The organism is Allosphingosinicella sp. (genome assembly GCF_046295735.1).
GTDB lineage: Bacteria > Pseudomonadota > Alphaproteobacteria > Sphingomonadales > Sphingomonadaceae > Allosphingosinicella.
This window is the reverse complement of the sequence record NZ_JBKBMQ010000008.1, coordinates 107,508-162,758: the sequence shown is the minus strand read 5'-3', so window position 1 is coordinate 162,758 and position 55,251 is coordinate 107,508. Positions and strand designations below refer to the sequence as shown.

The window sequence follows — 55,251 nt, the reverse complement described above, 5'->3', positions numbered from 1 at the left end:
GCTTCGGCCTCGGCGCGAATCCAGGCCTTCTTCGCCTCCAGCGGCATCGTGCGCGAAATGCTCTGCAGGCCGTCGCGCGGGCCGACCTCGCTCACCAGCACCGCCGTCATGCCCGCGCTCCTCCGATGTATATCCAGGGCCGCGCCTTCCGGTCCCGCTGCCGGAACGCCTCGATCCGGTCCTTCATCTTCAAGGTGATGTCGATCGCGTCCAGCCCCTCGCGCAGCATGGTCCGGGCCTCGTCCTCGATCGGGAAGGTCCAGCTCCGCCCGTCGGGCAGCAGCACCCGGCAGGAACTGAGGCTGATAGTGAGCGGCGTGCGCTGCGGATCGGCCGCGACCGCCGCGGCGATCTCGACGATGTCGTCCTTGGGCAGGGTCGCGGGCACGAGGCCGTTGCGGATGCAATTGCCGTAGAAGATCGGCGCGAAACCGGCGGCGACCACGACGCGGATGCCATATTCCCTCAGCGCCCAGACCGCATGCTCGCGCGAGGATCCCGATCCGAAATTGGCGCCGGCGAGCAGGATCGTAGCGCCGCGATATTCCGGCCGGTTCAGCACGAAATCCTGGCGCGGCTCGCGCCCGCCCGGCTCGGTATAGCGCCAGCCCGCGAACAGGCCGTCGGCGAAGCCGGTCTTGCCGGTGCTCTTCATCTCGCGCGAGGGGATGATCGCGTCGGTATCGACATTGTCGCGGATCAGCGGCGCGGCCACCCCGCTCACGCGGTCAACGGGATCGAAGGCGCTCATCGCGCCAGCTCCCTCGGATCGGCGATGGCGCCGGCCAGCGCGCTCGCCACCACCGTCTCGGGGCTGGCGATGTGGGTCTTGATGCGCGGGCCCTGCCGCCCCTCGAAATTGCGGTTGGTGGAGGAGACGACGCGCGAGCCGGCCGGAAAGCTCTCGCCGCCCGCATAGAAGCACATCGAGCAGCCACTTTCGCGCCACTCGAACCCCGCCTCGACGAACAGCCGGTCCAGCCCCTCCGCCTCGGCCGCGCGCTTCACCTCGGTCGATCCGGGGACGCAGAGCGCGCGCACGTGCGGCGCGATCCGGCGGCCGCGCAAGAGGCTCGCGGCGCGGCGCAGGTCCGACAGGCGGCTGTTGGTGCAGCTGCCGATGAAGGCGGCGTCGATCGGCGTTCCCTCCAGCCGCTGGCCGCGCGACAGCTCCATATAGCCGAGCGGCCGGGGATCGGCGTCGTCCGGCACCCGCCCGTCGATCGGCAGCGCCGCCTCCGGGTTGGTGCCCCAGCTGATCATCGGCGCGATCGACGCCGCATCGATCTCGATCTCGCGGTCGAAAGCCGCGCCCTCGTCGCTGCGCAGCCCGCGCCATGCGGCAACGGCCGCCTCCCACTCCTCGCCCTTCGGCGCGAAGGTCCGTTCCTTCAGATAGGCGAAGGTGGTTTCGTCGGGCGCGACGAAGCCGGTCATGGCGGCGAACTCGGTCGCCATGTTGCACAAGGTGAGCCGCCCCTCGATGTCGAGCGCCTCGACCGCCTCGCCCGCATATTCGATCGCCGCACCCGCCCCTCCGCCGGAGCCGTGCGCCGCGATCAGCGCAAGGTTCATGTCCTTGGGCGTGACGCCGAAGCCGGGCCGCCCGGAAAAGCGCACCCGCATCGACGCCGGCCGCTGCACCCGCAACGTCCCCGTCGCCATCGCATGCTCCGCCTCGGACGAGCCGATGCCCCAGGCGAGCGCGCCCAACGCCCCTTGGGTACAGGTATGGCTGTCCGGGGCGATCAGGGTCGCGCCGGGCAGGACGACCCCCAGTTCCGGGCTGATCACATGGACGATGCCCTGGCGCGGATCGCCGACGTCGATGAAGTTGATGCCCGCCGCCCGCGCCGCCGCCCGCGTCTCGGTGATGAAGGCCTGGCCGCCGGGCACCAGGGTCCGGTCGGTGCGGCCGGGGCGCGTGTCGACGATATGATCGACCACGCAGAACACCCGCTCGGGATCGACGATCGCTCGCCCCGCCTCGGCGAGCGACTTCAGCGCGGCCGCGCCGGTGCGCTCGTGCAGGAAGATGCGGTCGATCGCGATCAGGGAGGCGCCGCCGGGCAGGTCCGCCACGACATGCGCCTCCCACAATTTGTCGAACAGGGTCTTGGGATGCGTCAGGCTGCCTGCTCCTTCAGATGCTCCGCCTCGTAGGTCCGCCAGTCGCGGGTCACGAGCCGCTCCTCGATCGCGGTGCGGGTCTCGAGCTTGCCGGAGCGGATCCAGTGCCAGGTCCGGCAGCGCGTCTGCCCGTCGTCGGCGATCTGGATCATCTCGTAGAGGTAGAGCTCGGGATCGCCCTGCCGCTGCCAGTAGAGGACGACGGTGCGCCTGTGCTCGTCGAGCGGTTCCTCGGCCGCCCAGCCCTTGATGAGATCATTGTCCCACCAGACGCGCTTGTCGCGATAGTCCGCCGGGAAGTCGCGCACGTCGCGGCGCCCGTCGTCCCATAGATAATGGTTGGTCTGGTGATAGGGATAGGGGCCGTCCTCCGGGATGCGGCAGACCAGCAGCGACTTGTGCTCGTCCACCTTCTCGCCCTTGTCGTTGTAATAGCGGTAAACGCCTTCCCACACGCCTTCGTGCCGCGCCAGAAGCGGCATGTCCTCGCGAATGCCCATCATGTCTCTCCTTCGATAATCGGTTTCCATAGATCGGTGCGCCGCATCGCCCAATCGGCCATGCGCCAGGCGCGGATCGGCGCGGCCTCGATCAGGCGCGCGCGGTCCGCGGTCAGCAGCGCGCGGGTGAGTGCGGCGGCGCCGCGCCCGCGCATCAGCGCGCGGTGGCGGAGGGCGAGCCGCTCCGGGGAGGCCGCTCCGGGATCGAAGGGTATGGCGGACGCTGCGCCCGCCCGGAACCAGGGCCAGAAGAAGGTGCCGGCGCGTGCGATCTGCCAGGCGGCGGCAAGATGGCTTCCGAACCGGTCGGGTGCTGGATCGAACAGCTGCTCCAGCCACGCCTCCCGGTCCTCCTCGCAAGGGATATGCGCCGCGACGCCCTCCGCCTCCGCGCCGAGCCGCCGCGCCACCGACGGCGCGAAGAGAGCAGAAAGGCCTTGCCCGGCCACTAGGGAAATGTCCGTACAACTTGCATTTGCCAGCGCCGCGGCGGCGACCTCCGCCCAGTGCTCCGGATCGTTTGAAGCAAAGTCATCGGAGAGGCCGTGGCCGGGAAGGTCGACGGCGAGGGCGTCCGTCTCGATCAGCTCGAGCGATTCGCCCGGGCCATGGAGGATCGCCCGCCCCGCTGCGCCGTCGCCGCGCCAGTGGACGAGACCGGAAAAGCCCGCCGCCTCCACGTGCACGAAGCCTTCGCTTCCGCATTCGGCCAGAGCCGGGCAAGGCGCCTCCACCCGCGCCGCGAGGAATTCGAAGCTCTCCCGCCTGTGCTCCGCGGGCGTGGCGACCGGCCGCGCCTCCCAGCCCCGGGGCAGGGGGCCGAGCCGGGCGAGATGCGCCTGCAGCGGATCGCCGTCGTACGCGGTGATCAGCACCGGCGGCACCGCCGCATTCGTGTCCGGAATGTCGCGCGGCGCCCGCAGCACCGCGCCATAGCCCGCCCGATAGGCATCGCCGCTGTCCAGCAGCTCGCGCACCACCGCGTCGACGCGCTCGGGATCGTCATGCGCGCCCGGCAGCCGCGCCTCGTCGCGCAGGTCGAACCAGGGGAAGAACCAGCTCTGCTCCAGCACCCGGCTCCACAGCCAGGCGAGATGCTCGCCATAGGCGCTTGGCCGGAAGGCGGGGAGGTAGCGGTCCGCGAACAGCGCCCTTTCCTCCTCGGTCCAGACCGCATAGCCGCCGATCGCCAGCGTCTCGAACCGCTCCGGGCGGCGCCGTAAGGCCGTCATCAGGATGATGCCGCCAGAATGGAAGCCATAAGCGGCGCAGCGCCCGAGCCCCACCGCGTCCATGAAGGCGAGGACGGCGTCGGCGAAATCGTCGATCTCCGGCGCGCCCGGAAGCGGATCGGACTGGCCGAAGCCCGGCGTGTCCGGCGCGATGCAGGTGAAGCGCCCGCTCCATTCCCGCATCAGCCCCTCATATTCGGCCGAGGAGCGAGGGCTCTGGTGGATCATCAGCAGCGGCGGCCCCTCGCCCGCCTTCCGGTAGTGAACCCGGCGGCCCTCCACGTCCAGGAAATGACGGGTGATGATCATGCCGCCAATTTGTCCGGACAAATTCCTCTCGACAACCCCCCTTTTTTTGCCGCAATCTGCCTGCCGCTCGGCAGGAGAGGCGATAGTGGATCTGGTCGGTACGAAAATGGTCTCGGACGGGCGCACCGCGCGCGAATTGTTCGAGCAGGTGATGTCCAATCCGGCCCGCAACAAGTTCGGCTTCGGCGAGAAGCTCGCCATCGTGAACGTCGATCTGCAGCAGGCCTATACCCGGATCGACAGGTTCAAGACCGCCTACGAGACCGATCCCCGCCAGATCGAGCATATCAACACCATCTCCCGGCTCGCGCGCGAGCGCGGCATGCCGGTGATCTGGAGCCGCGTCGCCTACATGGACACTGCCGCCGACGCGGGCGTCTGGGGCACGCGCACCAACACCGAGGATTCGCTCCAGAACATCCGGTACGGCAGCGAGCGCCACGCCTTCGACGACCGGCTGGAGATCGCGCCGGAGGACATGACCTTCACCAAGCGGATGCCGTCGGCCTTCTTCGAAACGCCGCTCGCCAGCTACCTCGTCTGGCACAAGGTGGACACCGTCATCGTCACCGGCGGCAGCACGTCGGGCTGCGTCCGCGCCACCGCCGTCGACGCGCTCAGCCACGGCTACCGGACGATCGTCCCCATAGAGACCTGCGCCGACAAGCATGAGAGCTATCACTACGCCAACCTCACCGACCTCCAGCTCAAATATGCCGATGTCGAGCCGGTGCAGGCGGTGGTGGACTGGCTGGAGGCGCGGTGATGGCGGCGCAGCTTTTCCCTTCTCCCTTGACGGGAGAAGGTGCCCCGAAGGGGCGGATGAGGGTGAGCGCGCCACAGGCGCGCCTTCGCCCTCACCCTCCCACCCTCTCCCTTAAAGGGAGAGGGGCATGATGGAGGCCGATCCCGAGCTCTACGATTTCTCCCCCTATCGCGGCCGGCCGAAGCTCGTCTGGCCGGGCGGCAAGACCTGCGCGGTGTGGGTGGCGCCCAATCTCGAATTTTACGAGATCGACCCGCCCGCCAATCCGCAGCGCAAGAGCTGGGCGCGCCCGCATCCGGACGTGGTCGGCTACGGCCACCGCGACCATGCCAACCGGGTGGGGCACTGGCGCATGGCCGAGGCAATGAGCCGCCACGGCTTTCCGGGCTCGGTCAGCCTGTCGGTCGCCCTGTGCGACCATATCCCGGAGGTGGTAGAGGACGCCGCCGCGCGCGGCTGGGAATTCTTCAGCCACGGCATCTACAACACCCGCTACAGCTACGGCATGGACGAGGCGCAGGAGCGGGCGATCATCGAGGATTCGATCCGCACCGTGGAAGCGGCGACCGGCCAGCGCATCCGCGGCTGGCTGGCCCCCGCGCTCACCCACACGCCCCGCACGCTCGATCTCATCGCCGAATACGGCCTCGATTATACCTGCGACCTCTATCATGACGACCAGCCGACCCGGGTGAAGGTGAAGTCCGGCCGGCTGACGGCGATCCCCTACAGCCTGGAGGTCAACGACCATTACGGCTTCTTCATCTACAATATGAGCCCGCGCGAATATGCCGACACGCTGATCCGCCAGTTCGACCGGCTCGCCGAGGAAGGGGAGAGATCGGGCACGGTGATGTGCATCCCGCTCCATTCCTATCTGATCGGCCAGCCGCACCGGATCGGCCCGTTCGAGGAGGTGCTGAAGCATATCGCCGCCGACGGCCGCGCCTGGATCGCGAAGGCGGGCGAGATCGTCGACAGCTTCGTCGCGCAGACGGAGGAGGCGGCGCAATGAGGCCCCGCTCCGCCACCCCGAGAACCGTTCGGCCTGAGCTTGTCGAAGGCCGCTCCTTCTCTTCTCCCACGCGTTCGAACAAGAAAAAGGCGGCCTTCGACAGGCTCAGGCCGAACGGATGTTGGGAGGCGGCGCGATGAGCCTCGACCCCTCCTATCTCGACTATCCCGCCCGCCGCCGCGGGATGGACCACCAGCTCTACCCCTATTCCAGCCTGTTCGATCGGCCGCCGGTCGCCTGGCCCGGCGGCGCGCGGGTGGCGCTGTGGTGCGTCGTCAGCCTGGAATGGTTTCCGCTGACGCCGTCCGACACGCCGTTCCGCGCGCCGGGGCACATGCAGACGCCCTATCCCGACTATCGCCATTACACGGCGCGCGAATATGGCACCCGGGTCGGCTTCTACCGCCTGCTCGACGCCTTCCGCGCCGTGGGGGCGAAGGTCTCGGTGGCCGTGAACGGCGCTATCGCCGAACGCTATCCGCGCCTCGTCGAGGACATTCTCGCCGACGGCCATGAGATCGTCGCCCATTCGACCGACATGAACGGCACGATCGCGACCGGGCTCGAAGAGGATGCGGAGCGGGCCCTGATCGCCCGCTCGCTCGACATGCTGGAGCGCGCATCGGGCCGGCGGCCGCGGGGCTGGCTGTCGATCGCCCGCTCGCAAAGCTGGAACACGCCGCGCCTGCTGGCCGAGGCGGGGCTCGATTATATGTGCGACTGGCCTAACGACGAGCTGCCCTACCGGATGACGACCGCGGCCGGGCCGATCGTCAACCTGTCCCTCAACCACGAACTGTCCGACCGGCAGGTCATCACCGTCCAGCAGCAATCGGCCGATTCCTATGCGGAGCAGGTGATGGACGCCTTCCGCCTGCTCGACGCCGAGGCAAGTGCATATGGCGGGCGGATGCTGCCGCTCCATCTCACGCCCTATATCATCGCGCTCCCCTACCGGATCGCCGCCTTCGAGCGGCTGCTCGGCCGGCTCGCCGAGGGCGGCGCCTGGTTCGCGCGGGGCGACGAGATATTGGACGCGTGGCAGGCGCAGCAGGCGTGAGCCTCGGCGTCCGCAATCCGCGCACCGGGCTGATCGACTACAGCATCGATCCGCTCGGCCCCGGCGAGGTCGCCGCCCGCGCCGCGGCGCTGCGCGAGGCTCAGCCCGGCTGGGCGGCGCTGGGGCCCGAGGGCCGCGCCCAAGTCCTGCTGCGCTGGGCGGAGGCGATCGACCGCCGCACGGACGAGATCGCCGAGGCGCTCACCATCGACACCGGCCGGCGCGGCATCTCGCGCATGGAGGTGGCGGGCCTCGCCCGGCTGGTGCGGCGCTGGGCCGAGGCCGCCCCAAGGCTGATCGGCGACGCGGAAGCGAAGGAGGCGCCGACCTCCATTCCCGGCATTTCGGTGCAGCCGCGCCTCGTCCCCTATCCGCTCATCGGCGCGATCAGCCCCTGGAACTTCCCGCTCACCCTCGCGCTCATCGACGCCGTCCCCGCCCTCGCCGCGGGCTGCGCCGTCCTGGTCAAGCCGTCCGAAGTGACGCCGCGCTTCATCGCGCCGCTGATGCGCAGCGTCGGCGACGTGCCGGAGCTGGCGGCCGTCCTCGACCTGATCGAGGGCGACGGCGCGACCGGCGCGGCGCTCGTCGAACAGGTCGATTTCCTCTGCTTCACCGGATCGGTGGCGACGGGCCGCAAGGTCAGCGAGGCGGCCGCCCGCGCCTTCATCCCCGCCAGCCTGGAGCTTGGCGGCAAGGACCCGATGATCGTGCTGGCGAGCGCCGATCCGGTCGCGGCGGCGGCGACCGCGCTCCGGGCGAGCGTGGTCAACACCGGCCAGGCCTGCCAGTCGATCGAGCGCATCTACGTGGCGCGGGCGATCGCCGGTCCCTTCCTCGACGCCCTCGTGCGCGAGGCGGAGAAGGTGCGGCTCAACGCGGCCGACATCGCCGAGGGCGATATCGGCCCCTTCATCTTCGCCCGCCAGGCGGAGATCGTCGCCGCCCAGATCGACGATGCCCGCGCGAAGGGCGCCCGCATCCTTGCCGGCGGCGAAGTGGAGGAGCATGGCGGCGGCCTCTACCTGCGCCCCACGATCCTTGCCGACGTGACGCCCGAAATGGCGGTGATGCGCGAGGAGACGTTCGGCCCCGTCCTGCCGGTCACCCCGTTCGACACGGTCGAGGAAGCCGTGGCGCTCGCCAACCAGGGGAGCTTCGGCTTGTCGGCGGCGGTGATCGCCGGCACGACCGGGGAGGCGGCCGCGGTCGCCGCCCGGCTGGAGGCCGGCGCCGTGTCGATCAACGACGGCGCGCTCACCTCGATGGTGTGGGAGGCCGAGAAATCGAGCTTCAAGCTGTCCGGCCTCGGCCCGTCCCGCATGGGCGCAAGCGGCCTGATGCGCTTCTTCCGCCGCCAGGCCCTGATCGTCCAGCAAGGCGCGCCGCTCCCGCTCGGCGCCTATTCCGAGGAAGCGCTGGGGCGGTAACCCCCCAATCCTCCCTGTGGAGCAAAGCTCCATGGGGAGGGGGACCAGCCGAAGGCTGGTGGAGGGGCGACCGGCGCCGTTTGCCCCTCCACCGCACTTCGTGCGGTCCCCCTCCCCATCCGCTTCGCGGACAGGGAGGATTGGAGCGGCACGCCCGTTGATTGCGAGCTGTCTCGTCGCCGCCCGGCTTGGGACGGTGAGCCCCCATCCTCCCCGTGGAGCAAAGCTCCATGGGGAGGGGGACCAGCCGAAGGCTGGTGGAGGGGCCGACCGGCGCCGATTGCCCCTCCACCGCACTTCGTGCGGTCCCCCTCCCCATCGCCTTCGGCGACAGGGAGGATTATAAGTCGCGCAGTTGCCGGCTGACGTCCTCCAGCGGCGGCTCGCTTTCCTTCAGCGCCTCAAGGTCCTGGTGCACGCCGCGCAGGATGCGGGCGATATATTCGCGGGTGGCGGCGCCGCGCTCGAAGCCGGCGTCCCGGTCCGGCGCATAGGCATCGATGTCGGCGCGGCTGATCGTGCCCTTCCGCTCCAGCAGCCGCTCGACCGTGTCGAGCCGCTCGCGCAGCACCGACACTTCGCCCGCCACCGCCATCAGGATCGACAGCATCCGGTCGAGCGCCGGGTCGTCGAAATATTGCGGCCTCTTCCCCTTGGGCTTGGCGTTGGCGCGGACCGCCCAGTCGATCTCCTCGCTCATTCCGCGGCCGCCCTTGCCGCTTCCGCCTGCTTCCAGGCGCCATAAGCGTGCCAGGCGGCGGCGCGGCCATGATCCTCGCCCTCGCCATGCTTGCTCTTGGGGAAGATCGTCTCGTCGACCACCGCCACCACGCCGGTGGTGAAGATGTCCTCGCGGTCGAAGCCCGCCTTCACCATCTCCTCCTTGAGGTCGAGCGCGTGCATCGCCGACCAGAAGGGCTCGTTGTTGTTGAACGCGTCCCAGTCGCGGATGAACTGTTCGTAGAGCGGCATCTCGTCCGAATATTGCGGCTGCTCGAGATGCAGCATCAGCCCGCCGGGCGCGAGCACGCGGTACAGCTCGTGGAGGATGCGGGGCAGCGCCTTGCCGCTGGTCTCGTGCAGGAACATGGTCGTCTGCACCCAGTCGAAATGGCCGTCCGGCCAGCGCGACAATTCCTCGGCGCTCGCCTGGACGAAACGGATGTTGCGGGCGCCGAGCGCCTGGGCGCGGGCATGGCCGTAGCGCAGCACCGGCGCCGCCGTGTCGATCGCGATCACCTCCGTCTCCGGAAAGGCGAGCGCGAGCGGGACGGCGTTGTGGCCGATCGTGACGCCGATATCGAGGATGCGGCGCGGCACCCAGCCGGGCCGTTCCTTGCCGATCCATTCGACCAGCGCCTGCCCGCCGCCGTCGGAAAGCGCGCCGAGCCCGCCCGCCGTCGTGGCGAAGATGCCGCAATCGTAATTGGCGCCGGCCGAAACGTCGCCCGGCCGCTCCTCGCCATGATAGGAGCCGGGCATGCAGTGGATGTCGACCGCCGCCTGGTAGCGCGGCACCTCCACCTCGGGATGGAGCTCCAGCGTGTCGCGGCCCTCATTATACTGGCGGGCGCGGGCGTCGAGCTCGTCCAGCTGGCGCAGCACCATCGCCCGGCCGTTCTGCTGGCGCATCTCCATCGAGTTGCGCTTCAGCGCCGACCAGAAGCGGTGGTAGGGATCGCGGTTCATCGCCGCCCGGATCTCGAACCGGTCCCTGGGATCGCGGCCATGCTCCTTGCGGAAGGCGGGGAGGACGCGCCGGTCGTAGGCGAGCTTGTTGCCCGCGCCGAGCACGCCCGCGACATATTTGTTGAGATTGGCGAGGAAGTTGAACCGTGCAGCCTCGTCGTGGCGGGGTTCGGGGAACACGCCGTGCCGGGCTACGGCCGTGTAGGGCGGTGCCACATCTTCGCGTTTCATATCAGTCCCTTTTTCGACAATCGCTCGATCACCTCGTCATGAACGCGCCGGAAATGGTCGCGGTCCGGGATGCGGACCTGGTTTCCGTCGATCAGGCTGTCGGCGCGCTGGAAGTCGGCATCGGCATAGACCTGCGCGAACAAAGCGGTGCGCTGGCGCGCCAGATAATTGGTCATGCCGGGCTTGCGCCGCTGCGCGCGCAGGCCGTCGAGGTCGATGTCGGCGAAGGCGGTGAAGGTCTCGCCGCTGTTCGATTCGGCGAGCAGCGCGCCCTTGTAATCGACCACCACGGAATTGCCGTCGGCGGAGGCGAGCGGCATCGTCGTGCCCTCGATCCCGGCCGTGTTGGCGGAGACGACATAGGCGATGTTCTCGAACGCCCTTGCCCGCTTGGCGATGTCCTTCTGGGTGGCGAGCGGGGAGCCGATCTCGCTGGAGCTGTGGACGAAGATCTCGGCCCCGCGCAGCGCGTGGGCGCGGGCGATCTCGGGATAGAGGATCTCCTCGGACGCGATGGCGGCGATGTTGCCGATCTCGGTCCGCGCCACCGGGAACACGCCCTCGATCCCGTAGATGTCGAGATAGCGCGACCAGACGTCGTGCGGCGTCGGCGCGAACATCGAATTGAGCCGCCGATAGCGCAGCACCACCTCCCCGCTCGGCGCGACGAGGAAGCTCGTCTGGAAATAGAGGCCCGGAAAGTGCCGGTCGGTCTCGTAGGCGTTGCCGGCCAGGAACAGGTTCTGGCTGGAGGCTATGCGGCCCAGCGCCTCAAATTCCGGCCCGTCCTCGGCGATCGCCCCCTTGTCGGCGAAATCCGGGATCGAGATGCGGCCCGGATAGGAGGTCAGCAGATATTCGGGCAGCACGGCGAGCCGCACCGGGCTGCCGCCATACTGGGCGATGAAGATCGAGGCGGAGCGCAGCTTCGCGCCCACCTCCTCGATCATGGCCAGCATCTGGCGGCGGGCGGCGGCGCGGTCGGGCGCGGCCTCCACGGAACGGGCGGCGAGCTGCATCGCGACGGCGGCGAAGGCGGGGCTGCGGGTCATGGCGTGGCCAATGTGCGGCCATGGCAGGGCCGAGGCAAGCATGGCGGCGATCGTCTGGCGCCGGTCGATGAGCATCTGTCGCCCTCCCTCACAGGCCGAGGCTTCCCGGGTTCATCAGGCCGCCGGGATCGACCGCCTGCTTCACCGCCTTCAGCAAGGCCCATGCGCCGGGATCGTGCGCCTCGCCGAGGCGATAGGTGCGCCCGATCTGGAGGTGCGCCGCGCCGAGCCGGGTGAAGAGATCGACCACGCCTTCGCGCAGTTCCTCCACCAGCCGCCGCGCCTCGGGGTTGCGCGCAAAGCCCTTGAGGCGGGCGAGGTGCGCGGGCTCGACCGAGCGGCGGTGGAGCTCGTCCAGCGCGTCGGGCCAGAAGAAGACCGGCTCGATCAGGCAGCAGGACGGGCTCACCGCCGCGAACATCGCGCCCGCGCCGACGCCCAGCCGCTCCATCTCCTCCGCCCGGCCGGCGAACAGCGCCTGGATCGCCGCCCATCCCTCGGCCAGCCGGCTGTGCGGCAGGAAGCCGTGGACGGGCACCCAGCGTTCGCCTTCCGGCCCGACCATCGAATTGACCGGCGGGAAGGGGTTGGCGCGCAGCACCTTGGGGATGCTGTTCTCGACCGGCCTGCCCCCTTCCGCCGCCGCGATGTCCGCGATGGCGGCGAGATCGGCGTCGGCCGCCGCCTGGTGGCGCGCCTCGCAGACCGCGTGGAGCGAGAAGCCGGCATCGTCGAGGAAGGAGCGGCCGGCGGCGACCACCTTCGCGCCTTCCTTCAGCGCCTTCCAGGCCGATCCTTGCGCCTTCATCATGTTGAGGAGCTGACCCGCATCCTTCGCCAGGCTGTCGCGCTTCATCCTTTGCGCCTGGAGGAACGGATCGAAGCCGAAGCATTCGGAGGTGAGCCCCTCGCGCGCCACCGCGCTCATTGCGCGCAGGAACGATCCCTCGTCGGCGAAGGCGTAGGAGCCGTAGGCGAAGGCCGCGCCCTCGCGGACGAGCTGCAGCGTCACCGTCGCCTTGATCCCCAGCGCCCCGGTGTCGCAGGCGAACAGGCCGGTGAGATCGGGCCCGTAGGGGCGGAAGAAGTCGCTGCCGGTCGAGACGATCCGCCCGTCCGCGAGCACGACCTCGAAGGCGAGCGCGGCGTTCGCCACCGTCCCGTCGCGCGCGCCCCAGAAGATGCCGTTCTGGCTCATGCCGCCGCCGATGCTGGCCTTGATGCCGGACAAGGTGCCCCAGGCGCGGGCGCGGAGGCGCCTGGGCTTCAGCGCGCGGTGGAGCGCCTCCCAGGTGCAGCCCGCCTCGACGGTCGCGGTCATGTCCTCCTCGTCGATCGCAAGGATGCGGTTCATCCGCCCGAGATCGACGATCAGCGCGCCGGGCGCGTCGGGGACATAGCCCTGCGTATAGCTCATGCCGCCGCCGCGTGGCACGATGGCGACGCCCTCGCCGGTCGCGAGCGCGACGGCCGCGGCCAGCACCTCCTTGTCGGCGGGGCGGATCACGGCGAGCGGTGCGGGCCCGGCGGCGAACACGTCCTGCGCGTAGAAGGCGCATTCCGCGGCGTCGGTGATCAGGCCTTCGGGGCCGAGCAGGTCGGCGAGGCGGCCGATGAGGCCGGGCGCATGCGCCGCCTGCGCCATCAGGCCGCTTCCGGCAGGCCCGGCGCCGGTGCCGGCGCTGCCGCGGGCCTGGTCCAGTCGGGATAGCGGCCGAGCACGAGGAGCAGCGCGCCGCCCATCACGAACAGGCCGGCCGCCGCCATCAGCATCAGGTCGTAGCTGCCGGTCGCGTCGCGCACGCCGCCATAGACCATCGGCGAGATGGCCGAGAAGATGCCGAACGGCATGTAGAGGAGGCCGTAGATCTTGCCGTAATGCGCCATGCCGAAATAGCGCGAGGCGAGATAGGCGATGACGTCGCTTTCCGCGCCCGCCGCGAAGCCGAGCATGAAGCCGCCGATCACCAGCGGCATCAGCGCCGTGGACGTGCCCATCAGCATGAAGCAGGCGATCGCCGGCAGGACGAGCACCGGAAAGGCGACGGCCGGCGCCCAGAAGCGGTCGAACAGCATGCCGACGATGATCCGGCCCGACATGATGCCGAGCGCGACCACGCCCATCACGCTCGCCGCCGTGCCGACCCCGAAGCCGTGGAGCTGGACGATCTGCGCCATGTGGATGTGCGCGCCGCCATAAGCGAGCGCGATGCAGGCGATCGACAGCAGCAGCACCCAGAAGCGGTAGGTGCGCGCCGTCTCCTTCACCGTCATGCCGAGCACCGCCCCCGCCGAATCGGAGAGGCCGGCGGGCCGCTCCTCCGGCCGCGGCTCGCGGAACATGAGGAGGCCGATCGGCAACGCCACCAGCAGCGGCAGCAAGGCGAGCGCCGGAAAGGCCATGCGCCAGCCATAGGCCTCGGTCACCCGCCCCGCGATCTGCGGCACGACCATGCCGGCAAGGCTGGTGCCGAGCAGCATGATGCCGAGCGCGAGCCCGCGATTCCTGAAGAACCACATGTTGATCGCCCGGCTCCAGGTGACGGGCGTAGATCCGATGCCGATCAGGCCGACCAGCAGCCACAGGAGATAATAGCCGGTGAGGTTCGACGGCGTGAAATAGAAGAGCGAGAAGGCGACCGCGAACAGGAAGAGCGAGGTGAGCGCCACCGGCCGCACGCCGTGGCGGTCGGCGAGCCCGCCCACCACCGGCGCGAGCAGGGAGGCGGTGATGCCGAAGATGGTGACGCCGAGGCTGATCTCGAGAAAGCCCCAGCCGAATTCGGCGTTGATCGGCCCCATCACCAGCGGCAGCACGTTGAACGGGATCGGCGAGGCGCCGCAGGCGACGCCGAGCAAGGCCGCCGACAGCGGCTTCCAGCCGAGCCTGAATTCGCCGCGTCCCGCCGCCGCCGCTCCGCTGTGTGCTTCAGACGCCACGCTTACCTCCCGATCCGGCGCGGGTCAGAACCGCACCCGCGCGCGCGCCGTCCAGGTGCCGGGCGCGTTGAAATAGCTGTAATTGGCGAGCGAGGATTGCAGGTAGCGCTCGTTGAAGCAATTCTGGCACTCGATGCTCAGCCGCCAGCGGTCGCCGTCGCCGGACAGCGCCAGGCTGGCATTGACCAGCCAATAGCTTTCCGCCCGCGATCCGGTGATGAACTGCCCGGCGAAGGGATTGGCCGGGAAGGTGCCGTTGGTGCCGGTGATCGCGCCGGTGTAGAAGGTGAGGTTGCTGGTCTGCACCTCGTAAGCGGAGCGATAGGCCGCGTTCACCGCCGGCGTCAGCGTGAGCCCCCCGCCGAGATCGGCATTGTAGCTGCCGCCGATCGCCAGCGACCAGTCCGGCGTGCGTACAGGCGTCGCGATGTCGCCGGTGACGGTGACGATGCCCGTGCCGCAGGCGGGCGTCTGCGGCGTTCCGGGCACGGCGCCGGTCGCGAGCTGCGCGCGGCAGGCGGCCTGCTGCGCCGCGACGGAGGTGACGCCGTAGATGTCGATCGCCGGCGCGTTCCGGTCGATGATATATTTGTCCTTCTGATAGCCGATATTGGCGAACAGGCTCAGCGCATCGACCGGGAACCAGCTGATCTCCGCCTCGACGCCGCGGTTGCGGTAATCGGCGAAGTTGCGGGTGAGGAAGGTGATCGCGCCGGTGGCCGGATTGACCAGCGCCGAGGGCGTCTGCAGGTCCGACACGTCCATCTGGTAGACGGCGAGATTGGTGCGCAGCCGCCGGTCGAAGAAGTCCGCCTTGAGGCCCGCTTCATAGCTCCACACCGTCTCCGGCCCGAACGGCAGCACCTGGCTTGGCGCCGTGCTGCGGGCGTTCCAGCCGCCCGACTTGAAGCCGCGCGTGGCGCTCACGAAGAACAGCAGGTCGCGGTGCGGCTGATAGTTGGCGGCGAAGCGCGGCGTCCAGATCTTGACCCTTTGGCTGCGCGGGATCGGAATGCCCGACGGCGCGATCAGATTGGGATCGGAAAGGCATGTGGCGGGAAGCGGCGCCGCCGCGCAGATCGCACGGTTGTCGCGGAACGACAGGACCTTTTCCTCGTCCGTGTAGCGCACGCCCGCCGTCAGCGTGACTTCCTGCGTGACGTTGAAATCGGCCTGCGCGTAGCCGGCATAGGCACGCGTGCGGTTGTCGAGCGTCCGGTCGGCGAGCAGCAGCGGGGTGCCGCCCGGCGCGCCGGTGAAGATCGAGAAGACGTCGGCGAAATCCGTCTCGTTGTCCTCGTCGAGATAATAGAGGCCGGTGACGAAATCGATGAAGCCATCGGCCAGCGAGCCGTTCAGCTTCACTTCCTGCGTGAACTGGCGGTGGCGCCCGTCGTTGATGATGGTGAAGCCGCCGCGCGGGAACCCGCGCACCGGCGGCACCGGCACGGCGAGGCTCGGGCCTCCGCGTCCGTCGAAGAAGTCGAGCGCGAATTGCTGGCCGAGCGAGACATAGCCGGTGATGAGGTTCACCGTCATGTTCTCGGCGACGTCGAATTCCAGGTTCGACGTGACCAGATGCTGCGCAGCATGATTGCCCAGGCCGAACTCCGCCTTGCGCCCGCTGATCGCCAGCGGAAGATAGGGCGACGGCGAGATGCGCCGCCCTTCCCGCAAGCCCGTCGTCGCGAAACGCCCGCCGCAATTGGCCGGATTGGCGGGATCGCAATCGAAATCGAGCAGGTTTTCGGCCCGGCTGACGATATAGGCCCAGGAGGCGTTCCAGCGCACCGTCGGCGTGATCTCCGCCCGCACGGCGGCGCGGGCGCCCCAGCCGTCATTGTCGTTCAGCCGGTCGCCGGTCACCGTGTTGCGGACATAGCCCTTGTCGTCCTGCCAATAGCCGCTCACCTTGAAGGACAGGCCGGGCGCCGCCGGCAGGTCGACCGAGGCGCGGCCGAGCAGCATGTTGAACCGGCCGTAGCCGATCTCCGCGAAGCCGCCGAACGTGTCGCCCGGCCGGCGCATGATCACCGCGACCGCGCCGCCGGTGGTGTTGCGCCCGAACAATGTGCCCTGGGGCCCCCGCAGCACCTCGATCCGCTCCACGTCGAACAGGCTGAGATTGTTCGCGTTCTGGCGCGACAGATAGATGTCGTCGACATAGGTGCCGACCGGCGGATCGAAGGTCGCGATCGTTTCCGTATTGCCGAGCCCGCGCAGATAATAAGCGTTGGCCGATCCGATGCCGGTGTTGTTCGATCCGAACAGGTTGGGGACGAACTGGATGAGCTCCAGCGCCTCGGTGATGCCGCGCGCCTCGAGCTGTTCGGACGAAAAGGCCGTGATGGAGATCGGCACGTCCTGGATGCGTTCGGCGCGGCGCTGCGCGGTGACGATGATGTCGGCGCGTGGGCCGGTGTCGGGGGCCTCCTGCGCGGCCGCCGCGGACGGCGGCGGATCCTGCTGGTCGGCGGCGCGCGCCGTCCCTTCGAACGCCATCACAGAGGCCGTGGCCAGCAGCAACGCCTTTCGCATCCCATCCTCCCTGACCGTCTAGCGGGTCAATTTGTCCGGACAACTTTGACAATGTTGCGCAGCATATGCAAGACCGTCTTTGGTCCCGGCGCTCCGGAGAGGAGGGGTGAACGTGCAGGCAATCGGCTATCCGACCATCGTCTATCTTCATCTGCTGCTGTTCGTGCTCTGGCTCGGCGCCGATGTCGGCGTCTTCATCCTGGGCCAGCATTTTAGGAAGCGGCAGGTCTATTCGCTGGACCAGAGGCTGGCGCTGCTGAAGCTGCTGGTGATCGTCGACCTGGTGCCGCGGGCGGCCTGGGCGCTGATGGTGCCGATGTCGCTCACCGTGCTCGCCGCCGGCGCCTGGTGGGACGTTCCCGCGCCCTTGCTCGTCGCTTCCTGGGCGGCGGCGGCCCTGTGGCTGTGGCTGATCCTCGACACCCACAAGCATGAGGGCACCGAGCGGGCGGCGCGCAACCGACGCAACGAAACCTTCCTGAAGCTGCTGCTGACCGCTTTCTATCTCTGGCTGGGCGTCCAGTCGCTGCTGACCGGCGCGCCGCTCGCCCCCCTCTGGCTGGCGCTGAAGGCGCTGGCCTTCGCCCTCATCTTCCTCGCCGCGATCATGATCGACGCGATGTTCCGCCCGGTCGGCGGGCAGCTCGGCCGGCTGATCGCCGAAGGCTCCTCCGACGCGACCGAGCTGCCACTGCGGCGCACGATGGACCGGACGCGGATCTGGGTGTGGGTGGTCTACGCACTGCTGCTCGTCACCTCCTATCTCGGCTCGGTGAAGCCGTTCTGAATTGCGCCGGAGCCACAGCCCGCCGCTTAAGCATCTTTGCGACAAAATTTGTCTGGACAAATTTGAAACGCTGCTGACACAATGCCGCAAAAATACCGGGAGGGATGATCGATGCGACTCAAGACCTACCTGCTGGCCGCGGCCGCGACGACGACGGCGTTCACCGCGATGCCCGCTCTGGCCCAGGGACCGGTGACCGAGGAACGGGGCGAAGGCACCATCACCGGCACCACCGGCGCGGGGCGCGACCAGAGCGGCGGCATCCCCGACATCCTGGTTACCGCGCGCAAGGTGGAGGAGCGGCTCCAGGACGCGCCGGTTGCCGTGTCGGTGGTCTCGAGCGCGATGATCGAGGAGCTCGGCCTCGACAATCTCAACGACTTCGCCCAGCAGGCGACCGGGGTCAGCTTCAGCCAGGCGTTCGGCCGTTCCACCGACCGGCCGGTAATCCGCGGCCAGTCGAACGTGCTCGCCGGCGTGCAGGCGGGCGTCGAGACCGGCGCCGCCTTCTTCATCGACGGCATCTATTATCAGGGCGACATCCAGGGCTTCGACCCGCAGGCGATCGAGCGGGTGGAGGTGATCAAGGGTCCGCAGTCCGCGCTCTACGGCCGCAACACCTATGCGGGCGCGATCAACTATGTGACCAAGGACCCGACCTCCGTCTTCAGCGGATCGGGGCGCGCCCGCGCCGCGCAGCACAACGAATATGAGATCGCCGGATCGATCTCCGGTCCGATCATCCCCGGCGTGCTCGGCTTCCGCGCCGGTGGCCGCTTCTTCACCTATGGCGGCGAATATGTGAACCAGCTGACCGGCAAGAAGGTTGGCCAGGAGGAATCGACCTCCGCCTATCTGACGCTGCTCGCGGAGCCGACGCCGGACATCCGCATCCGCCCGCGCATCATGTGGCAGCGCGACGACGACGGGCCGCTGGCGATCTTCCTGCAGGGCGCCGAATCGAACAATTGCTTCCCCGGCTTCCGCTCGCCCGCGCACCGCCAGGGCAATCCGATCTTCCAGGCCTATCCGGTCACCCGCCGGTCGGAGAACCGCAACCAATATTTCTGCGGCGTGATCCGGCCCCAACCGAACAACATCCGCCTCAACACCGATCCGATTGACCTCGGCCCGCCGCTCGGCGTGCGCGACGGCACCGCGTTCGACGGCGTGTTCAACGAACAGATCATGATCTCCAACGTGCTCGACTGGGACGTGGCGGGATCCGGCTGGGTGGTCTCGAGCCTCACCGGCTATCGCCGCAACAAGAATCTGTTCGGCACCGATTCGGACCACAGCGACGCCTTCGTCTATCTCGTCCCCTTCACGCCGCCGGCGGCGCTCGTCGGCGTCGAGCCGGCCTTCGCCAACACCAACCGCGACCGGCAGCGCGACTTCTCGCAGGAAGTCCGGATCGCGAGCCCGGCCAACCTGCCGGTGCGCGGCTTCCTCGGCGCCTATTATTTCCGGCAGCGCTTCCAGACGGTGGACATCACCTTCGCCAGCGGCCCCGCCGGCCTGCCGCTCGGCACCGATCTTTCGCAATATGCGACCATCGACAATCGCGCCGTGTTCGGCCTGCTGGCCTGGGACATCACCGAGCGGCTGACCGTCACCGGCGAGCTTCGCTACCAGCGCGAGCGGAAGACGCTGATCGACCGCTCGTCGGCGACCAACATCTTCTGCGCGGGCGCGCAGGACCAGGCGGGGACGTTCGGCTTCACCGGCACCTGCCTGCCCGCGGGCACCTTCTCGGGATGGGACCCCCGCCTCACGATCGACTATCGGACGCCGGGCGGCACCCTGTTCTACGGCGTGCTCGCCTCCGGCCGCAAGCCGGGCGGCTTTAACGGCACGGCGGGCGTCACGGCGGCGCAGCAAACCGGGCAGCAGGCGTTCATCGGCTACCTGCCCGAAAAGTCGCGGGGCGGCGAACTCGGCATCAAGGCGGACGTGCTCGATCGCACGCTGCGCCTCGCCGCCGCCGTCTTCTACAACAAGCTGTCCGAGGTTCAGCTGACCAGCGCCATTCCGAACCCGACCGGCACCGGCGCGCTCACCTCGATCGTCACCAATTCCGGCGATGCGCGCAATTACGGCTTGGAGGTCGAGGTGCGGGCGGTTCCGACTCGCGGCCTCGATATGAGCCTTGGCGTCGCTTATGTGAACGCCAGGTTCACCCGCGGCTGCGACGCGGACGAGTTCATCCTCCGCTCCGGCGGCCTGCGGCCCAATTTCGACACCCGCAACCCGCCGGCGTCCGCGCTGCCGCTGTGCGACATTTCCGGCCGGCGGCTTCCGCTCGGCAGCCCGTGGCAGATCAACGGCTCGATCTCCTACGACACGGCCCTGTCGCCGCAGAGCGACTTCACCTTGTTCACCAACACCAATTTCAGCTTCGAAGGCAGCAAATATGTGCAGGTCCACAATCAGGCCCGCACCGGCGAGACCTTCCTGCTGAACGCGCGCGTCGGCATCCGCAACGAGCGCTTCTCCGTCGCCCTGTTCGGCCGCAACCTCACCAACGAGGACACGATCCCGCTCGCCACCCGCTGGTTCGACCTGCGCTACGGCACGGGCACGCGCAACCTCCCGGCCGGCGTCGGCAACCCGCCGGCGCTGACCTTCGACGGAAGGCCGGCGCAGATCGAGACCGGGTCGCCGCGCGGCTTCTTCGGAACGCTGCGCAAGGGACGGACGGTCGGCGTCGAGGCGACCTTCCGCTTCTGATCCGATGCCTGTGAAGGGGCTCGCCGTCTGCCGCGGCGGACCCTTCCTTCTCGTCTCGCCGGTTCAGCTTCGTGCCAATATCCGCGCGGCCGCGCGGGCGCCGCTTTCGAAGGCCGCCTCCATGCCGGTCGCTTCCTCGGCCAGATGCTCACCGGCGAACAGGAGCCGGCCCTCGCTGGAGCGAAGCATCGCCGCGAGCATGGCCGCCTGGCCGGCGCCGAGGCTGTGATAGGCGCCGCGGGCGAACGGGTCGCGCGTCCAGCTGGTGAAGCCGGTATGGACGAGCCCGCCTTCGAGCCCGGGAAACAGCGCCTGCAGCCGCGCCGCGGCCCGGCGCGCGCCGACCGCTTCCCCGATCCGGTCCATCCGGTCCGCAAAGGCATTGTTGTACCAGAATTTGAGCTGCATGCCGTCTCCGGCCGGTCCGGCGCGGAACACGCGCCCGAGATCCGGATCATCGGTCCACAGGATCTGCGGCAGGGCCTGCGCCTCGGGACCATAAGCGACGAAATGATGCTGCGTGACGCGCACATAGGGGAGCGTGGCGATCAGGTGGGCGGCCGGCAGCGACAAGGGCGCCTCGACCGGGATCTCGCGCAGAGCCGCGAACGGCATCGTGCAGATCGCATGGCGGGCCCGCACCGCGGCGCCGCCGGCGAGAAAGACGTCCACCCCGCCGCCGTCCTCGCGGATCGCGCGGACTTCCGCGCCGAGACGCACCGGGCCGCGGAGCGCCCGCAGCATCGCCTCTGGCAATCGCTGCGAACCGCCGGTGACGGTGAAGATCGGCCCGGCCCCGGCGCGGTAGACAGCCGCCTGGCGGAGGAAATGCAGCGCCGACACGCTCTCGATCCCCGAGGCATTGAGGTTCGCCGCGGCGAGCCGCAGCGCCTCTTCGTCGGCGCCCTGCCGCCGCATCGCTTCCGCGAGCGGCACGTCCTCAGCCCAGGCCGGCGCCTCCAGCCAGGAGCGCGGCCCCTCATGCTGCGGCAGGCGTCCGAGGAAATGGCGCTCGATCCCGTCGGGGAGCACCGCCTTCAACGGCTCGGGGAGGCGATTGGCGGCCGCCGCCGGCCAGTCCGCCGCGGCGACCTTCCCGCCTTTCACGACATAGCCGGCGGGACGGGCCGAAGGCGGCGGCGGCGCGGGCTCCAGCCCGACGCCGAGCGCCTCCGCCACCTGGCGGAGACGGCGATAGGCGCTGCCGACCTGAACGCCGCCCGCTTCGGGACGTCCAGGCAGCGCGTCGAGCGTATGCAGCCGCCCGCCCGGACGATCGCGCGCCTCGAGGATGAGCACCTTCTGCCCCGCCTGCTCCAGCAAGGCCGCGGCGTGGAGGCCGGCGAGACCGGCGCCGATCACCACCACATCCGCCTCGGTGCTGCCCCACGCCAGCCGAGGCGCCGCCCCGGCGGCGATCGCCGCCGCGCCTCCGACAAGCAGGGCGCGGCGGCTCAGCGGCACGTCAGTGTCCCTGGCGCGGCGCCTGCTGGCCCTGCCGCGCCCGTTCCTCGTCCACCATCCGCTTGAACACCGTCCAGGTGGTGTCGTTCGGACGCGCGTCGTCGAGCGGCGGCGGCGCGACATAAGCGGGATAATTCGCCGCAATCTCGTTGCGCAGCACCAGCGGCAGATCGTCGAAGCTGCGCAGCTTCGTGCCCATGGCGTTGAACACGATCTGGCCCTGCCGCCCGCGCATCTTCATCCATGGCATCCAGTCGGAAATGCGGACCCAGGAGACGGTCGGATAGACGGTCGGATGGCGCCGCGCGTCCATCGCTTCGTTGGCGTCCATCGCGAAGTCGAAAATCTCCATCGCGTGATATTTGTTGCCGACATAATCCTGGTAATCGCCGGCGAGCGGGTTGGTGTAGAAGAGCGGCACTTCGATCGGCATCAGCAGCCAGCGGCCGACCTGCCGCGCGTTCAGCCGATAAGGCGTTCCGTCCTGGCCGCGCGCATAAGTGAAGCCGCGGCTGTTCACCGGATCGTTGGCGATGTGCATCACCGGCACGGTTTCACCGGTCCAGGGGTTCCGCCACTCGCGCACCACCTCGTTGGTGACGGGATCGGTGTAGAGCATGATCTCGCGCGAGACCATGCGCCAGCCGGGTCCACGCACCGGATCGTTGGTGGAGACGCACTGGCGGACGTTCATCCCCTCGCCGTTGAAGATGTGGCGGTCGGGTTCCCCTTGCACGCGCGAATAGACCTTGCCGTACCAGTAATAGACCGCCGGCACCCCGTCCGCCGTCCCGCACTGCACCCGCTTCGAAATCTCCAGCGCATCCTCCGGCCGCTGCGGGTCGAGCATGCGGTTCTGGCTCCACGCCGGGGCCGCGGCGGCGACTATCGCCGCCGTCGCCAACAAGCCTTTCTTCATTCGATCCTCCTCCTGTTCGAACCCAAAAAGATGCGGTGCGCGCGTTTCCGGTTGACTTTGGATTTGTCCGGACAAATTGTTAGCCACAGTCTCCAGGGGAGGGCAAGCGTTTGAATCGGTCGGCCGAGCTCAGCTCCATCCTGTTCGTGCCGGGTTCGCGGCCGGACAGGTTCGGGAAGGCGCTCGCCAGCGGGGCCGATCTCGTCTGCATCGACCTGGAGGACGCGGTCGCGGATGGCGACAAGGATGCGGCGCGGGAAGCGGCGCTCGACGCCATCGCGGCGGGCGACGCGCGGCTCGCGCTGCGGATCAATGGGCTCGCCACCGCGCACGGGTTGCGCGACCTTCTGGCGCTGCGCGAGGCGGAGCGGCGGCCGGCTTTCCTGTTCCTGCCGATGGTGGACGACGCATCGCACCCCCGCATCGCCCGCTCCGTGCTCGGGACGGACGCGCCGCCGCTGGTGCCGCTGATAGAGACCGCCGCCGCCCTGCGCCGCGCCGAGGAGATCGCCGACGAACCGGGCGTCTCGGCGCTGATGTTCGGGGGCGGCGACCTTGCCGCCGAGCTTGGCGTGGAGCTGGCGTGGGAACCGCTGGCCGCGGCGCGCGGCCGGTTCGTGCTGGCGGCGGCGGGGCGCGGCCTGGCGCTGATCGACGTCCCCTTCGTCCATATCGGCGACACGGCCGGGCTGGAGCGGGAGGCGCGGCAGGCGCGGCGCCTCGGCTTCACCGCCAAGGCCGCCATCCATCCGGAGCAGGTGGCGCCGATCCGGCGCGCGTTCGCGCCGTCGGAGGAGGAAGTGGCGGAAGCCCGGGACGCGATCGCCGCGTGGCGCGCGGCGGGCGGCGGGGCGGCCCGCCACAAGGGACGCATGCTGGAGGCGCCGCTGATGCGCCGCTATGAAGCGACACTGGCCAAAGTGGAGAAGAACCAAGATGCGTGACGGCGCGATCGAAGTGGCCCCGGGCCGCTTTCGCGAGACCTTCGGCCGCTACTTCGAGGATTTCGAAGTCGGCCATGTCTACGAGCACCGGCCCGGCCGGACCATTACCGATGCGGACAATGTCTGGTTCACGCTTCTCACCATGAACACGCATCCCGCCCATTTCGACTATGAATTCGCGAAGAAGACGGAGTTCCAGAAGCCGCTCGTCTGCTCGCCCTTCACCGTCGCCCTGATGGTCGGGATGAGCGTTTCGGACGTGAGCCAGAAGGCGGTCGCCAATCTCGGCTGGCAGGACATCAAGCTCACCCACCCCCTCTTCCCCGGCGACACGCTCTATGCCGAAAGCGAGGTGGTGGAGAAGCGGGAGTCGAAGTCGCGGCCGGAACAGGGGATCGTCACGGTGCGTACCACCGGCAAGAACCAGCATGGCGACGTCTGCTGCACCTTTTCGCGGTCGATGCTGATCTGGAAGCGCGGCCACGGGCCGATGGAGAGCTGAATGGCGACCGCCCACGATCTCGCCGCGCCGCACATCGATCCCGAGGAGGAGGAAGCCTTTCTCGACGCGATCGACCGGTGGATCGAGCGGGAGGTGAAGCCGGTCGTCATGAAGTTCGACCATGACGACCTCTATCCTTCCGACCTCGTCGAGCAGATGAAGGAGATGGGGCTGTTCGGCGCCACCATCTCCAAGGATTATGGCGGGCTCGGCCTTCCCGCCACCACCTATGCCAAGATCGTCGCGCGGATCGCGTCCCATTGGATGGCGCTGACCGGCATCTTCAATTCCCACCTGATCATGGCGGTGGCGGTGGAGCGGTTCGGGACGTCGGCGCAGAAGGCGCACTGGCTCCCCAAATTCGCGACCGGCGAGCTGCGCGGCGGCCTCGCGCTCACCGAGCCCGATGCCGGCACCGACCTCCAGGCGATCCGCACCACGGCCGTGCGCGACGGCGACGACTATGTCATCAACGGAACCAAGACCTGGATCTCGAACGGGGTCGAGGGCAGCTGCTTCGCCTTGCTCGTCAAGACCGATCCCGCCGCCGAGCCGCGCTACAAGGGCATGAGCTTCTTCATCGCGCCCAAGGGCGAAGGCTTCACCGTCGGCAAGAAGTTCGAAAAGCTCGGCTACAAGAGCATCGACAGCGCCGAGCTGGTGTTCGACAATTACCGCCTCCCGAAGGAGAATCTGATCGGCGAGGCGGAAGGGAACGGCTTCTTCCAGGCGACCGGCGGGCTGGAGCTCGGCCGCATCAACGTCGCCGCGCGCGGCGTGGGCCTGTCCGAAGGCGCGCTTCGGCTCGCCACCGAATATGCGCAGCTCAGGAAAACGATGGGCAAGCCGATCGCCGAGCATCAGGCGATCCAGTTGAAGCTGGGCGAGATGGTGACCCGCGCCCGCGCGGCCCGGCTCCTCACGCTCGACGCCGCCCAGGCCTATGACCGGGGCGAGCGGTGCGACATGGAAGCGGGCATGGCGAAATATTTCGCGTCCGAAGCCGCCGTCCGCAACGCCGAGGAAGGCATGCGCATCTTCGGCGGCTATTCCTATTCCAAGGAATATGAGATCGAGCGCTATTACCGCGACGCGCTGCTGATGTGCATCGGCGAGGGCACGAACGAGATGCAGCGAATCATCATCAGCCGCCAATGGGTGAAGCGGAACCCGGCATGAGCGCCCTTCCCCTTTCGGGCTTCCGGATCGTCTCGGCGGAGCAATATGGCGCCGGCCCCTACGGCACCCAGTTCCTGGCGACCCTGGGCGCGGAAGTGATCAAGATCGAGCCGCCCAAGGGTGGCGACACGGCCCGCCTCGTGGGTCCGCATTTCCTGCGCGCGGGGGAGAGCGTCTATTTCCAGACCTTCAACCTCAACAAGCGCTCGCTGACCCTCGACCTGCGCCGGCCGGAGGGGCAGGAGATATTGCACCGGCTGGCGGAGGGTTCCCATGCCGTCGCCAACAACATGCGCGGCGACCTTCCCGAGAAGATGGGCCTCACCTACGCCGCGCTGGCGGAGGTCAATCCGGCGATCGTCTGCGCGCACCTGTCGGCTTATGGCCGGGACAATGAACGCGCGCGCTGGCCGGGCTACGATTATCTGATGCAGGCCGAGGCCGGATTCATGGCGCTGACCGGCGAGCCGGACGCCCCGCCCACCCGCTTCGGCCTGTCGATGGTCGATTTCATGGCCGGGACGATGATGGCGGTCGGTCTGCTCGCCGCCCTGGTCGACGCGCAGCGCAGCGGCAAGGGGCGCGACGTCGACGTCGACCTGCTGTCCGCCGCCGTCCACCAGACCAGCTACCCTGCCGTCTGGTATCTGAACGAGCGCGACGTCACCGGCCGCGCGCCGCGCTCCGCCCATCCGTCCGTCACGCCCAGCCAGATGTTCCGATCGGCCGACGGCTGGGTGTTCGTGATGGCGCAGCTCCCGAAATTCTGGACCATATTGACGGATCGGATCGGCCGGCCGGAGCTGGCGGACGATCCGCGCTTCGCCACGCCGGCGGCGCGGCTCGCCAATCGCGGCGCGCTGACCGAGATGCTCGACGGCATCTTCTCCCAGCATCCGACCCGCCACTGGATCGACCTTCTCGCCGGCCACATGCCGGTGGCGCCGGTCAACGGGCTGGACGAGGCGCTGGACAGCGACTTCGTCGCCCGGACCGGCATGGTCGCCGAGGCGCCGCACCCTGACCGGCCGGATCTGCGCGTCCTTGCCGCCCCGATCCGCGTCGACGGCGCCCGTCCGCCGGTCCGCGCCGCACCCTTGCTCGGCGCCGACACCGACGCGATCCTCGGCGAGATCGGCTACGATGCGGAGGAGATCGCGCGGTTCAGGCAGAACGGCGTCGTCTGACATGGCGATGCTGAGCGGGATCAGGGTCGTCGACCTCAGCCTGTTCCTGCCGGGCCCGATGATGACGCTGATGATGGCCGATCACGGGGCCGAAGTGGTGAAGGTGGAGCCGCCCGGCGGCGATCCCGCGCGGCAGATGGCCCCGTTCGAGAACGGGCAGTCGGTGTGGTTCCGCGGCCTCAACCGCGGCAAGAGCAGCCTCGCCCTCGACCTCAAGAGCGAGGAAGGCAAGGCCCGGCTCTGGGAGGAGATCGCGGCGGCGGACGTGTTCGTCGAAGGCTTCCGCCCCGGCGCGATCGCACGGCTCGGCTTCGGCTATGAGGAGGTGGCTGCGCGCAATCCCGGCATCGTCTATTGCTCGATCTCCGCCTTCGGGCAGCAGGGGCCGCTCGCCCATCATCCCGCCCACGATCTGGCGGTGCAGGCGCTGTCCGGCTTCCTGTCGGTGAACGACGGAGCGGACGGCGATCCGGTCGTGCCGGGCGTCCCTTCCGCCGACATGGCGGCCGGGCTCACCGCTTTGTCGGCGGTGCTGATGGCGCTGATCGGGCGGCAGCGGACCGGGCGCGGCGCTTATATCGACTGCGCGATGTTCGATTCGCTCCTGCCCTGGTGCGCGCATATCGCCGGCGGGGCCCTCACCGGCGGAGCCGCGCCGCGGTCCGCCGACCAGCGGTCGTTGGGCGGCGCGGCCTTCTACGGCGTCTACCGGACACGCGACGGGCGCCATGTCGCGCTCGGCGGCCGCGAACCCAAATTCGTTGCCAACCTGCTGACGGCGCTCGGCCGTCCCGATCTCATTCCGCTCGGCGAGGCTCCGGCCGGCGCGCCGCAGGCCGAGCTTCGCGCCTTCCTCGCCGAGACGTTCGCCGCCCGCACCCGCGACGAATGGGTGGCCTGGTTCCACGACAAGGATGTCGCCTTCGCCCCCGTCCTCGACTTCGCCGAAGCGCTGCGCCAGCCGCACGTCGCGGCGCGGGGCCTGGTCGTCCAGTCCGACGGCGCGCAGATCGGCCCCGCCTTCCGCTTCGAGGGAGAGGACTGGGCGCCCCGCCCGGCGCCGGAGCTCGGCGGATGAGCCTAGCCGTCCACCTCGATATGCATCGCATAGGCGAAGCGGTCGCCGGGATGGTGGCTGACCGAAATCTCGAAGATGCGCCCACGCTGGTCGAGATAGCAGCGCATGATCCGGAGGCAGGGGCTGCGCCGAGGCACGCCGAGCTGCTCGGCCACGTCGGCGCTGGCGGGCACGGCCTGGATGTCCTGCGTGACCCGCGCGACGGTCACGCCGGCAAGCTCCTCGAGCTGCTGGAAGATGGTGCTCTTAGCGACGTCGATCCGCTCGGCCGCGGCGGCGAGATCGGAGTGGATATAGGCGTCGGTCAGCGCGATCGGCTGCTCGTCGCCGATGCGGGTGCGGATGCCGCGCAGATGGTGCCAGGTGCCGTGCGCGTCGATCCCGATCTGCTCGGCATGCTTGCGCGGGATGCGCGCCTTGCCGCAATGGCTGAAGGTGAAGCGCGTGTCGCGCGCATATTGCAGGATTTCGGCGACGTTGGAGAGCGGCTGGTGGAGCGCGCCGGCGCGCGCCGCGGCCGGCTGGATCACCGTGCCCGAACCGCGGCGGCGGGCGATCAGGCCTTCGGTCTGGAGCTTGCGCAGCGCCTCGCGGACGGTGAAGCGGCTGACCCCATGTTCCTCGCAAAGCTCCGACTCGGTCGGGAACACGTCGGGCTGGGCATAATTGCCCTTCAGAATTTCGTCGCGAAGTTGATCCGCCAATGCGATGTAGCGGGGCTTTTTCGGCGTCTTGACTGCGCTTTGCGGCACGTTTTCATGTCCTCGAGCGACATAGAGGCGGCGCGGGTCCATGCCTGAGCTGAGCCTGACGCAGCGCCTTGCTCATCATTTGGAGCGCCCGGTTGCAAAAGACAACCTGCATCGGGCGCGGCTGCACCTGCTCGACTGGCTCGGCTGCGTCGCGGGCGCCCGGCGCGGCGAGGTCGCGGCGGCGGCGCGCGCGGCCGAGCCGGACGCGTTGCTGCGCGCCGCGATGCTCGGCAACGTCATGGAGATGGACGACGTCCACCGCGCCGCGATCCTCCATCCCGGACCCGTCGTCTGGCCGGCGGCGCTGATCGCGGCGCGCGAGCGCGGGGCCGGCATGGCCGATCTGCTCGCCGCCGGGGTGCGCGGCTATGAAGCGATGATCGCGGTCGGCGCGACCTTCGACGCCTATCATTATGCGAGGTGGCACAATACGGCGACGGCCGGCGGCTTCGGCGCCGTCGCCGCGGCCGCGTCGATCCTCGGCCTGACCGGCGCGCGGCTGGTCGACGCGCTCGGCAATGCGGGTTCGGTGGCGGGCGGCCTGTGGCGCATGCGGCACGAGCCGGTGGCGACCAAGCAGCTTCACGTCGCCCATGTCGTCCGCACCGGCACCTGGATCGCGCGGCTGGCGGCGCACGGACTGACCGGCCCGTCCGCGATCCTGGAGGGCGAACAGGGGCTCTACGCCGCGATGACCGAGCGGCCGAAGCCGCTTCGGCTCGGCGAGGGCTGGCGGATGGACGAGGTCAGCTTCAAGCCCTGGCCCGCCTGCCGCCACGCCCATCCGGCGATCGACGCCGCGCTGGAGCTGAAGGCGAGCGGTGCGCTGAAGCCGCCGGTCCGGGTCGAAACCTATGCCGACGCGGTGGCCTTCTGCGACCGGCCCGAACCGCACTCGCCGATCGAGGCCAAATTCTCGATCCAGCACAGCGTCGCCGTCGCGATCGCTCATGGCACGCCCGAGCTGCGCCATTTCGAGGACCTGGCGGACGCGCAAGTCGCCGCGCTGCGCGGGCAGGTGGACGTCGTCGAATCCGCGGAGTTCACCGCGCGCTATCCGGACCACTTCGGCGCGAAGGTTTCGGCGGGCGGGGCCTCGGTGGAGCTGGTCGACACGCGCGGCGATCCGGAGCGGCCGCTCGCCCCCGCAGCGATCGGGGCCAAGGCGCTGTCGCTGATGGCCTGGGGCGGCATCACCGACGGGGCGCGGGCCGTGCACGCCGCCTTGAGCCATGACGGCGATGCGGCGCCGCTCGTCGCGTTGCTGGAGGACTGGCTGTGAGCGCCACCGCCCGCCTGCTCGACTTCGCCCGCGCCGACCATCGGCTGCCGGCGGACGTGCGCGCCGACGCGCTGCGCCTGCTCGGCGACACGCTGGCGGTGGGCGCGGCCGGGCGGCGGCTGTCGGAAGAGGCAGGGGTCGTCCGGGCGGCGCGGGGCTGGGGCGCGGGGAACGACGCGCGGCTGATCGGCGGCGGCGACCGCCTGCCCGCCCCTTCCGCCGCGTTCGTGAACGGCTTTCGCACCCACTGCCTCGAGTGGGACGCGGTACACGAAGGCGCCGTCGTCCACGCGATGTCGGTGGTCACCGCCGCGCTCGGCGCCGCGATCGATCGGCGCGGCGGCTGCGACCCGGAGGAGGCGCTGGCCGCGCTCGCCGTCGGCGTCGACGTCGCGGCCGGGCTCGGCATCGCCGCGACCGGCCCAATGCGCTTCTTCCGCCCGGCGGTGGCGGGGGCGATCGGCGCCGCGCTGGTGGTGGCGCGGGTGGAGCGCGCCGAGCGGTTCGACGACGTGCTCGGCCTCGCCTACAGCCAGGCGGCGGGGACGATGCAGGCCCATGCCGAAGGTTCGATCGCGCTGCCGCTGCAGATCGGCTTCGCCGCCCGCGCCGCCGTCGCCGCCGTCGATCTGGCGGCCGCCGGCCTCTCTGGCCCGCACGACGTGCTGGAAGGCCCGTTCGGCTATTTCCGCCTGTTCGAGGAGGGCAGCCTCTCGACATATACGCAGGACATCGGCGGCAAATGGCGGATCGGCGAGGTGAGCGTGAAGCCCTTCCCGTCCGGCCGCGCCAGCCATGCCGCGCTGGCGGTGCTGGCCGAGCTCGCCCCGGCGCCGGACCAGGTGGAGCGGGTCGAGGCGCATGTGCCGCCGCTCATCCAGCGCCTGGTCGGCCGCCCCTTCAAGCCGGACATGACGCCCGCTTACGCGCGGCTGTGCCTCCCTTTCCTGGCGGCGCAGATGATCGAGCGCGGGCGAATCGATCCGCGCGAGACCGCCGCCTCGCCGGACCTCGCCGCCCGCATCGTCGTCCATCCCGACGGCAGCGCCGATCCCAATGCCATGACGCCGCAGACGATCATCCTCGTCCTGAAGGACGGACGCCGGATCGAGCGGCGGGTGGAGCATGTGCTCGGCAGCCCGGAGGCGCCGCTGTCTTCCGCCCAGGCCGGCGCGAAATATGCCCTCGCCCGCGAACTTGCCGGCGACGGCGGCGATCCGCGCCCGTTCGACGATCCCCTCGGCTATTTCACGGAGCCGCGATGAGCTTCCCCACCTATTTCGAGGCTTTCGACGCCAGGCAGCTGCTGGAGGACTATCCGGTCGGCGACGCCTTCGTCCGCCGCTACACCGGCATGAGCCGGGACGAGCTTCACGCGATCCAGGACCGGCAGTTCCGCCGCCTGATGGCGCGCGGCTGGGAAATCCCCTTCTACCGCCGCCTGTGGGGCGCGCGCGGCATCGAACCGGGCGACATCCGGGGCCTGGAGGATATCGGCAAGCTGCCGGTCTTCGACAAATCGGACCTGATGGCCTCCGTCGCCGATCATCCTCCCTTCGGCGATTTCGCGGGCCTCGGCGGCGCGGGGCGCCCGCCCGCCATCTTCCACACCACCTCCGGCACGACCGGGCGGCCGCAGCCCCTCCTGTTCGGCCCCAAGGGGCGCGAGGTCACCAACCTCCTCGTCGGCCGCATGTACCGCTGGCAGGGCTTGCGCCCCGAAGACGTGGTCCAGTCGGTCTACGGCCACGGCATGATCAATGGCGGCCATTATATTCGCGAGGCCGTCGCCCATTTCACCAACAGCCTGTTCCTCTCGGCCGGCACCGGCGTCGAGACGCGCTCGGTAAACCAGGTCCAGCTGATGGCCGATTTCGGAGTCACCGTGCTGGTCGGCTTCATCGACTATATCCGCAAGCTCGCCGAGGTGGCGGAAGCCGAAGGGCTGCTGGAACGGATCGGCATTCGCATGATCTGCGGCCATCTCGGCACCGAGGACCGCGCGGGCGTCGAGCAGGCCTGGGGCGGGGCCAGGGCGTTCGACTGGTACGGCGTCGGCGACACGGGCTCGATCGCCGGCGAGGGGCCGGAGCGGGACGGCCTCTATGTCTGGGAGGACGCCCAGTATCTGGAGCTGCTCGATGTCGATACCGGCCGCCCGGTGGCGCCGGGCGAAAGCGGCGACATGGTGGTCACCTGCCTGTTCAAGGACGATGTCGCGCCCTGCATCCGCTTCAACACCCACGACGTGACGCACGAGCTCACCGGCGCGAACGACACCGGCATGGTCTTCCGCCGCATCGCCGGCTTCAAGGGCCGCAGCGACAATATGGTGAAGCTGCGCGGCATCAACGTCTTCCCCCACGCCATCGGCGCGCTGATCGAGAAGCGCTCCGATCTCACCGGCGAATATGTCTGCCGCCTGCGCCGCGACGCGGGCGGGCGCGACGATCTCCACGTCACCCTCGAAAGCCGCGGCGGCGCCGACCGGGAGGAGCTCGCCGCCCTGCTGCGCCAGGGCCTCGGCGTCGAGGTGCTGGTCGATCTGGTCGGCCCCGGCGACACCGCCGCCGCCACCCAGATCGACATCCGCCAGAAACCGATCCGCCTCATCGACGAGAGGAAGGGATGAGGGGGGTGCTCCTTATCCTCCCCGGGACGGGGAGGTGGCAGCCCGCAGGGCTGACGGAGGGGGTTCTCCGCCGATCCTGTGCCTGTGCCGGGCCCCCTCCACCGCGCTGCGCGCGGTCCCCCTCCCCGTCCCGGGGAGGATCTTCGCTATGATCGACTTCGACGCTCTCGAAGCGGCGAACCGCCCGCTCAACGCCTTTCTCGACTGGGATCGGGATGCGAAAGCCGGCGAAGGGCCGCTCGCGGGCCTCACCGTCGGCGTCAAGGCGAACATCGCCGTCGAGGGCCTGCCCTGGACCGCCGGCATGGCGCTGCACCGCGGCCGCATCGCCCCCGCCGACGCCGAGGTGGTGGGGCGGCTGCGGGAGGCCGGCGCGGCGATCGTCGGCACGCTCAACATGGAGGAAGCGGCGCTCGGCACCGTCACCGCGAACCCCTGGTTCGGCTCCACCCGCAACCCGCACGACCTCGCCCGCACCGCCGGCGGCTCGTCGGGGGGCAGCGCGGCGGCGGTGGCGGCGGGGCTCTGCGACGTGGCGCTCGGCACCGACACGATGGGCTCGATCCGCATCCCGGCCGCCTTCTGCTGCGTCTACGGCTTCAAGCCGGCCGAAGGCGCGGTCAGCCAGGAAGGGCTTGAGCTGTGCGAGCCCGGCTTCGATGCGATCGGCCCGCTTACCCGCTCGCTCGACCTGCTGGAGCGAGCCGCGCGGGTGATGGGCAGGTTCGGCGAGGGCGAAGCTTCCGGCTGCGCGACCCTCGCCGGTCTCGGTGGAGTTGCATGCGACCCGGAGGTGTTGAGCGCCTATCAGGCGGCGGTGGACGCGATCCAGCCGGGTGGCGCCGTCACCCTCACCCACCCGCTCTCCCGCATCCGCTTCGCCGGCTTCATCGCCGCGGCGCGGTCGCTGGCGGAGGCGCTGCGAGAGGCCGATCCGGCGCTGCTGTCGGAGCATCTGCGCCATCTGATCGGCTACGGTGCCGGCCGTGCTGAAGACAAGTGGGTCGCCGATCGGGATATTCTTGCGACCACGCGCGCCGAGGTTCGAGAAGCAGTGGAGCGGCACGGCCTTCTCCTCCTGCCCACCGCTCCGCATCTGCCGCACCTCCTCGGCGAAGCGCCGCCGGCCGACCAGGCGGATTTCACCTGCCTCGCCAACATCGCCGGCCTTCCCGCCCTCAGCCTGCCCGCCGGCTGGAGCGCGGACGGGCTCCCCGCGGCGGTGCAGCTGGTCGGCCTTCCCGGCGCCGAGGCGGGGCTGTTCGCGGCCGCGCGGCGGCTCGACGCGGCGCTCGGCGCCTACCGCCCACCCCCCGACCAAGGAGAGAGACGATGAGGATCGTGTGCCTGTTCAACCTGAAGCCGGGCGTGGACCGCGCCGAATATGAAGCCTGGGCGCGCGGCACCGACATTCCGGGCGCCAACGCTCTGTCCTCGGTCCGCAACTTCACCGTCCACCGCGCCACCGGCCTGTTCGGCTCGGACGCAAAACCGCCTTACGACTATATCGAGGTGATCGACATCACCGCCATCGATCCCTTCGTCGCCGAGGTCACCACCGAGGAGTTCCAGAAGGTGGCCGGCAAGTTCCAGGACTTCGCCGACAATCCCCTCTTCATCCTGACGGAAGACCTGTGATGCGCCGCTTCGAGGGGAAGACGGTGATCGTCACCGGCTCGGGCAAGCACAAGGGCCTCGGCCAGGCGATCCTCCAGCGCTTCGCCGACGAAGGCGCCGACTGCGTCCTCTCCGACCGTGAGATCGACGCCGAGGCGGACGAGGTGGCGAACGAGCTGCGCACCCGCGGCGCGAAGGTGGTCGCCGTCCCCTGCGACGTCAGCTCCGCCGCCCAGTGCCGGGCGCTGGTCGGCGCCGCGCTCGACGCCTTCGGCCGCGTCGACGTGCTCGTCAACAATGCCGGCATCGGCTTCATGATGAAGCCTTTCCTGGAAGTGGAGCCCGCCGACTGGGACCTCGTCCTCGCCGTCAACCTGTCGGGCGCCTTCTATTGCACGCAGGCCGCGGCCAAGGCGATGGTCGAGGCCGGCAATGGCGGCCGCATCATCAACATCGCCAGCCAGGCGGCCAAGACAGGCTTCCCGCACCTTCCCGCCTATGTCAGCTCCAAGCATGGCATGGTCGGCCTCACCCGCGCCGCGGCGGTCGAGCTCGGCGCCCACGGCATCACCGTCAACGCCGTCTGTCCCAATCACGTCACCACCGGCCTCGGCGCCAGGCAGAACGAATATTTCTCCAAGCTGCTCGGCTTCGCCACCGTCGAGGAGTATCTTGCCAATATGGCGAAGCGAAACCCGATGGGCCGGCCCGGCCTTCCCGCCGACACCGCCGCCGCCTGCGCCTGGCTGGCGTCGGACGAAGCCTACTATGTCACCGGCGAGGCGCTGAACGTCTCGGGCGGCGAGGAAATGCATTGATGCGCGAGGAACGGATCGACTGGCCCGGCGGCGCGAAGATCGCCCTCTCCATCGTCGTCAATGTCGAGGAAGGATCGGAGATGACCGTCGCGCGCGGCGACAAGGGGATGGAGCCGGTCGACGAGCTCGGCATCCACATCAAGGCGCCGATCCGCAACTACGGCAACGAATCGAACTATCTCTACGGCATCAAGGCGGGCGCGCCGCGCATCGTGAAGCTGCTCCGCGACTTCGAGGTGGCGGCCAGCTGGACAGTCGCCGCCATGAGCCTCGAGGAGCATCCCGAGATCGCCGAGGCGATCGCCGGGCTCGGCCACGAGCCGGTCAGCCACGGCTGGCGCTGGGTCCACCAGTTCAGGATGGACGAGGCGCAGGAGGCCGAGTTCATCCGCAAGGCGGTCGCCTCGATCGAGCGCACCACCGGCACGCGCCCTTATGGCTGGCTCAGCCGCTATTTCCACACCGACAACACCCGCCGGCTGCTGATCGGCGAGGGCTTCGAATATCATATGGACGATTATTCGGGCGACGTGCCCTTCTGGGATCGGGAGACGGTGCCCGGCCGCCCGATCGTGATCGTCCCCTACCAGCTCGACACCAACGACATGAAGATGTGGACCGACCCCTCGCTGACCCCCGACCGCTGGCTGGATTATGCGAAGCGCTGCTTCGACCAGCTCTACCGCGAGGGCGAGGAGGGGAACCCGAAGATGATGAGCCTCGGCCTGCACCTGCGCATCATCGGCCGCCCCGGCCGCATCTGGGCGCTGGAGGAATTCCTCCGCCACGTCCGGGCCCGGCCGGACGTCTGGATCGCCACCCGCTACGCCATCGCCCGCCACTTCGCCGCACAGGTGCCGGCGTGAGGGGGTGGCACCTCCCTTCCCCCCTTGCGGGGGAAGGATACCGAAGCTTAGGCGCGCAGCGGCTTAGCGAAGGTTGGATGAGGGGTACGGCGGCTTCGCCGCCGCGCGAGCGACGCTCGCGTCCCCCTCTCCAAGCTGCGCTAGCCGGCTTTGCCGGCAAGCTCCGCTGTCCTCTCCCGCCAGGGGAGAGGAGCTCATGACCCTCCGCCTCATCACCTCCGGTCCCATCGCCCGCCTACTGATTGACCGGGCGGAGAAGAAGAACAGCTTCACCCAGGAAATGTGGGAGAAGCTGCCCGACCTCATAGCCGAAGCGATGGCCGACCCGCGGGTCCATGTCCTCGTCCTCCAGGCCGCCGCGCCCGGCGCCTTCTCGGCCGGAGCGGACATCGCCGAATTCGGCGCGCACGCCCAGGATCCGGACTGGCGGGCGCGCAACCAGGCCGCGATCCGCCGCGCCCAGCACGATCTCGCCCGCGCCGAAAAGCCCACTATCGCCCTGATCGAAGGCGTCTGCGTCGGCGGCGGGTGCGGGCTCGCCATCGCCTGCGACCTGCGCGTCGCCGGCCCCGCCGCCCGCTTCGGCATCACGCCCGCGCGCCTCGGCCTCGTCTATTCGCTCCACGACACCAAGCTGCTGGTCGATCTGGTCGGCCCGGCCCAGGCCAAGCGCATCCTCTTCACCGGCGATCTCCTCCCCGCCGAAGAAGCGGCGCGGATCGGTCTCGTCGACATCCTCGCGCAGGACCCGGCCGAGGCCGAGGCCCTCGCCGCCGCCATCGCCGCCGCCTCGCCGCACAGCGTTCGCGCGTCGAAGAAGATCGTCCGCCGCATCCTCGACGGCCAGGCCGAGGACGATGATGACACGCTCGGTCAGTTCGCCGCCGCTTTCGACGGCGAGGATTATCGGGAAGGCGTCGCCGCCTTCCTTGCCAAACGCAGCCCCACATTCAGGAGCCGATAAGATGCGCTTCGACACCCATGGCCGGATCAAGTGCGGCACCGTCTCCACCCCCGACATCGACGCCGCGCTCGCCGATTATCGCGATCTTCTCGGCCTCGAGGTCGTCGACGACGCCCCCGTCGGCGAGGCGCTCGCCGCGAGCTGGGGCGCCCCGGCCTCGGCCCGGCAGCGCGCCGTGCTGCTCCAGCCCCGCTCGGGCGCGGCAAGCTTCCTGCGGCTGGTCGAGGCCCCGCTCCATCCCGATTTCCGGCCGACCCGCACCTTCGGCTGGGCCGCCTTCGAGCTCACCGTGAAGGGCGTGTACGACCTTGCCGAACGGGTGGAAGGCAGCGGCTTCGAGATCATCGGCCCGCCCAAGCCGATCGAGGGCCTGCCCTATTTCGTGCCGATGCAGGTGATCGGGCGCGGCGGCGAGATGCTCTATTTCAACGAAGTGGCGATGGACACGCCCTCGTCCGATCTCCCCAAGGCGCAATCGGACATCGATCATATCTTCATCGTCATCCTCGCCACGCCCGACCGCGAGGGCAGCGTCCGCCATCTGAAGGAGCGGCTGAAGCTCGACGAGGGCGGCAGCTACACGCTCAATTACACGATGATCAACAAGGCGTTCGGCCTTCCCGACGGCACCCAGTCGACAATCACCATGGTCCAGAACGGGCGCCTCCCGATCGTCGAGGTGGACGGCTATCCCGAAGCCGCCACCCCGCGCGCCGCGCATCAAGGCATGCTCCCGCCCGGCTGCGCGATGGTGACGCTCGCCGTCGACAGCCTCGACCTCGATCTCGATTTCATCGGCGCGCCTCAGCGGCGCGACGGCCCGCTCTACGCAGGCCGCCGGGTCGCGACCGCGCGCGGATCGGCGGGCGAGCTGATCGAGCTCATCGAGCTGTGAAGCCAGCCTTCGCCGCCTGGTGCCGCGACGCGCCCGGCTCGGGAGTCCCCCGGCGCGAACGGCTCGCCGCCCACCTCGCTTATGTCGAGACGATCATGGACCGCATCCTCCTCGCCGGCCCGCTCAAGGACGCGAGCGGCGCGGTCATCGGCTCCCTCCTCGTCTACGACGCCGCAACGGCCGAGGAGGCGCGCGCCTTGCTGGAAGGCGATCCCTACCACGTGGCCGGCGTCTGGGCGGAAACCCGCATCGAAACCTTCCTTCCCGTCGCCGGCACGCTGGTCGGCGGCAGGAACTGGTAGTCACGGCATCAGCAAAGTCGATCCCGTCGTGGCCCGCGCTTCGAGATCGCGGTGCGCCCGCGCCGCTTGCTCCAGCGGGTAACGCTGTCCGATCTCCACCTTGACCGCACCCGACCGCATCACCTCGAACAGCCGCGCCGCGCCGGCCCGCCGCTCGTCCGGATCGGCATAATAATCGAACAGGGTCGGCCGGGTGGTGAACAGCGATCCCTTGGCGGCGAGGATGCCGAAATCGACCTCGCCCACCTTGCCGGACGCATTGCCGTAGCTCACCACCAGCCCGCGCCGCGCCGTCGCATCGACCGAGGCCATGAAGGTCGCCCTGCCGACGCCGTCGAACACGACCCTCACCCCGCTGCCGCCGGTCAATTCGCGCACCCGCGCCGCGACATCCTCCCGCGCATAATCGATGACGTGCGCCGCGCCCGCAGCCTTGGCGGTCTCCGCCTTCGCCGCGCCGCCCGCCGTCCCGATCACCTCCGCCCCGATCGCCTTCAGCCACTGGACGAGGATCAGGCCGACGCCGCCCGCCGCGGCATGGACCAGCACCGGCCAGCCGGGCTCGACCCTCGCGCAGCGTTCGACCAGGAATTCGGCGGTGCAGCCCTTCAGCAGGCCTGCCGCCGCCGCGTCGTCCGAAATGTCGTCGGGCAGCCTGAACAGGCTGGACGCGCGCACCAGCCGCGCCGTCGCATAGGCGCCCCGCTCCGGCCCGAAGGTCGCGACCCGGTCGCCGGGCGCGAAGCCCGTCCCTTCGCCCGCCGCCTCGACCACGCCCGCCGCCTCCAGCCCAAGCCCGCTCGGCAGCTCGACCGGATAGACGCCGCTGCGGTGATAAACGTCGATATAGTTGAGGCCGATCGCGCTGTGGCGCACCAGCACCTCGCCCGGCCCCGGCGCGCCGAGTTCCACATCCGACCATTCGATCGCCTCCGGCCCGCCGGTGCGGGCGATCCGCGCTGCCCGTGCCTTCATCGCTCACCTCCGCCTTTTCCCTCCCCTTTTGCCGGTTGCAATGCAAGCCGGATCACGTAACTTGTCCGGACAAATATTCGGGGGAGGGGCATGCCCGCATACATGGTCGTCACCGCCCGGATCGCCGATCGCGACGCCTTCATCGCGGGCTATGGCGCCGCGGCGGCCGCCTTGGTCGAACGGTTCGGCGGCCGCTATCTGCTGCGGGCGCCCGACGCCCTGCTGCTGGAGGGCGGCTTCGGCGACGGCGCGTCGATGGTGATCTCCGAATGGCCCGACAAGGCCGCCGCGCTCGCCTTCTGGAACTCGCCCGAATATCAAGAGGCGAAGAAGCTGCGCGAAGGATTCGCCGAGTGCCAGGTGCTGCTGATCGAGGCTCCCGCCCTTGGCTGACATCGTCAAGCGCACCACCCTGATGGTTCGCGACGCCGAGCGCGCGGCGCGCTGGTACGAGCAGGTGTTCGGCATGCGCCGCTGGATGGACACGCCCTTCACCCTTTCCGGCACCCAGCTCGCCGCCGGCCAAAAGGGCGACCGCACCCGGCTCGTCATCATGGCCGCCGAGCATGACGAGATCGGCATGATCGGCCTCCTCGAATGGCTGGAGCCCCGGCAGCAGGCCCCGGAGGAACTGCCCGACCGCATCGCCTTCGGCGCCCCGATCTTCGTCGTCGCCGCCGAGGATGCCGCCGCGACCTGCGCCCGCGCCCGCGCGGCGGGCTCCCGCATCCATTGCGAGGCCCATCCTTGGGAGGTCACAGGCGCGGACGGGCGCCGCCGCGAGATGATCGGCGCGAGCTTCTTCGATCTCGACGGCTATTTCTTCGAGGTGAACCAGCTCGTCCGGGTGCTGGCATGAGCGAGGCCGATCCGGGCGGGGACTTCGGGATGCTCGCCGCCGGCAAGCGCCTCGCGGAAGGCCTGAACTGCCAGTGGCGGGTCGCCGCCGCCCCGGTCGGCAACGTCCGCCCGTCGGATTTCGCCTGGGCGGAGACCGAAGTGCCGGAGCCCGGCCCGGGTGAGGTGCTGCTGAAGACCCTCTATCTCAGCCTCGCCCCGGTGATGCGCGCCTATATGCAGGGTACCGGCGCGGCGGGCGAGCGGCCGCTCCGTCCCGGCGACGTCATCCACGGCCGCGGCGTCGCCCAGGTCGCCAAGTCCCGCCATCCGGACTGGCCCGAAGGATCGGTCGTGCAGGGCCAGATCGGCTGGCAGAGCTGGAAGCTCTCGCGCATGACGCCGGCCGAGCGGATGGTGCGGATGAAGCCGAACGGCCTTCCCGCCGCGCTCGGCCTCGGCCCGCTCGGCATGACGGGCTTCAGCGCTTTTGCCGGCTACATGCTCTGCTGCGATCCTTCCGCGGCGGACAGGATGCTGCTGTCGGGCGCGGCCGGCGGCGTCGGATCGATCGTCGCCCAGCTCGCCGCGCGCGTGGTCGGCGCCTCGGTGGTCGCCATCGCCGGCGGGCCGGAGAAATGCGGCTTCGCCCGCAGCCTCGGCTGCGCGCAGGCGATCGACTACCTGGATGCCGACTTCCCGGCGGCGCTGCGCGGCGCCCTGCCGGACGGGCTAGACCTCTATTTCGACAATGTCGGCGGGGAGATACTCGCCGCCGCGCTCGATCACCTGCGCCCCCGCGCCCGCATCCTCCTGTGCGGCTCGATCTCCGAATATGCGCGGGAGACGCCGTTCGCCCTTGCCGGCTACACCCGGCTGCGCGCCACCGACAGCATCATGCGCGGCTTCTACGTCTACAATCATCTCGATCGCTGGGACGAGGGGATGGAGCGGATGACCGGCTGGCTGCGCGACGGCCTCGTCCAGCCCCATTTCGACATCGTCGAGGGCATCGAGAACATGCCCCGCGCCCTCGCGCGCCTCTACGAGGGCCGCAACCTGGGCAAGCAGATCTGCCGCGTCCGCGGCGAGCCGGAGGAATGGCGATGAGCGACCCGGGCCTGCGCTTCCAGCGCGCCAATTTCGTGGTGCGGGACATGGACCGCGCGCTGACCTTCTACCGCGACGTGCTCGGCTTCACCGTCGCCTTCACGCTCGGCCACAATCCCGAAAGCTATTCGATTCCCGTCTTCGCGATCCCGGACGCCGCGACCATCGGCTTCTGCGTGCTCAGCACCGCCAGCCAGGAGCGGGTGATGGCGCTCACCGAGATCAAGGACGCGCCGCTCGATCCCGTGCCTCATCCCCGCCGCTCCGCGATCGTGCTCGAGGTCGCCGATCCCGACGCCGTGATGGCGGGCGCCCGCAGGCTCGGCCTCCAGGTCTATGAGGAAGGCGAGCTCGTCACCAAGGACGGGCGGCGCGGGCGCGAGATCGGGATCGCCGATTTCGACGACAATCTCATCGTCATCTACAAGATCACCGGGGAGGCATCATGAGCACAGCAGCCGACGCCGAAGGAGCCCGTCCGGCCGAGGGCGCGGGACGCATCTGGCCGTCCGCGGGCACCGCCTGGTTCATGGTCGGGATGCTGACGATCGCCTATGTCTTCAGCTTCGTCGACCGCTACATCCTCGGCCTCCTCATCCAGCCGATCAAGGCCGATCTCGGCCTCACTGACGAACAGATCGGCTGGGTGCTCGGCCCCGCCTTCGCCATCTTCTACGCGACGATGGGCCTGCCGATGGGCTGGCTCGCCGACCGGAAGCGGCGCACCTGGATCATCGCCGCCGGCGTCGCCGTCTGGTCGCTCGCCACCGCCGCCTCGGGCCTCGCCCGCAATTTCTGGCACCTCTTCTTCGCCCGCATGACGGTCGGCGTCGGCGAGGCGACGCTCAGCCCCGCCGCCTTCTCGATGATCGGCGACAGCTTCCCGCCCGAACGGCGCGGCAAGCCGATCGCCGTCTATTCGACCGCGCTGACGCTCGGCGCCGGCATTGCCTCGCTGATCGGCGCGGGCGTGCTCGCCTGGGCCAAGTCCGCGCCGGAGATCGTGCTGCCCGGCATCGGCCCCGTCCTTCCCTGGCAGTTCACCTTCTTCGCGGTCGGCCTTCCGGGCCTGCTCGTCGCCATCGTGTTCGTCTTCATGCGCGAGCCTATCCGCCAGACCGCTTTGTCGGCCGACCCGGACCTCAGGGGCAACGGCATGGGCGACATGCTGCGCTATGTCGGCGGGCGCTGGGGCACCTATTTGAGCTTCGTCTCGCTCATCTGCGTGATGACGATCGTCGCCTACAGCCAGGGCTTCCTCCCCGCCACGTTCGAGCGGACCTGGGGCTGGGCGCCGGAGACCTACGCCTTCTACAACGGCCTCGCCTTGCTCATCATCGGCCCGGTCAGCGTCTATGCGATGGGCGTGCTGTCCGACCGGCTGATGAGCCGCGGCATCACCGACGCGCCGCTGCGCATCATCTTCGGCGCCTCGCTCCTCCTGGTGCCGACCGGCTCCATCGCCATGTTCATGCCGACGGGCTGGGGCGCGTTCGCGATCCTCTGCCTCAACACGGCGGCGATCGCAGGCGTCAGCGCGGTCGGCGTCACCGCCCTCCTCAACATCACCCCGGCGCAGATCCGCGGCCAGGTCGTCGCCCTCTATTACATGGCGATCAGCCTTGCCGGCCTGCTGCTCGGCCCCACCACCGTCGGCATCCTCTCCACCCGCGTGTTCGGGGAGGAGAATATCCGCTACGCCGTCGCCACCCTGCCGATCCTCTACGGCATCGTCCCGCTGCTCATCATCCCGGTCACGTGGCGGCTCTACCGGGCGCAGATGGACCGGCTCGGCACCGCCAGCGCATAGGAGCCCCGACCATGCACCTCCTCCTCGCCGCCGCCGCGCTCCAGGCTTCCGCCGCGCCCCAGCCCTGCGAGGGGCCTCCGGTGATGATGGTGGTCGCCGGCCCCACCCACGATGCCGATCGGATGCGCGCCTACGGCAAGGCGATCTTCGACAGCGGCCTCTACCGGCAGCTCGGCGGCTATTATCTGAACGTGCCCCGCGCGGTTGAGGTGTTCGAGGGCGAACCGGCGGCGAACCACACCACCCTCATCGTCCGCTTCCCCTGCCTGGCCAATGCCCGCGCCTTCTGGAATTCGCGCGTATATCAGGAGGAGATCCGGCCGATGCGGCTCGATCCCTCGGCCGGCGACTATCTCGTCACCGTCTATGCCGAAACGCCGATCCCGCCGCAGATGGAGGGCAAGGTCCAGCCCGGCCCCTATCTCGCCACCTTCTCGGCCGACGGCATCCCGCAGCACGAGACCCCGAACGCCGCGGGCGCCGAGCACAGCCTGGACGCGCGCACCATCCTCGACCGCGCCGTCGCCACCGCGGGCGGCGATGCCTGGCTGAACCCCAGAACCCTGGTGATGCGCGGCCAGGCCACCTTCTTCGGCCCGGACGGCGCCGCGCCGCGCGCGGTGGCCGACGATTATCGCATGTGGCGCATCTACAATCCCGACCGCACCGTCAGCCATGGCGCCGACGGCATGGTCCGCATCCGCGGCCTCCAGAACGGCCGGCTGATGTTCGAGGTCGGCCATGACGGCGCGCAGAGCTGGAACGAGCGCGGCCCGATCCCGCAGGCCGAAGCCGACGCATACTGGGCCTCGGCCTTCGGTTTCGGCATCATCCGCCAGGCCGGCCGCCCCGGCTTCCGGCTGGATCGGGTGCCCGATTCCCAGTTCGCCGGCCACCCGATCTTCAAGCTCCGCCTCACCGATCCCCAAGGCGGCGAGACCCTCTTCGGCATCGACAAGCGGAGCTACGCGATCCGCACGATGGAGTTCGCCACGCCCCGCGGCTGGCATCTTCGCACCTACGAGGATTTCGTCGAGCTGCCCTCGCCCCGCTGGCTGCAGGCGCGCCGGGTCACCCTCTACTATAACGGCGTCAAGCAGAACGAGGTCCAGTGGACCGACGTCGAAGTGAACGCCCCCCTCGACCCCGCCCTCTTCCGCTACCCCGCGCCCGATCCGGGCTAGTCGCCGATTCTGCGGAAGATGTAGCCGCCTTCTTCCGGTCCCCAGACGCGGCTGCCGTCCGCCGTGAAGCCCCGGTCCCAGTTCACCGACACGTCCGCCGTCTTGATCGCCAGGCCGATCATATAGGCCGCGCCCCTGTGGCTGTTGGCGCAATCCTCGGTGCGGGCGATGAAATGGCCGGCCGCCACCCGCTCGATGACGTTGTGGCAGCCCGCCGGCCCCAGATCGGCGGGGGTCGGGGCCGCCACGTCGCCGCGCCGGCCATAGCCGACGAAGCGGGCCGGCTCGGCCAGCACGTAATTGTCGCGGCGCAGGCGGCCGTCGGGCAGGCGGTAGACATGGCCGATCCGCTGGAAATAGGGCCGGTCGCGGGAGGCGCGCGGCGGGGCGCCGCTGCCGCCGACGATCGCCTGTTCCTGATAGAGCCACAGGCCGTCGGTGCGGTCCGGCCACAGCCGCACCACCCGCGCCTCGACCTCGTCGTAGCGGCGGTCGTCGCGCGCCTGCGCGGCCGAGCTGAAGGCGCCCACCGCCACCCGGGCATAATCGTCGAGCAGCGGATCGGGCGCGGCGGCGGAAGTCAGCAAGGCGGCGGCCAGCAGCGGGATCATGGATCGTCTCCCTGTCGCGATCGTCGCCGCATCCTAGAGCGCCGCCCGCGCGCCGCCTAGGGTTTCGATCGCGGCACTCCAGGAAGCGGATGGACGACGAGCGCGAACCCCTCGTCCGACGCGGGCGGCACGAAGTGGCGGGTGAACAGATCGAACTCCTCGTCGCTCACCTGATAATCGTGGGTGCCGGCGGCGTTGCGGGCGGCGAGCCGCGCCTTGCAGACGGCTTCCGGCGTGTCGAGCCAGTGGAGCCGGTGATCGGCGCCGGCCGCTTCGAACAGGCTCCGCATCCAGGCGCGCGCGGCCGGCGTGTTCGCCTGAAAATCGAGCACGACCGACACGCCTTCTTTCAGGAGATCGACGATATGCCGCTCGATGGCGCCGCGCAGCCGGCCGGCGCAACGCCGATAATCGTCCAGCGACGCGATCTCTCCGGGGTAGAGGCGGGCGAGCAGATGATCCTCGGCGAGCAGCACCGTCGCGGGCGCGGCCGCCAGCCGGGCGGCGAGGCTGCTCTTCCCCGCCGCGATCTTCCCGCACAACATGTGCAAGGTGGCCCGCCCCTGATCCATTCGCCCTCCCCCTCGTCTTGTACGCACCCAGGCCAGGCGGCGAAAGCCGCAAAGCCTCTTCCTTCGGGCGCTCCCGCCTTCTAGACGGCGAAGGACCAAGGGGCGCCTTCCTCCACCCTCCAGACCTCAAGGGCCAACGATGCTTCGCCGTCTCTACCAATGGACGCTCGACAAATGCGCGCACCCGCTCGCCGAGCGGTGGCTTGCCTTCATCAGTTTCGTCGAAAGCTCCTTCTTCCCGATCCCGCCCGACGTGCTGCTGGGGCCGATGTGCCTGGCGCGGCCGGACCGGGCCTTCCGCTACGCCTTCATCTGCACCGTCGCCTCGGTGCTGGGGGCGCTGCTCGGCTATGCGATCGGCTATTTCCTGATGGAGACGGTGGGGCAGTGGATTCTGTCCCTCTACGGCCTCGAGCAAAGCTTTCAGACCTTCGCCGACAATTTCAACGAACATGGCTGGGTGATCGTGCTGCTCGCCGGTTTCACGCCGCTGCCCTTCAAGGTGATCACCATCGCCGCCGGGGCGACGGTGATGCCGCTCTACATCCTCGTCTTCGCCTCGATCATCGCGCGCAGCGCCCGCTTCTTCCTGGTCGCCGCCTTGTTGTGGAAGTTCGGCGAGCCGATGAAGCGCCTGATCGACCGGCACTTCAACCTGCTCACCGTTCTGTTCGGCGTGCTGTTCGTCGGCGGGTTCGTGCTGCTGCGCTACGCGATCTGATCGAGCCGGCGGATCAGCGCGGCGAGCTCGGCCGAGCGGACCGCGCCCGCCGCCTCTTCCGCCGGAAACCAGCGCCGTCGCCGCTCGGCGCGCTCCGGCCAGTCGGCCAGCTCGCGCTCCACCGCCAGCGGGTGGACCGCGATCATGCAGCGCAGCGACGGCCGCGCGATCCGGCTCTTCAGGTGGAGGAAGCGGCCCATCTCCCGCGGGTCGATGCGGCCGGAGACGCCGGCTTCCTCATAGGCTTCCCGCGCCGCCGTCTCGGCCGGGCCACGGCCGGGCTCGGGCCAGCCCTTGGGGAGGATCCACTGGCCGGTACCCCGGCTCGTGACGAGAAGCACCTCCAGTCCCCCCTCCCCGCTCCGGCGCCAAGGCAGCGCGCCGACCTGCAGCGGCGGCCGCCGCCAGGGAAAAGGAAGGCGGCGCAGGCGGTTGAGAAAGGTCGCGATCATGCCGCCTCAACGCGCCGGAGCGCATTCGGCCCCCTCAACCAGGACGCGGCAGCAGCGACGGAGAAGCGGCTACTCCGAAAAAAACAGGGACTGTCCCTATTTTCAGGCCTGATCAGTCCGCGGAGGGCGCCGGTAGAAAATGAGGATGCTGCGGCGATAGGCCGGCGTGAAGTCCGGCTCGTCCGCCGCTTCGAAACGCGGCGCGTTCGCCAGCTCCTCCTTGGTGACGTCCAGCAGATATCCGTCCAGTTCCTCGTCATAGTCGAGCACCGCCCAGGGCAAGGGGAACAGGCTGGCGCCGAAGCCGAAATGGCCGCCGAACGTCATCACCGCATAAGCAACGCGGCCGCTATACTTGTCGACCATGAAATTCTGGATGGTGCCCAGCCGCGCGCCGTCGCTGCCGTAAACGGCGGTGCCTTCGACCTTGGTCGAGGAGATGAGCCGCATCGATTCGTCGGTCTGGAGCCGCAGGCGGAAGGCCTCCTCGCCGTCCTCCTCCCCGTCTCCGCGCCCGACGAAGCGGCTGGCGGCATAAGCGGCGCCCGCCACCGCCGCCGCGGCCCCGACGCCGAGGCCCACCTTGCGCCAGTCGGTACCCGCCGCGGCATCGCCGCCGCACGCTTCGAGCGCCGGATCCGGCTCGAAAGCGGCGCCGCCCGCCTCGGGAGTGAACTCCACGTCCTTGGTCTTGTCGCTGATGGTCATGAAAGCCTCCTTCCACCCCTATCAACCCAAAGGGCGCCGCAGGCGTTCCGGAGCGTGGAGCGAAGGCGGACGATGCGTCCGAAACAAGAGCCCCGTCGGACAGCCGGCGGGGCTCTTGGGAGCCGGTTCACGGCTCGCTCTATCGTTCATCTCAGACGAGCATCCTCTCTCGAGCGAACGACCGTAAAAACGCCCCTCCGGGCCTCCCGGTTCCGGAAAATCGGCCCGATCGGAGGCTTGATCGGAAACGGGGCGGACCCAAGCCGCCGCGCCCTCGTTCCACCTTCCATGAACAAGCGCGCCGCCCTGTGGATCGGGCTCTATCTGCTGCTGGTCGCCGCGCCGCTGCTGGTGCTGATGGCGGGACCCGCGCCGCCGGGCCGCGAATTCTGGTGGGACTTCTCCAAGGGGCTCGGCTTCGCGGGCCTCGCCATGTTCGGCATCCAGTTCGCGCTCACCGCCCGCTTCCGCCGCGCGAGCGCGCCGTTCGGCATCGACATCATCTATTTTGCCCACAAATATCTCGCCTGGATCGCGCTCGGCCTCGTCTTCGCGCACTGGGCGATCATCTACCTCTTTTATGCCGAGGCCGCGGGGCCGCTGAACCCGCTGGAGGCGCCGTGGGAGATGACCGCCGGGCGCGGCGCGCTGCTGCTGTTCTCGCTCGCCGTCGTCACCACCCAGTGGCGAGTCCGGCTCGGGCTGGAATATGGCCTCTGGCGCTATTGCCACGTCGCCTTCGCGACGCTGGGCTTCCTGCTCGCCGCCGCCCATGTCGCCGGCATCGGCTATTACACGCAGGCCCCGCAGAGCCTGGCGCTGTGGCTCGGCCTCACGCTCGGCTGGATCGGCCTGTGGCTGTGGCTCCGGATCGCCAAGCCCTGGCGGCAGAAGCGCCGGCCGTACAAGGTGGTGGAGCTGAGGGAGGAAGGGCCGGACACCTACACGCTGGCGCTCGCGCCCGACGGGCATGAGGGGCTGGCGGGCTTCCAGCCGGGCCAGTTCGCCTGGCTCACCCTGCGCCATTCCCCCTACACGTTGCGCGAGCATCCCTTCTCCATCTCCTCGCCGCCCGAGGCGCTTCCGCGGGTCGAGTTCACGATCAAGGCGCTGGGCGACTTCACCTCCCGCATCCGCGACGTCGTGCCGGGCGAGCGGGCGTTCCTGGACGGGCCGTTCGGCGCCTTCTCGCCGGACCGCTGGCCGGACGCGCCCGCGGTGGTGATGATCGCCGGCGGCGTCGGCGTCACGCCGATGATGAGCATCGCGCGCAGCCAGGCGGCGCGCGGCGGCGGCCGGCCGCTCTACCTGTTCTACGCGAACAGGACCGAAGCCGACATCCTGTTCCGCGAGGAGCTGGAGCGGTTGCCGATCACGGTCGTCCACATCCTCGAACAGCCGCCGGAAGGATGGAGCGGCGAAAGCGGCTTTCTCGACGCCGCCATGCTCGACCGCCACCTGCCGAAGGATCGGCGCGCCGAATGCGCCTATTTCCTCTGCGGCCCGCCGCCGATGATGGCGGCGGTCGAAGCCCATCTCGCCAGGCTCGGCGTGCCGGAAGCGCGCATCGAGCAGGAAATCTTCAACCTCACCTGAAGGGCGGCGGACATGCGCAGGCGCAAGGCACTCTGGCTCACCATCCTGACGGGCGCGCTCGTCCTCCTGCTCGCGCTCGGCTTCGCGCTGGTCCAGCATCCCGGCGAAGGACTGGAGGACGTGCCGGACCTCGGTCAGGCCGCGACGCTCCACAGCAGGGCCAGCCCAGCCGCATAGGTCGCGATGACGGCAATCGAGTCGTAGCCGAGCCGTCCCACCTGCCGGTCCTGCCGGCGCAGCATGCCGACCAGGTAGATGGCGGTGAGGAGAATGCCGAGCAAGGCGGCGAGGCTGGAGAAGGCATTGACCGAATTCAGCACCGGCGGGCCGCCGTAGAAGGCGTCGACCAGCGCGATCAGCGCCACGTCGGTGATGTTGCCGCCGAACACGTCTCCCATCGCCATTCCGGGCTGGCGGAGGCGCACCGCCGCGATGGCGCTGCTGAGCTCGGGCAGCGAGGTGGCGAAGGCCAGGAGGACGAGGCCGATCATCTGCGATCCGACGCCTGTTTCGACGGCGATCGCCTCCGCCGTCCGGGTGAGCACATAGCCGGCCGCGAGGATCGCCAGGGCCGCGGCCCCGGTCCGGAGCGCGAGCGCGCCGTTGCCGATGGCCTGCGCCGGACCCGCCTCCGCCCCCGCTTCGCGCGTCTTCGAGAAGCGGCCGGGCGGCGGGACCCAGCTCCGGTCGGACCCCGCCCGGTGAAGGAGCAGCATGCCCAGCACATAGAGGATGACGAGGCCGCCCGACCACAGGCCGATCCCCAGCACCGCCGTGTCGCCCACGATCGTGCCGGCCAGCGCCACGGTGAGGATGGCGATGCACAGCACCGCCTGCAGCATCACCGCCGGGGTGGGCAGCGTCGAGGTGATCGCGCGGCGACGTAGCGCCATGTCGGCGGCGGCGATCACCATGATCTGGAAGGCGACGCCGCCCAGCAGATTGTTGACGGCAAGGTCGGCATTGCCGCCGAGCGCCGCCGTTCCGGCGGTCGCGACTTCGGGGAGCGAGGTGATGAGGCCGAGCAGCACGACGCCGATCACCGCGCCGCTGAGCCCGGTCCGCTCGGCGATCGCGGTGGCATAGCCCGCGAGGCGGGTGCCCGCCGCCCACACCGTCGCCGCCCCCACGGCGAAGACGGCGGCGAGCGCCCAGAGCGGCAGCGCCTCGATCACCGGCGGCCGAGCTCCGTGCGCAGGGCGGCGATCTCGTCGCGCAAGGCCCGGATTTCCGCGGAGCCGGCGACCTCGCCCTGCTCGTCCTCCGCGTCGCGGCCGATGAAGAAGCTTGCGAAGGTGGCGGTGATGTAACCGAAGACGGCAAGGCCGTAGATGGTGAGCAAGGTGGTGAGGACGCGGCCTTCCAGCGTCTCCGGCCAGGGTCCGGTGCCGATGCTGGCGACCAGCATGATCGTCCACCAGAGCGCGTCCCAGTAAGAGGTGAAGCCGACGCCGGCCATCCCCGCGGGCTCGAAGCTCAGCATCCCCGCCGCGCCGAGCGCGATCACGAGCGAGGTGAGGCCGAGGACATAGCCGAACTGGCGCCGCGCGAGCGTCAGGCGGAGCGCGTTCATCCCGCGATTGGCGGTGCCGACAATCCGCACCAGGCGGAAGCCGCGCAGCACATGGGCGGCGCGAAGAACGGCGAAGGCGCGCACCAGCCGCAGCGCCGGGACAGCGAGCGCGATGACAGTGATGACGTTGTTGCGCAGGAACCGCAGCTTGTCCGGCGCGATCGTGATCCGCAGCAGGAATTCGAGGATGAACAGGATCCAGATGGCGGTGCCGAGCCAGGTGAGCAGCTGGTCGGTCCCGCGGATCAGCTCGGTGACGACGATGGCGAGCCAGGCGAAGCTCAGGAACAGCATCGGCGTGGTCAGCCAATCCTCGAGCTGGGCGAGCACGCGCAGCCGCTCCTCGGGGCAGTCCTCGTCCCGTTCCGGTGTGTCCGCCATCTGCGCCTCCGCGATCGTTACGGAGGAATAACTCAGGCCATGGCGGCAAGTGCCACGAGGCCGCAGGCGAGGAGGAGCAGCGCCCCCGCGGCGGGCCAGCGGGCGAAGACCCGTTCCGCCCGTTCGAAATGGGGGATTTCCGGCATTGAGAGCGTCGGCGGCCGGATCCGTTCGGCGCGGCGCATCAGGATGAGGACCAGGCGGAAGGCGCGCTCCAGCGGCACGACGATGTCCCCTTCGGCGATGCGCAGCTCGGGGCGGCGCGGGAGCCGCAGCGCGCCCGCCATCAGGGCGGCGCCCACCAGGATCGGCCACAGCGCGCCCCACAGGCTGGCGGGCGTCACCGCATAGCCGAGCGTCAGCTCGGTAAGGCCGGGGAAGAGCAGCCAGGGCAGCGCCAGCGCCGCCGCCAGGCAGCCGAGGAAGGGCAGCAGCAAGGCGGCGGGCGGCGGCCCTTCGGCAGGCGCGGCGCGGCGGAGCAGTTGCAGGAAGCGGAGCATCAGCAACGTCGTGCCGACCGCGGAGAGCGTCACGAGCAAAGTCGCCGCCCCCTCGCCCATCGGCCCCTTGATGGCGAGCTTGGCAAGCGCGCCGCCGGTGAAAGGCAGGCCGGCGATGGCGAGTGCGGCGACGCCGGCGGCGAGCACCACCGGTCCGCGGCTCCTGCGGCCGCTCTTCTCGACGAGGCCGACGGAGAGGAACAGCGCGCCCTTGGCGAGGCCATGATGGGCGCCGTAGAGCGTCGCGGCGGCGAGCACGAGCCCGACGCCCGGCGAGCCGAAGCCGGAGCCGAGCAGCACGATCACCAGTCCCATCTGGCTGAGCGTGGAATAAGCGAGCACCGTCTTCGGCCGGTGCTGCACCACGCCGAACAGGACGCCCAGATAAGCGGTGGCGAGGCCGAGGGCGACGAGCGCCGCGCTCCAGCCCGGCAGGTCCGCCTCCAGCGGAAGGAAGGTGGCGAGCCCGTAGATGCCGGCCTTGACGATCGCGCCGGAAAGCACGGCCGAGGCCGGCACCGGCGCCGCCGGATGGGCGAGCGGCAGCCAGACGTGGAGCGGCATCAGCCCCGCCTTGAGGCCGAAGCCGGCGACCAGGAGGCCGACCGCCAGATCGCGCGCCGGAAAGTCCTCGGCCAGCGCGGCGCGCACGTCGACGATGAGGATCGTGCCCGCCGCCTGCGCGCCGATCAGGAAGCCGAGCAGCAGCATCGTCTCACCGAGCACCGCCAGCACCAGATAGATGCGCGCCGCCCGCCGCGCCTCGGCGGTGCCGTAATGGACGACGAGCCCGAAGGCGGCGAGCGAGAGCGTGGCGAAGGCGAGATAGAAGCTCACCACGTCGGCGGCGACGAACAGCAGCATGTTGCCGCTGAGCGTCGCGAGCCAGAATCCGGCGAAGCGCTCGCGCCGCTCGCCCGCGATCGTCGCCCAGGCGAAGATGCCGGCGAGGATCCACAGGAGGGCGCCGACGCCGAGGAAGATGCGCGCCGTTTCCGTCAGCCCCATCCCGGCGCCGAGCAGGGTGCGGGGGAACGGATCCTCCACGCCCCCGGGCAGCAGCACAGCCGCCGCGAGCGCCGGCACGGGCGCGAACGGCAACAGACGGAACAGCGCGCCGCGCGCGCCCGGCGCCAGCACCAGCAAGGTGAGCGCGATCGGCAGGCCGGGCGCGGCGTAGAGGAGGATGTGGTGCCAGGTCACATCCCATACTCCCGCTCGACGATGAGCTGCGCCCAGCTCAGCGGGCTATAGTCCATGCCGGCGAACAGGCCGACGAGCAGCGCGACCGCCGCCGTCACCACCGCCGGTCCGATCAGCATGTAGTTGCGCTCCCGCCCCGGCGGCACCGGCGGCCCTTCGGGCGAACGGAACCAGGCGCGGTAGATGAGCGGGAGGAAATAAGCGGCGTTGAGCAGGCTGCTCGCGGCCAGGATGAAGATCACCCAAAGCTGCCCCGCCTGCAGCCCGCCAACGCCCAGCTGCCACTTGCTGACGAAGCCCGCCACCGGCGGCACGCCGATCATGCCGAGCGCGGCGATGGAGAAGGCGAACATGGTGAGCGGCATCGCGCGCCCGGCGCCGTCGAGCTGATCGACCTTGGTCACCTTCATCCGCTCGGCCAGCGCGCCGGCGCAGAAGAACAGGGTGATCTTCATCAGCCCCTGGTGGACGAGATGGACGAGCCCGCCGACCGTCGCCCACGGCCCGGCCAGCGCCGTGCCGAGGACGATGTAGCTCACCTGGCTGACCGTCGAATAAGCGAGCCGCTTCTTGATGTCGCGCTGGAACAAGGCGCGCAGCGATCCCCAGACGATCGTCGCCGCCGCCACCGCCGCGAGCGGAAGCCCGACCCCCAGTTCCTGGACGAGATCGAAGCCGTAGACGTCGTAGACGATGCGCACGATGCCGAAGGCGCCGGCCTTCACCACCGCGACCGCGTGGAGCAAAGCGCTGACCGGCGCCGGCGCCACCATCGCCGCGGGCAGCCAGCCGTGGAGGGGGATGAGCGCCGCCTTCACGCCCATGCCGCCCACCAGCAGGAAGAAGATGATCTGGAGCGAGGTGCGGTCCAGCCCCAGGAGGCCGTCATGCACCGCGAATTCGACCGGCCCGGCCATGCTTTCCAGCCACACCATGCCGATCAGCAGCAGCGCGCTGCCGCCGAGCGTGTAGGCGAGATATTTGCGGCCGGCGGAGATCGAGCTTTCATCGCCCTTGTGGGTGACGAGCGGCCAGGTCGACAGCGTCAGGAATTCGTAGAAGATGAAGAAGGTGATCAGCGTGCCCGACAAGGCGACGCCGGTGGTCGCCGCGACGCACAGGCTGAAGAAGCCGAAGAAGCGCGACTGGTTGGGTCCCTCGCCGAAATAGGCGATCGCGTAGATGGTGGTGAGCAGCCACAGCAAGGCGGACAATGTCAGGAACAGGAGGCAGAGCGCGTCGACGCGGAGCAGCAGCTCCAGCCCCGGCGCGAGCGCCAGCCGCGTCTCGTAGATTTCGCCCGCCGCCACGCCGCCCAGCATCAGCGCGACGAGGCCGAGCTTCGCCACCGCGCCGGCAAGGTTGATCGCGGTGCGCAGGCGCGGCCGCGTGTCGGGAATGCGGAAGATGACGAGCGCCGGAAGGAAGCTCGTCAGCAGGGTGAGGACGGGCAGCCAGGCGCTCATGACAGCCCCGTCGCCGCGGTCAGCGGGCTGCCGGTCTGGATCAGCCGGTAAGGCGCCATCGAGGCGAGGCCGAGCAGCACCGCCGCCACGGCGAGGGCGAGCGGCACCGCCTCCAGGCTCCAGTGGACGCGGGCGAGCGGCGGCGCGTCGTCCGGGCGCTTGCGCATCAGCTCGTTCAAGGGCCGGAACAGGTAGACGGCGGACAGGAGGCCGCCGACCACCAGCACCGCCCCCCACCACCAGCCGCCGCCGGCGAAGCTCGCCGTCAGCATCAGATATTTCGCGAGGAAGCCCCCGCTCGGCGGCAGACCCATCAGCGATATGGCGGCGAGTGCGAAGGCGAAGCTCGCGATCGGCACGGACTTGCCGAGCCCGGCCATGTTGCCGATCCGGTCGTCGCCGGCCGACAGGATCATCGCGCCGGCCGCCAGGAACATCGCCGCCTTGGCGAGGCCATGGGCAAGACCGTGGAACACGCCCCCGCTCCAGGCGCTCGCCGCCCAGGGCTGCGCCTCCCCGCCGCCGCCCGCGAGCGGGAAGACGAGGAACAGATAGCCGAGCTGCGCCACAGTGGAATAAGCGACCACCATCTTCAGCCGCTGCTGCCGGATCGCCATCGCGCCGCCATAGAGCACCGCCATCGCGCCGAGCAGACCCAGCAAGGTTACCGAGCCGGCGGTCGCGAGCGGGGCGAGCACGTCGAACCAGAGCCGCAGCAGGATGTAGAAGCTCGCCTTCACCACCAGCGCGGAGAGGAGCGCGCTGGCCGGCGCCGGCGCGCCGCTATGGGCGGGCGGCAGCCAGGCGTGGAAGGGGAACAGCGCGGTCTTGGCGAACAGGCCCGTGCTCATCAGCGCCGCCGCCGCCCAGGACGCGGGCTCCGGCCCCAGCCGCTCGCCGAGCAGCACCATGTCGAGCGTGCCATAGGCGCCGTAGAGCAGAGCCGCGCCCGCCAGGAAGGCGAGCGATCCGAACAAAGCGAACAGCAGATAGCGCATCGCCGCGGCAAGCGTGGCCGTGCGCCCGTCGAGCGCCACCATCGCCACCGCGGCGAGCGTCAGCAGCTCCAGCGCGACATAGAGGTTGAACAGGTCGCGGCTGAGGAAGACCGCGTTCACCGCCGCCCACAAAGCGTAGAAGAGCGGCCAGAAGGCGAAGCGCTTGCGCGTCTCCTCGCCGCCGCTGCCGAGATAGCGGATCGCGAACAGCCCGCAGCCGCTCGCCACCACGGCGCTCAGCGCCACGAAGGCGGCGGCGAGGCCGTCGGCGCGCAGCAGAATGCCGAGCGGCGGGTCCCAGCCGCCGAGCGCATGGGTGGACGGCGCGCCGGCCGCCACCGCCCAGGCGAGGAACAGGCTGCCCGGCACCGCCGCCCACAGCAGGAGCGGCGCCCGCCGCCCCGCCACGACGGCGAGGAGGGAGGCGGCGAGCGGCAGGGCGATCGCCAGCGCCGCTTCAGCCATCGCCGTCCTCCCCGGGCTCGGGCAGGCTGGTGGCGCCGGTCCGCTCGTGCAGGCGAACGACCAGGGTGACGGCGAGCGCGGTCGCGGACAAGGCGACGACGATGCCGGTGATGATCATCGCCTGCGGCACCGGATCGCTGGTGGCGTCCCCCGCCCGCCGCGCCAGCGCGCCGAACAGCAGGAACAGGCCGCTGCCGATCAGGTTGAAGGCGAGCACCTGCCGCAGCAGATGGCGCCGCGCGACGAAGCCGTAGAAGCCGATCGCGATCAGCAGCGCGC

General features: G+C 69.7%; 55 protein-coding genes (2 of these 55 running past the window's edge). 30 read left to right on the top strand and 25 right to left on the bottom strand.

Going from position 1 to position 55,251, the window contains the following annotated elements; translation table 11 throughout:
- The 5 genes in view from ACK4K7_RS09510 to ACK4K7_RS09490 are tightly spaced (each overlapping or abutting the next) and all read right to left on the bottom strand, a layout consistent with a single transcriptional unit that may run on beyond the window.
- Positions 1-110 carry the 5' portion of a hydroxymethylglutaryl-CoA lyase gene (locus ACK4K7_RS09510; protein ID WP_431865486.1) on the bottom strand. The gene continues 817 nt to the left of window position 1, outside the view, so the window shows 110 of its 927 coding nt (coding positions 1-110); the start codon lies at positions 108-110; its stop codon lies beyond the left edge, outside the window.
- Positions 107-751 carry a 3-isopropylmalate dehydratase small subunit gene (gene leuD / locus ACK4K7_RS09505; RefSeq protein WP_431865484.1) on the bottom strand — a complete coding sequence of 215 codons (645 nt, stop codon included), beginning with the start codon at positions 749-751 and terminating at the stop codon, positions 107-109. Before leuD ends, ACK4K7_RS09510 begins: the two co-directional genes overlap by 4 nt.
- Positions 748-2,130: a 3-isopropylmalate dehydratase large subunit gene (locus ACK4K7_RS09500; protein WP_431865535.1), complete on the bottom strand. Its 1,383-nt coding sequence runs from the start codon at positions 2,128-2,130 to the stop codon at positions 748-750. Before ACK4K7_RS09500 ends, leuD begins: the two co-directional genes overlap by 4 nt.
- Positions 2,127-2,633 carry a DUF3598 domain-containing protein gene (locus ACK4K7_RS09495; protein WP_431865482.1) on the bottom strand — a complete coding sequence of 169 codons (507 nt, stop codon included), beginning with the start codon at positions 2,631-2,633 and terminating at the stop codon, positions 2,127-2,129. Before ACK4K7_RS09495 ends, ACK4K7_RS09500 begins: the two co-directional genes overlap by 4 nt.
- Positions 2,630-4,171, bottom strand: a complete 1,542-nt coding sequence (locus ACK4K7_RS09490; protein ID WP_431865480.1) for an alpha/beta fold hydrolase — start codon at positions 4,169-4,171, stop codon at positions 2,630-2,632. The genes ACK4K7_RS09495 and ACK4K7_RS09490 overlap by 4 nt, the downstream gene beginning before the upstream one ends.
- Before the next feature lie 85 nt (positions 4,172-4,256).
- Here ACK4K7_RS09490 and ACK4K7_RS09485 point away from each other — a divergent pair, with 85 nt between their 5' ends.
- From ACK4K7_RS09485 to ACK4K7_RS09470, 4 genes are all read left to right on the top strand, one after another.
- The gene (locus tag ACK4K7_RS09485; RefSeq protein WP_431865478.1) at positions 4,257-4,937 is read left to right on the top strand and encodes an isochorismatase family protein; all 681 of its coding nucleotides are present in this window, start codon (positions 4,257-4,259) and stop codon (positions 4,935-4,937) included.
- Between the two features lie 127 nt (positions 4,938-5,064).
- Positions 5,065-5,952: a polysaccharide deacetylase family protein gene (locus tag ACK4K7_RS09480; protein ID WP_431865477.1), complete on the top strand. Its 888-nt coding sequence runs from the start codon at positions 5,065-5,067 to the stop codon at positions 5,950-5,952.
- A 136-nt stretch (positions 5,953-6,088) separates the two neighbouring features.
- A complete protein-coding gene (locus ACK4K7_RS09475) occupies positions 6,089-7,012 on the top strand; it encodes a polysaccharide deacetylase family protein (RefSeq protein WP_431865475.1) in 924 nt (307 codons plus the stop codon).
- Positions 7,009-8,442 (top strand): aldehyde dehydrogenase family protein, encoded by a 1,434-nt coding sequence (locus ACK4K7_RS09470; protein WP_431865473.1) that lies wholly within the window; start codon positions 7,009-7,011, stop codon positions 8,440-8,442. Before ACK4K7_RS09475 ends, ACK4K7_RS09470 begins: the two co-directional genes overlap by 4 nt.
- Positions 8,443-8,782: 340 nt before the next feature.
- Here ACK4K7_RS09470 and ACK4K7_RS09465 read toward each other — a convergent pair whose 3' ends face one another.
- The 6 genes from ACK4K7_RS09465 to ACK4K7_RS09440 are packed head-to-tail and all read right to left on the bottom strand — an operon-like array spanning position 8,783 to position 16,892.
- Complete coding sequence (locus ACK4K7_RS09465) at positions 8,783-9,142, bottom strand: hypothetical protein (protein ID WP_431865471.1); 360 nt, start codon at positions 9,140-9,142, stop codon at positions 8,783-8,785.
- On the bottom strand, positions 9,139-10,362 hold the full coding sequence (locus ACK4K7_RS09460) for a methyltransferase domain-containing protein (protein ID WP_431865469.1): 1,224 nt from the start codon (positions 10,360-10,362) through the stop codon (positions 9,139-9,141). The genes ACK4K7_RS09465 and ACK4K7_RS09460 overlap by 4 nt, the downstream gene beginning before the upstream one ends.
- Complete coding sequence (locus tag ACK4K7_RS09455) at positions 10,359-11,489, bottom strand: nitrilase-related carbon-nitrogen hydrolase (protein ID WP_431865467.1); 1,131 nt, start codon at positions 11,487-11,489, stop codon at positions 10,359-10,361. Before ACK4K7_RS09455 ends, ACK4K7_RS09460 begins: the two co-directional genes overlap by 4 nt.
- A 13-nt stretch (positions 11,490-11,502) precedes the next feature.
- The gene (locus tag ACK4K7_RS09450; protein WP_431865465.1) at positions 11,503-13,059 is read right to left on the bottom strand and encodes an FAD-binding oxidoreductase; all 1,557 of its coding nucleotides are present in this window, start codon (positions 13,057-13,059) and stop codon (positions 11,503-11,505) included.
- Positions 13,059-14,354 (bottom strand): MFS transporter, encoded by a 1,296-nt coding sequence (locus ACK4K7_RS09445; protein WP_431865463.1) that lies wholly within the window; start codon positions 14,352-14,354, stop codon positions 13,059-13,061. The genes ACK4K7_RS09450 and ACK4K7_RS09445 overlap by 1 nt, the downstream gene beginning before the upstream one ends.
- 24 nt (positions 14,355-14,378) lie before the next feature.
- Positions 14,379-16,892 (bottom strand): TonB-dependent receptor, encoded by a 2,514-nt coding sequence (locus ACK4K7_RS09440; RefSeq protein WP_431865461.1) that lies wholly within the window; start codon positions 16,890-16,892, stop codon positions 14,379-14,381.
- A 106-nt stretch (positions 16,893-16,998) separates the two neighbouring features.
- On the opposite strand from ACK4K7_RS09440, the gene ACK4K7_RS09435 reads away from it, so the two are divergent.
- Both ACK4K7_RS09435 and ACK4K7_RS09430 read left to right on the top strand, forming a co-directional pair.
- Positions 16,999-17,679, top strand: a complete 681-nt coding sequence (locus ACK4K7_RS09435; protein WP_431865459.1) for a hypothetical protein — start codon at positions 16,999-17,001, stop codon at positions 17,677-17,679.
- A 111-nt stretch (positions 17,680-17,790) separates the two neighbouring features.
- The gene (locus ACK4K7_RS09430; RefSeq protein ID WP_431865457.1) at positions 17,791-20,409 is read left to right on the top strand and encodes a TonB-dependent receptor; all 2,619 of its coding nucleotides are present in this window, start codon (positions 17,791-17,793) and stop codon (positions 20,407-20,409) included.
- A gap of 63 nt (positions 20,410-20,472) precedes the next feature.
- On the opposite strand, the gene ACK4K7_RS09425 is transcribed toward ACK4K7_RS09430, so the two are convergent.
- Both ACK4K7_RS09425 and ACK4K7_RS09420 read right to left on the bottom strand, forming a co-directional pair.
- Positions 20,473-21,873, bottom strand: coding sequence for a flavin monoamine oxidase family protein (locus ACK4K7_RS09425; RefSeq protein ID WP_431865455.1), 1,401 nt, complete (start codon positions 21,871-21,873; stop codon positions 20,473-20,475).
- A gap of 1 nt (position 21,874) precedes the next feature.
- Positions 21,875-22,792 (bottom strand): DUF1838 family protein, encoded by a 918-nt coding sequence (locus tag ACK4K7_RS09420; RefSeq protein WP_431865453.1) that lies wholly within the window; start codon positions 22,790-22,792, stop codon positions 21,875-21,877.
- Between the two features lie 110 nt (positions 22,793-22,902).
- Here ACK4K7_RS09420 and ACK4K7_RS09415 point away from each other — a divergent pair, with 110 nt between their 5' ends.
- Genes ACK4K7_RS09415 through ACK4K7_RS09395 form a run of 5 tightly spaced genes read left to right on the top strand, consistent with a single transcriptional unit; the run spans position 22,903 to position 27,682 of the window.
- On the top strand, positions 22,903-23,736 hold the full coding sequence (locus ACK4K7_RS09415; protein WP_431865452.1) for an HpcH/HpaI aldolase/citrate lyase family protein: 834 nt from the start codon (positions 22,903-22,905) through the stop codon (positions 23,734-23,736).
- Positions 23,729-24,238 (top strand): MaoC family dehydratase, encoded by a 510-nt coding sequence (locus ACK4K7_RS09410; protein WP_431865450.1) that lies wholly within the window; start codon positions 23,729-23,731, stop codon positions 24,236-24,238. Before ACK4K7_RS09415 ends, ACK4K7_RS09410 begins: the two co-directional genes overlap by 8 nt.
- Positions 24,239-25,417, top strand: coding sequence for an acyl-CoA dehydrogenase family protein (locus ACK4K7_RS09405; protein WP_431865449.1), 1,179 nt, complete (start codon positions 24,239-24,241; stop codon positions 25,415-25,417). It begins immediately after the preceding gene.
- A complete protein-coding gene (locus ACK4K7_RS09400) occupies positions 25,414-26,604 on the top strand; it encodes a CaiB/BaiF CoA transferase family protein (RefSeq protein ID WP_431865448.1) in 1,191 nt (396 codons plus the stop codon). Before ACK4K7_RS09405 ends, ACK4K7_RS09400 begins: the two co-directional genes overlap by 4 nt.
- 1 nt (position 26,605) lies before the next feature.
- Positions 26,606-27,682, top strand: a complete 1,077-nt coding sequence (locus ACK4K7_RS09395; protein ID WP_431865446.1) for a CaiB/BaiF CoA transferase family protein — start codon at positions 26,606-26,608, stop codon at positions 27,680-27,682.
- 2 nt (positions 27,683-27,684) lie between these two features.
- On the opposite strand, the gene ACK4K7_RS09390 is transcribed toward ACK4K7_RS09395, so the two are convergent.
- On the bottom strand, positions 27,685-28,434 hold the full coding sequence (locus tag ACK4K7_RS09390; protein ID WP_431865445.1) for a GntR family transcriptional regulator: 750 nt from the start codon (positions 28,432-28,434) through the stop codon (positions 27,685-27,687).
- A gap of 40 nt (positions 28,435-28,474) precedes the next feature.
- On the opposite strand from ACK4K7_RS09390, the gene ACK4K7_RS09385 reads away from it, so the two are divergent.
- From ACK4K7_RS09385 to ACK4K7_RS09340, 10 genes are all read left to right on the top strand, one after another.
- Positions 28,475-29,716, top strand: a complete 1,242-nt coding sequence (locus ACK4K7_RS09385) for an MmgE/PrpD family protein (protein ID WP_431865444.1) — start codon at positions 28,475-28,477, stop codon at positions 29,714-29,716.
- On the top strand, positions 29,713-30,981 hold the full coding sequence (locus tag ACK4K7_RS09380) for an MmgE/PrpD family protein (protein WP_431865442.1): 1,269 nt from the start codon (positions 29,713-29,715) through the stop codon (positions 30,979-30,981). The genes ACK4K7_RS09385 and ACK4K7_RS09380 overlap by 4 nt, the downstream gene beginning before the upstream one ends.
- A complete protein-coding gene (locus tag ACK4K7_RS09375; protein WP_431865440.1) occupies positions 30,978-32,348 on the top strand; it encodes a phenylacetate--CoA ligase family protein in 1,371 nt (456 codons plus the stop codon). Before ACK4K7_RS09380 ends, ACK4K7_RS09375 begins: the two co-directional genes overlap by 4 nt.
- A gap of 148 nt (positions 32,349-32,496) precedes the next feature.
- Entirely contained in the window at positions 32,497-33,684 is a 1,188-nt protein-coding gene (locus ACK4K7_RS09370; protein ID WP_431865439.1) for an amidase, read from the top strand.
- Positions 33,681-33,986 (top strand): REDY-like protein HapK, encoded by a 306-nt coding sequence (locus tag ACK4K7_RS09365; RefSeq protein WP_431865437.1) that lies wholly within the window; start codon positions 33,681-33,683, stop codon positions 33,984-33,986. The genes ACK4K7_RS09370 and ACK4K7_RS09365 overlap by 4 nt, the downstream gene beginning before the upstream one ends.
- On the top strand, positions 33,986-34,783 hold the full coding sequence (locus ACK4K7_RS09360) for an SDR family NAD(P)-dependent oxidoreductase (protein WP_431865435.1): 798 nt from the start codon (positions 33,986-33,988) through the stop codon (positions 34,781-34,783). The genes ACK4K7_RS09365 and ACK4K7_RS09360 overlap by 1 nt, the downstream gene beginning before the upstream one ends.
- Complete coding sequence (locus ACK4K7_RS09355) at positions 34,783-35,649, top strand: polysaccharide deacetylase family protein (protein WP_431865433.1); 867 nt, start codon at positions 34,783-34,785, stop codon at positions 35,647-35,649. The genes ACK4K7_RS09360 and ACK4K7_RS09355 overlap by 1 nt, the downstream gene beginning before the upstream one ends.
- Positions 35,650-35,845: 196 nt before the next feature.
- The gene (locus ACK4K7_RS09350; RefSeq protein WP_431865431.1) at positions 35,846-36,613 is read left to right on the top strand and encodes an enoyl-CoA hydratase-related protein; all 768 of its coding nucleotides are present in this window, start codon (positions 35,846-35,848) and stop codon (positions 36,611-36,613) included.
- Between the two features lies 1 nt (position 36,614).
- Entirely contained in the window at positions 36,615-37,508 is an 894-nt protein-coding gene (locus ACK4K7_RS09345) for a VOC family protein (protein ID WP_431865430.1), read from the top strand.
- Entirely contained in the window at positions 37,505-37,810 is a 306-nt protein-coding gene (locus ACK4K7_RS09340) for a YciI family protein (protein WP_431865428.1), read from the top strand. Before ACK4K7_RS09345 ends, ACK4K7_RS09340 begins: the two co-directional genes overlap by 4 nt.
- Here the strand turns inward: ACK4K7_RS09340 and ACK4K7_RS09335 are convergent, their stop codons facing one another.
- Positions 37,811-38,785, bottom strand: a complete 975-nt coding sequence (locus ACK4K7_RS09335; protein WP_431865427.1) for a quinone oxidoreductase family protein — start codon at positions 38,783-38,785, stop codon at positions 37,811-37,813.
- A gap of 90 nt (positions 38,786-38,875) precedes the next feature.
- Between ACK4K7_RS09335 and ACK4K7_RS09330 the strand changes: the two genes are divergently transcribed.
- The 6 genes from ACK4K7_RS09330 to ACK4K7_RS09305 are packed head-to-tail and all read left to right on the top strand — an operon-like array spanning position 38,876 to position 43,726.
- Entirely contained in the window at positions 38,876-39,178 is a 303-nt protein-coding gene (locus tag ACK4K7_RS09330) for a DUF1330 domain-containing protein (protein ID WP_431865426.1), read from the top strand.
- Entirely contained in the window at positions 39,171-39,644 is a 474-nt protein-coding gene (locus ACK4K7_RS09325; protein WP_431865424.1) for a VOC family protein, read from the top strand. The genes ACK4K7_RS09330 and ACK4K7_RS09325 overlap by 8 nt, the downstream gene beginning before the upstream one ends.
- Complete coding sequence (locus ACK4K7_RS09320) at positions 39,641-40,732, top strand: zinc-binding dehydrogenase (protein WP_431865423.1); 1,092 nt, start codon at positions 39,641-39,643, stop codon at positions 40,730-40,732. The genes ACK4K7_RS09325 and ACK4K7_RS09320 overlap by 4 nt, the downstream gene beginning before the upstream one ends.
- Positions 40,729-41,181 (top strand): VOC family protein, encoded by a 453-nt coding sequence (locus tag ACK4K7_RS09315; RefSeq protein WP_431865422.1) that lies wholly within the window; start codon positions 40,729-40,731, stop codon positions 41,179-41,181. The genes ACK4K7_RS09320 and ACK4K7_RS09315 overlap by 4 nt, the downstream gene beginning before the upstream one ends.
- Positions 41,178-42,542: an MFS transporter gene (locus tag ACK4K7_RS09310; RefSeq protein ID WP_431865421.1), complete on the top strand. Its 1,365-nt coding sequence runs from the start codon at positions 41,178-41,180 to the stop codon at positions 42,540-42,542. Before ACK4K7_RS09315 ends, ACK4K7_RS09310 begins: the two co-directional genes overlap by 4 nt.
- Before the next feature lie 11 nt (positions 42,543-42,553).
- The gene (locus ACK4K7_RS09305; RefSeq protein ID WP_431865420.1) at positions 42,554-43,726 is read left to right on the top strand and encodes a DUF1330 domain-containing protein; all 1,173 of its coding nucleotides are present in this window, start codon (positions 42,554-42,556) and stop codon (positions 43,724-43,726) included.
- On the opposite strand, the gene ACK4K7_RS09300 is transcribed toward ACK4K7_RS09305, so the two are convergent.
- Together ACK4K7_RS09300 and ACK4K7_RS09295 are read right to left on the bottom strand one after the other, a co-directional pair.
- On the bottom strand, positions 43,723-44,337 hold the full coding sequence (locus ACK4K7_RS09300) for a chromophore lyase CpcT/CpeT (protein WP_431865419.1): 615 nt from the start codon (positions 44,335-44,337) through the stop codon (positions 43,723-43,725). The genes ACK4K7_RS09305 and ACK4K7_RS09300 overlap by 4 nt on opposite strands.
- A gap of 56 nt (positions 44,338-44,393) precedes the next feature.
- A complete protein-coding gene (locus tag ACK4K7_RS09295) occupies positions 44,394-44,909 on the bottom strand; it encodes an AAA family ATPase (RefSeq protein ID WP_431865417.1) in 516 nt (171 codons plus the stop codon).
- Between the two features lie 139 nt (positions 44,910-45,048).
- Here ACK4K7_RS09295 and ACK4K7_RS09290 point away from each other — a divergent pair, with 139 nt between their 5' ends.
- Positions 45,049-45,630: a YqaA family protein gene (locus ACK4K7_RS09290; RefSeq protein WP_431865416.1), complete on the top strand. Its 582-nt coding sequence runs from the start codon at positions 45,049-45,051 to the stop codon at positions 45,628-45,630.
- On the opposite strand, the gene ACK4K7_RS09285 is transcribed toward ACK4K7_RS09290, so the two are convergent.
- Entirely contained in the window at positions 45,618-46,082 is a 465-nt protein-coding gene (locus ACK4K7_RS09285) for an NUDIX hydrolase (RefSeq protein WP_431865415.1), read from the bottom strand. The two genes, ACK4K7_RS09290 and ACK4K7_RS09285, sit on opposite strands and share 13 nt — an antisense overlap.
- Before the next feature lie 102 nt (positions 46,083-46,184).
- A complete protein-coding gene (locus ACK4K7_RS09280) occupies positions 46,185-46,790 on the bottom strand; it encodes a PRC-barrel domain-containing protein (protein WP_431865413.1) in 606 nt (201 codons plus the stop codon).
- A 288-nt stretch (positions 46,791-47,078) separates the two neighbouring features.
- Between ACK4K7_RS09280 and ACK4K7_RS09275 the strand changes: the two genes are divergently transcribed.
- Positions 47,079-48,386, top strand: coding sequence for a ferredoxin reductase family protein (locus ACK4K7_RS09275; protein WP_431865411.1), 1,308 nt, complete (start codon positions 47,079-47,081; stop codon positions 48,384-48,386).
- 12 nt (positions 48,387-48,398) lie between these two features.
- A complete protein-coding gene (locus ACK4K7_RS09270; protein ID WP_431865410.1) occupies positions 48,399-48,563 on the top strand; it encodes a hypothetical protein in 165 nt (54 codons plus the stop codon).
- On the opposite strand, the gene ACK4K7_RS09265 is transcribed toward ACK4K7_RS09270, so the two are convergent.
- The 6 genes in view from ACK4K7_RS09265 to ACK4K7_RS09240 are tightly spaced (at most 32 nt apart) and all read right to left on the bottom strand, a layout consistent with a single transcriptional unit that may run on beyond the window.
- A complete protein-coding gene (locus tag ACK4K7_RS09265) occupies positions 48,521-49,561 on the bottom strand; it encodes a sodium:calcium antiporter (protein ID WP_431865409.1) in 1,041 nt (346 codons plus the stop codon). The two genes, ACK4K7_RS09270 and ACK4K7_RS09265, sit on opposite strands and share 43 nt — an antisense overlap.
- On the bottom strand, positions 49,558-50,340 hold the full coding sequence (locus ACK4K7_RS09260) for an ion transporter (RefSeq protein WP_431865407.1): 783 nt from the start codon (positions 50,338-50,340) through the stop codon (positions 49,558-49,560). Before ACK4K7_RS09260 ends, ACK4K7_RS09265 begins: the two co-directional genes overlap by 4 nt.
- A gap of 32 nt (positions 50,341-50,372) precedes the next feature.
- Positions 50,373-52,043, bottom strand: coding sequence for a complex I subunit 5 family protein (locus ACK4K7_RS09255; protein WP_431865406.1), 1,671 nt, complete (start codon positions 52,041-52,043; stop codon positions 50,373-50,375).
- Positions 52,040-53,509, bottom strand: coding sequence for a proton-conducting transporter membrane subunit (locus tag ACK4K7_RS09250; protein ID WP_431865405.1), 1,470 nt, complete (start codon positions 53,507-53,509; stop codon positions 52,040-52,042). The genes ACK4K7_RS09255 and ACK4K7_RS09250 overlap by 4 nt, the downstream gene beginning before the upstream one ends.
- Positions 53,506-54,972 carry a complex I subunit 5 family protein gene (locus ACK4K7_RS09245; protein ID WP_431865403.1) on the bottom strand — a complete coding sequence of 489 codons (1,467 nt, stop codon included), beginning with the start codon at positions 54,970-54,972 and terminating at the stop codon, positions 53,506-53,508. The genes ACK4K7_RS09250 and ACK4K7_RS09245 overlap by 4 nt, the downstream gene beginning before the upstream one ends.
- Positions 54,965-55,251: the 3' portion of an NADH-quinone oxidoreductase subunit K gene (locus ACK4K7_RS09240; protein WP_431865401.1), read on the bottom strand. It continues 31 nt past the right edge of the window; only the last 287 of its 318 coding nucleotides appear in the window; the start codon falls outside the window, past its right edge — the gene reads right to left on this strand; its stop codon occupies positions 54,965-54,967. Before ACK4K7_RS09240 ends, ACK4K7_RS09245 begins: the two co-directional genes overlap by 8 nt.

What these genes read in the sequence shown, in the direction of transcription:
- ACK4K7_RS09300 (WP_431865419.1), bottom strand. Translation starts at nt 44,337, where the DNA reads ATGATCCCGCTGCTGGCCGCCGCCTTGCTGACTTCCGCCGCCGCGCCC.
- ACK4K7_RS09290 (WP_431865416.1), top strand. Translation starts at nt 45,049, where the DNA reads ATGCTTCGCCGTCTCTACCAATGGACGCTCGACAAATGCGCGCACCCG.
- ACK4K7_RS09400 (WP_431865448.1), top strand. Translation starts at nt 25,414, where the DNA reads ATGAGCGCCCTTCCCCTTTCGGGCTTCCGGATCGTCTCGGCGGAGCAA.
- ACK4K7_RS09475 (WP_431865475.1), top strand. Translation starts at nt 6,089, where the DNA reads ATGAGCCTCGACCCCTCCTATCTCGACTATCCCGCCCGCCGCCGCGGG.
- ACK4K7_RS09250 (WP_431865405.1), bottom strand. Translation starts at nt 53,509, where the DNA reads ATGAGCGCCTGGCTGCCCGTCCTCACCCTGCTGACGAGCTTCCTTCCG.
- leuD (WP_431865484.1), bottom strand. Translation starts at nt 751, where the DNA reads ATGAGCGCCTTCGATCCCGTTGACCGCGTGAGCGGGGTGGCCGCGCCG.
- ACK4K7_RS09465 (WP_431865471.1), bottom strand. Translation starts at nt 9,142, where the DNA reads ATGAGCGAGGAGATCGACTGGGCGGTCCGCGCCAACGCCAAGCCCAAG.
- ACK4K7_RS09345 (WP_431865430.1), top strand. Translation starts at nt 36,615, where the DNA reads ATGCGCTTCGACACCCATGGCCGGATCAAGTGCGGCACCGTCTCCACC.
- ACK4K7_RS09455 (WP_431865467.1), bottom strand. Translation starts at nt 11,489, where the DNA reads ATGCTCATCGACCGGCGCCAGACGATCGCCGCCATGCTTGCCTCGGCC.
- ACK4K7_RS09260 (WP_431865407.1), bottom strand. Translation starts at nt 50,340, where the DNA reads ATGGCGGACACACCGGAACGGGACGAGGACTGCCCCGAGGAGCGGCTG.
- ACK4K7_RS09360 (WP_431865435.1), top strand. Translation starts at nt 33,986, where the DNA reads ATGCGCCGCTTCGAGGGGAAGACGGTGATCGTCACCGGCTCGGGCAAG.
- ACK4K7_RS09295 (WP_431865417.1), bottom strand. Translation starts at nt 44,909, where the DNA reads ATGGATCAGGGGCGGGCCACCTTGCACATGTTGTGCGGGAAGATCGCG.
- ACK4K7_RS09315 (WP_431865422.1), top strand. Translation starts at nt 40,729, where the DNA reads ATGAGCGACCCGGGCCTGCGCTTCCAGCGCGCCAATTTCGTGGTGCGG.
- ACK4K7_RS09310 (WP_431865421.1), top strand. Translation starts at nt 41,178, where the DNA reads ATGAGCACAGCAGCCGACGCCGAAGGAGCCCGTCCGGCCGAGGGCGCG.
- ACK4K7_RS09460 (WP_431865469.1), bottom strand. Translation starts at nt 10,362, where the DNA reads ATGAAACGCGAAGATGTGGCACCGCCCTACACGGCCGTAGCCCGGCAC.
- ACK4K7_RS09355 (WP_431865433.1), top strand. Translation starts at nt 34,783, where the DNA reads ATGCGCGAGGAACGGATCGACTGGCCCGGCGGCGCGAAGATCGCCCTC.
- ACK4K7_RS09440 (WP_431865461.1), bottom strand. Translation starts at nt 16,892, where the DNA reads ATGCGAAAGGCGTTGCTGCTGGCCACGGCCTCTGTGATGGCGTTCGAA.
- ACK4K7_RS09285 (WP_431865415.1), bottom strand. Translation starts at nt 46,082, where the DNA reads ATGATCGCGACCTTTCTCAACCGCCTGCGCCGCCTTCCTTTTCCCTGG.
- ACK4K7_RS09365 (WP_431865437.1), top strand. Translation starts at nt 33,681, where the DNA reads ATGAGGATCGTGTGCCTGTTCAACCTGAAGCCGGGCGTGGACCGCGCC.
- ACK4K7_RS09450 (WP_431865465.1), bottom strand. Translation starts at nt 13,059, where the DNA reads ATGGCGCAGGCGGCGCATGCGCCCGGCCTCATCGGCCGCCTCGCCGAC.
- ACK4K7_RS09370 (WP_431865439.1), top strand. Translation starts at nt 32,497, where the DNA reads ATGATCGACTTCGACGCTCTCGAAGCGGCGAACCGCCCGCTCAACGCC.
- ACK4K7_RS09270 (WP_431865410.1), top strand. Translation starts at nt 48,399, where the DNA reads ATGCGCAGGCGCAAGGCACTCTGGCTCACCATCCTGACGGGCGCGCTC.
- ACK4K7_RS09405 (WP_431865449.1), top strand. Translation starts at nt 24,239, where the DNA reads ATGGCGACCGCCCACGATCTCGCCGCGCCGCACATCGATCCCGAGGAG.
- ACK4K7_RS09420 (WP_431865453.1), bottom strand. Translation starts at nt 22,792, where the DNA reads ATGAAGAAAGGCTTGTTGGCGACGGCGGCGATAGTCGCCGCCGCGGCC.
- ACK4K7_RS09320 (WP_431865423.1), top strand. Translation starts at nt 39,641, where the DNA reads ATGAGCGAGGCCGATCCGGGCGGGGACTTCGGGATGCTCGCCGCCGGC.
- ACK4K7_RS09410 (WP_431865450.1), top strand. Translation starts at nt 23,729, where the DNA reads ATGCGTGACGGCGCGATCGAAGTGGCCCCGGGCCGCTTTCGCGAGACC.
- ACK4K7_RS09335 (WP_431865427.1), bottom strand. Translation starts at nt 38,785, where the DNA reads ATGAAGGCACGGGCAGCGCGGATCGCCCGCACCGGCGGGCCGGAGGCG.
- ACK4K7_RS09350 (WP_431865431.1), top strand. Translation starts at nt 35,846, where the DNA reads ATGACCCTCCGCCTCATCACCTCCGGTCCCATCGCCCGCCTACTGATT.
- ACK4K7_RS09280 (WP_431865413.1), bottom strand. Translation starts at nt 46,790, where the DNA reads ATGACCATCAGCGACAAGACCAAGGACGTGGAGTTCACTCCCGAGGCG.
- ACK4K7_RS09275 (WP_431865411.1), top strand. Translation starts at nt 47,079, where the DNA reads ATGAACAAGCGCGCCGCCCTGTGGATCGGGCTCTATCTGCTGCTGGTC.
- ACK4K7_RS09385 (WP_431865444.1), top strand. Translation starts at nt 28,475, where the DNA reads ATGCCTGAGCTGAGCCTGACGCAGCGCCTTGCTCATCATTTGGAGCGC.
- ACK4K7_RS09490 (WP_431865480.1), bottom strand. Translation starts at nt 4,171, where the DNA reads ATGATCATCACCCGTCATTTCCTGGACGTGGAGGGCCGCCGGGTTCAC.
- ACK4K7_RS09430 (WP_431865457.1), top strand. Translation starts at nt 17,791, where the DNA reads ATGCGACTCAAGACCTACCTGCTGGCCGCGGCCGCGACGACGACGGCG.
- ACK4K7_RS09245 (WP_431865403.1), bottom strand. Translation starts at nt 54,972, where the DNA reads ATGGCTGAAGCGGCGCTGGCGATCGCCCTGCCGCTCGCCGCCTCCCTC.
- ACK4K7_RS09330 (WP_431865426.1), top strand. Translation starts at nt 38,876, where the DNA reads ATGCCCGCATACATGGTCGTCACCGCCCGGATCGCCGATCGCGACGCC.
- ACK4K7_RS09375 (WP_431865440.1), top strand. Translation starts at nt 30,978, where the DNA reads ATGAGCTTCCCCACCTATTTCGAGGCTTTCGACGCCAGGCAGCTGCTG.
- ACK4K7_RS09395 (WP_431865446.1), top strand. Translation starts at nt 26,606, where the DNA reads ATGGCGATGCTGAGCGGGATCAGGGTCGTCGACCTCAGCCTGTTCCTG.
- ACK4K7_RS09480 (WP_431865477.1), top strand. Translation starts at nt 5,065, where the DNA reads ATGATGGAGGCCGATCCCGAGCTCTACGATTTCTCCCCCTATCGCGGC.
- ACK4K7_RS09305 (WP_431865420.1), top strand. Translation starts at nt 42,554, where the DNA reads ATGCACCTCCTCCTCGCCGCCGCCGCGCTCCAGGCTTCCGCCGCGCCC.
- ACK4K7_RS09495 (WP_431865482.1), bottom strand. Translation starts at nt 2,633, where the DNA reads ATGATGGGCATTCGCGAGGACATGCCGCTTCTGGCGCGGCACGAAGGC.